47 protein-coding genes are annotated in these 48,152 nt (G+C 73.2%); 26 read left to right on the top strand and 21 right to left on the bottom strand.

From position 1 onward, the window contains the following. Nucleotides 1–236 precede the first annotated feature (236 nt). From galT to galK, 3 genes are read left to right on the top strand one after another with little or no spacing between them, the layout of a single operon-like run. A complete protein-coding gene (gene galT / locus ACFWIC_RS34290; RefSeq protein ID WP_380357953.1) occupies nt 237–1,337 on the top strand; it encodes a galactose-1-phosphate uridylyltransferase in 1,101 nt (366 codons plus the stop codon). Next, nucleotides 1,334–1,468, top strand: coding sequence for a hypothetical protein (locus tag ACFWIC_RS34285; protein ID WP_380520807.1), 135 nt, complete (start codon nt 1,334–1,336; stop codon nt 1,466–1,468). The genes galT and ACFWIC_RS34285 overlap by 4 nt, the downstream gene beginning before the upstream one ends. Next, nucleotides 1,465–2,604 carry a galactokinase gene (gene galK, locus ACFWIC_RS34280; RefSeq protein WP_380520806.1) on the top strand — a complete coding sequence of 380 codons (1,140 nt, stop codon included), beginning with the start codon at nt 1,465–1,467 and terminating at the stop codon, nt 2,602–2,604. Before ACFWIC_RS34285 ends, galK begins: the two co-directional genes overlap by 4 nt. Nucleotides 2,605–2,716: 112 nt before the next feature. Here galK and ACFWIC_RS34275 read toward each other — a convergent pair whose 3' ends face one another. The 5 genes from ACFWIC_RS34275 to ACFWIC_RS34255 form a co-directional block, all read right to left on the bottom strand. Next, the gene (locus ACFWIC_RS34275; RefSeq protein WP_329877655.1) at nt 2,717–3,136 is read right to left on the bottom strand and encodes a hypothetical protein; all 420 of its coding nucleotides are present in this window, start codon (nt 3,134–3,136) and stop codon (nt 2,717–2,719) included. 208 nt (nt 3,137–3,344) lie between these two features. Beyond that, nucleotides 3,345–4,085 (bottom strand): alpha/beta hydrolase, encoded by a 741-nt coding sequence (locus ACFWIC_RS34270; protein WP_329877653.1) that lies wholly within the window; start codon nt 4,083–4,085, stop codon nt 3,345–3,347. A gap of 209 nt (nt 4,086–4,294) precedes the next feature. Then, a complete protein-coding gene (locus ACFWIC_RS34265; RefSeq protein WP_380520805.1) occupies nt 4,295–4,774 on the bottom strand; it encodes an NUDIX hydrolase in 480 nt (159 codons plus the stop codon). 2 nt (nt 4,775–4,776) lie between these two features. Further along, nucleotides 4,777–5,217, bottom strand: coding sequence for an NUDIX domain-containing protein (locus ACFWIC_RS34260; RefSeq protein WP_380520804.1), 441 nt, complete (start codon nt 5,215–5,217; stop codon nt 4,777–4,779). Then, nucleotides 5,214–5,996, bottom strand: coding sequence for a DegT/DnrJ/EryC1/StrS family aminotransferase (locus ACFWIC_RS34255; RefSeq protein WP_380520809.1), 783 nt, complete (start codon nt 5,994–5,996; stop codon nt 5,214–5,216). Before ACFWIC_RS34255 ends, ACFWIC_RS34260 begins: the two co-directional genes overlap by 4 nt. 98 nt (nt 5,997–6,094) lie before the next feature. Here ACFWIC_RS34255 and ACFWIC_RS34250 point away from each other — a divergent pair, with 98 nt between their 5' ends. Then, complete coding sequence (locus ACFWIC_RS34250) at nt 6,095–6,469, top strand: hypothetical protein (RefSeq protein WP_380520803.1); 375 nt, start codon at nt 6,095–6,097, stop codon at nt 6,467–6,469. 156 nt (nt 6,470–6,625) lie between these two features. Here ACFWIC_RS34250 and ACFWIC_RS34245 read toward each other — a convergent pair whose 3' ends face one another. Beyond that, nucleotides 6,626–7,579, bottom strand: a complete 954-nt coding sequence (locus ACFWIC_RS34245; RefSeq protein WP_380520808.1) for a LysR family transcriptional regulator — start codon at nt 7,577–7,579, stop codon at nt 6,626–6,628. Nucleotides 7,580–7,682: 103 nt separating this feature from the next. Between ACFWIC_RS34245 and ACFWIC_RS34240 the strand changes: the two genes are divergently transcribed. The 5 genes from ACFWIC_RS34240 to ACFWIC_RS34220 all read left to right on the top strand — a co-directional run bounded on the left by ACFWIC_RS34240 (nt 7,683) and on the right by ACFWIC_RS34220 (nt 13,181). Beyond that, complete coding sequence (locus ACFWIC_RS34240; protein WP_355402722.1) at nt 7,683–8,576, top strand: NAD(P)H-binding protein; 894 nt, start codon at nt 7,683–7,685, stop codon at nt 8,574–8,576. Nucleotides 8,577–8,621: 45 nt separating this feature from the next. Continuing rightward, nucleotides 8,622–8,987 (top strand): darcynin family protein, encoded by a 366-nt coding sequence (locus ACFWIC_RS34235; RefSeq protein WP_380520802.1) that lies wholly within the window; start codon nt 8,622–8,624, stop codon nt 8,985–8,987. Nucleotides 8,988–9,212: 225 nt separating this feature from the next. Beyond that, complete coding sequence (locus ACFWIC_RS34230) at nt 9,213–10,418, top strand: hypothetical protein (protein ID WP_380520801.1); 1,206 nt, start codon at nt 9,213–9,215, stop codon at nt 10,416–10,418. A 90-nt stretch (nt 10,419–10,508) separates the two neighbouring features. Continuing rightward, nucleotides 10,509–11,714, top strand: a complete 1,206-nt coding sequence (locus tag ACFWIC_RS34225; protein WP_380520800.1) for a hypothetical protein — start codon at nt 10,509–10,511, stop codon at nt 11,712–11,714. A 171-nt stretch (nt 11,715–11,885) separates the two neighbouring features. Beyond that, nucleotides 11,886–13,181, top strand: a complete 1,296-nt coding sequence (locus ACFWIC_RS34220; protein WP_380520799.1) for an MFS transporter — start codon at nt 11,886–11,888, stop codon at nt 13,179–13,181. A gap of 209 nt (nt 13,182–13,390) precedes the next feature. Here the strand turns inward: ACFWIC_RS34220 and ACFWIC_RS34215 are convergent, their stop codons facing one another. After that, the gene (locus ACFWIC_RS34215) at nt 13,391–14,203 is read right to left on the bottom strand and encodes an arginase family protein (RefSeq protein ID WP_380520798.1); all 813 of its coding nucleotides are present in this window, start codon (nt 14,201–14,203) and stop codon (nt 13,391–13,393) included. Between the two features lie 331 nt (nt 14,204–14,534). Here ACFWIC_RS34215 and ACFWIC_RS34210 point away from each other — a divergent pair, with 331 nt between their 5' ends. Beyond that, a complete protein-coding gene (locus tag ACFWIC_RS34210) occupies nt 14,535–15,125 on the top strand; it encodes an NPCBM/NEW2 domain-containing protein (RefSeq protein WP_380520797.1) in 591 nt (196 codons plus the stop codon). A 69-nt stretch (nt 15,126–15,194) separates the two neighbouring features. On the opposite strand, the gene ACFWIC_RS34205 is transcribed toward ACFWIC_RS34210, so the two are convergent. The 3 genes from ACFWIC_RS34205 to ACFWIC_RS34195 all read right to left on the bottom strand — a co-directional run bounded on the left by ACFWIC_RS34205 (nt 15,195) and on the right by ACFWIC_RS34195 (nt 18,547). Continuing rightward, complete coding sequence (locus ACFWIC_RS34205; RefSeq protein WP_329877635.1) at nt 15,195–16,220, bottom strand: YihY/virulence factor BrkB family protein; 1,026 nt, start codon at nt 16,218–16,220, stop codon at nt 15,195–15,197. A 66-nt stretch (nt 16,221–16,286) separates the two neighbouring features. Then, nucleotides 16,287–16,760 carry an SRPBCC family protein gene (locus ACFWIC_RS34200; RefSeq protein ID WP_329877633.1) on the bottom strand — a complete coding sequence of 158 codons (474 nt, stop codon included), beginning with the start codon at nt 16,758–16,760 and terminating at the stop codon, nt 16,287–16,289. 140 nt (nt 16,761–16,900) lie between these two features. Continuing rightward, nucleotides 16,901–18,547 (bottom strand): phytoene desaturase family protein, encoded by a 1,647-nt coding sequence (locus ACFWIC_RS34195; protein WP_380357917.1) that lies wholly within the window; start codon nt 18,545–18,547, stop codon nt 16,901–16,903. A gap of 213 nt (nt 18,548–18,760) precedes the next feature. On the opposite strand from ACFWIC_RS34195, the gene ACFWIC_RS34190 reads away from it, so the two are divergent. After that, nucleotides 18,761–19,678: a hypothetical protein gene (locus ACFWIC_RS34190; protein ID WP_329877629.1), complete on the top strand. Its 918-nt coding sequence runs from the start codon at nt 18,761–18,763 to the stop codon at nt 19,676–19,678. A 182-nt stretch (nt 19,679–19,860) separates the two neighbouring features. On the opposite strand, the gene ACFWIC_RS34185 is transcribed toward ACFWIC_RS34190, so the two are convergent. Both ACFWIC_RS34185 and ACFWIC_RS34180 read right to left on the bottom strand, forming a co-directional pair. Then, nucleotides 19,861–20,019: a hypothetical protein gene (locus ACFWIC_RS34185; protein WP_329877627.1), complete on the bottom strand. Its 159-nt coding sequence runs from the start codon at nt 20,017–20,019 to the stop codon at nt 19,861–19,863. Nucleotides 20,020–20,283: 264 nt separating this feature from the next. Next, the gene (locus tag ACFWIC_RS34180; RefSeq protein ID WP_380520796.1) at nt 20,284–22,620 is read right to left on the bottom strand and encodes an Orn/Lys/Arg decarboxylase N-terminal domain-containing protein; all 2,337 of its coding nucleotides are present in this window, start codon (nt 22,618–22,620) and stop codon (nt 20,284–20,286) included. Between the two features lie 264 nt (nt 22,621–22,884). Here ACFWIC_RS34180 and ACFWIC_RS34175 point away from each other — a divergent pair, with 264 nt between their 5' ends. Beyond that, nucleotides 22,885–23,130, top strand: coding sequence for a substrate-binding domain-containing protein (locus ACFWIC_RS34175; protein ID WP_380520795.1), 246 nt, complete (start codon nt 22,885–22,887; stop codon nt 23,128–23,130). 108 nt (nt 23,131–23,238) lie between these two features. Here ACFWIC_RS34175 and ACFWIC_RS34170 read toward each other — a convergent pair whose 3' ends face one another. The 4 genes from ACFWIC_RS34170 to ACFWIC_RS34155 form a co-directional block, all read right to left on the bottom strand. Further along, the gene (locus tag ACFWIC_RS34170) at nt 23,239–24,237 is read right to left on the bottom strand and encodes a hypothetical protein (RefSeq protein WP_380520794.1); all 999 of its coding nucleotides are present in this window, start codon (nt 24,235–24,237) and stop codon (nt 23,239–23,241) included. Nucleotides 24,238–24,388: 151 nt separating this feature from the next. Next, on the bottom strand, nt 24,389–25,531 hold the full coding sequence (locus tag ACFWIC_RS34165) for a serine hydrolase domain-containing protein (RefSeq protein WP_380520793.1): 1,143 nt from the start codon (nt 25,529–25,531) through the stop codon (nt 24,389–24,391). 96 nt (nt 25,532–25,627) lie between these two features. Beyond that, nucleotides 25,628–26,827, bottom strand: coding sequence for a serine hydrolase domain-containing protein (locus tag ACFWIC_RS34160; RefSeq protein WP_380520792.1), 1,200 nt, complete (start codon nt 26,825–26,827; stop codon nt 25,628–25,630). Between the two features lie 231 nt (nt 26,828–27,058). Further along, a complete protein-coding gene (locus tag ACFWIC_RS34155; RefSeq protein ID WP_380520791.1) occupies nt 27,059–28,267 on the bottom strand; it encodes a S8 family peptidase in 1,209 nt (402 codons plus the stop codon). A gap of 422 nt (nt 28,268–28,689) precedes the next feature. On the opposite strand from ACFWIC_RS34155, the gene ACFWIC_RS34150 reads away from it, so the two are divergent. The 4 genes from ACFWIC_RS34150 to ACFWIC_RS34135 all read left to right on the top strand — a co-directional run bounded on the left by ACFWIC_RS34150 (nt 28,690) and on the right by ACFWIC_RS34135 (nt 31,712). Beyond that, nucleotides 28,690–29,493 (top strand): alpha/beta fold hydrolase, encoded by an 804-nt coding sequence (locus ACFWIC_RS34150; RefSeq protein WP_380520790.1) that lies wholly within the window; start codon nt 28,690–28,692, stop codon nt 29,491–29,493. Beyond that, nucleotides 29,490–30,782 carry a PP2C family protein-serine/threonine phosphatase gene (locus ACFWIC_RS34145; protein ID WP_380357900.1) on the top strand — a complete coding sequence of 431 codons (1,293 nt, stop codon included), beginning with the start codon at nt 29,490–29,492 and terminating at the stop codon, nt 30,780–30,782. Before ACFWIC_RS34150 ends, ACFWIC_RS34145 begins: the two co-directional genes overlap by 4 nt. After that, nucleotides 30,779–31,120: an STAS domain-containing protein gene (locus tag ACFWIC_RS34140; RefSeq protein ID WP_329877609.1), complete on the top strand. Its 342-nt coding sequence runs from the start codon at nt 30,779–30,781 to the stop codon at nt 31,118–31,120. Before ACFWIC_RS34145 ends, ACFWIC_RS34140 begins: the two co-directional genes overlap by 4 nt. 244 nt (nt 31,121–31,364) lie before the next feature. Beyond that, on the top strand, nt 31,365–31,712 hold the full coding sequence (locus ACFWIC_RS34135) for a hypothetical protein (protein WP_380357893.1): 348 nt from the start codon (nt 31,365–31,367) through the stop codon (nt 31,710–31,712). A 155-nt stretch (nt 31,713–31,867) separates the two neighbouring features. Here the strand turns inward: ACFWIC_RS34135 and ACFWIC_RS34130 are convergent, their stop codons facing one another. Next, on the bottom strand, nt 31,868–32,572 hold the full coding sequence (locus tag ACFWIC_RS34130; RefSeq protein ID WP_380520789.1) for a metal-dependent hydrolase: 705 nt from the start codon (nt 32,570–32,572) through the stop codon (nt 31,868–31,870). A 381-nt stretch (nt 32,573–32,953) separates the two neighbouring features. On the opposite strand from ACFWIC_RS34130, the gene ACFWIC_RS34125 reads away from it, so the two are divergent. Genes ACFWIC_RS34125 through ACFWIC_RS34115 form a run of 3 tightly spaced genes read left to right on the top strand, consistent with a single transcriptional unit; the run spans nt 32,954 to nt 36,583 of the window. Further along, nucleotides 32,954–34,810: a diacylglycerol kinase family protein gene (locus ACFWIC_RS34125; RefSeq protein ID WP_380520788.1), complete on the top strand. Its 1,857-nt coding sequence runs from the start codon at nt 32,954–32,956 to the stop codon at nt 34,808–34,810. Beyond that, the gene (locus ACFWIC_RS34120; protein ID WP_329950603.1) at nt 34,810–35,769 is read left to right on the top strand and encodes a YihY/virulence factor BrkB family protein; all 960 of its coding nucleotides are present in this window, start codon (nt 34,810–34,812) and stop codon (nt 35,767–35,769) included. The genes ACFWIC_RS34125 and ACFWIC_RS34120 overlap by 1 nt, the downstream gene beginning before the upstream one ends. A 10-nt stretch (nt 35,770–35,779) precedes the next feature. After that, the gene (locus ACFWIC_RS34115; protein ID WP_380357885.1) at nt 35,780–36,583 is read left to right on the top strand and encodes a phosphatase PAP2 family protein; all 804 of its coding nucleotides are present in this window, start codon (nt 35,780–35,782) and stop codon (nt 36,581–36,583) included. 179 nt (nt 36,584–36,762) lie between these two features. On the opposite strand, the gene ACFWIC_RS34110 is transcribed toward ACFWIC_RS34115, so the two are convergent. Then, nucleotides 36,763–38,016 carry a tetratricopeptide repeat protein gene (locus tag ACFWIC_RS34110; RefSeq protein WP_380520787.1) on the bottom strand — a complete coding sequence of 418 codons (1,254 nt, stop codon included), beginning with the start codon at nt 38,014–38,016 and terminating at the stop codon, nt 36,763–36,765. A gap of 35 nt (nt 38,017–38,051) precedes the next feature. Beyond that, nucleotides 38,052–38,198, bottom strand: coding sequence for a hypothetical protein (locus ACFWIC_RS34105; protein WP_380520786.1), 147 nt, complete (start codon nt 38,196–38,198; stop codon nt 38,052–38,054). A 239-nt stretch (nt 38,199–38,437) separates the two neighbouring features. Here ACFWIC_RS34105 and ACFWIC_RS34100 point away from each other — a divergent pair, with 239 nt between their 5' ends. Beyond that, on the top strand, nt 38,438–39,085 hold the full coding sequence (locus ACFWIC_RS34100) for a hypothetical protein (protein WP_329877591.1): 648 nt from the start codon (nt 38,438–38,440) through the stop codon (nt 39,083–39,085). 180 nt (nt 39,086–39,265) lie between these two features. Here ACFWIC_RS34100 and ACFWIC_RS34095 read toward each other — a convergent pair whose 3' ends face one another. Next, nucleotides 39,266–39,805 (bottom strand): OsmC family protein, encoded by a 540-nt coding sequence (locus ACFWIC_RS34095; RefSeq protein ID WP_329877590.1) that lies wholly within the window; start codon nt 39,803–39,805, stop codon nt 39,266–39,268. A gap of 966 nt (nt 39,806–40,771) precedes the next feature. Between ACFWIC_RS34095 and ACFWIC_RS34090 the strand changes: the two genes are divergently transcribed. The 6 genes from ACFWIC_RS34090 to ACFWIC_RS34065 all read left to right on the top strand — a co-directional run bounded on the left by ACFWIC_RS34090 (nt 40,772) and on the right by ACFWIC_RS34065 (nt 46,619). Further along, the gene (locus ACFWIC_RS34090) at nt 40,772–42,856 is read left to right on the top strand and encodes a transglycosylase domain-containing protein (RefSeq protein WP_380520785.1); all 2,085 of its coding nucleotides are present in this window, start codon (nt 40,772–40,774) and stop codon (nt 42,854–42,856) included. Nucleotides 42,857–42,933: 77 nt separating this feature from the next. Next, complete coding sequence (locus tag ACFWIC_RS34085; RefSeq protein WP_329950682.1) at nt 42,934–43,077, top strand: hypothetical protein; 144 nt, start codon at nt 42,934–42,936, stop codon at nt 43,075–43,077. A gap of 156 nt (nt 43,078–43,233) precedes the next feature. After that, a complete protein-coding gene (locus ACFWIC_RS34080; protein WP_329883230.1) occupies nt 43,234–43,380 on the top strand; it encodes a hypothetical protein in 147 nt (48 codons plus the stop codon). Between the two features lie 124 nt (nt 43,381–43,504). Then, nucleotides 43,505–44,767 carry a hypothetical protein gene (locus ACFWIC_RS34075; RefSeq protein ID WP_329950688.1) on the top strand — a complete coding sequence of 421 codons (1,263 nt, stop codon included), beginning with the start codon at nt 43,505–43,507 and terminating at the stop codon, nt 44,765–44,767. Beyond that, nucleotides 44,764–45,276, top strand: coding sequence for a hypothetical protein (locus ACFWIC_RS34070; protein ID WP_329883231.1), 513 nt, complete (start codon nt 44,764–44,766; stop codon nt 45,274–45,276). Before ACFWIC_RS34075 ends, ACFWIC_RS34070 begins: the two co-directional genes overlap by 4 nt. Continuing rightward, on the top strand, nt 45,273–46,619 hold the full coding sequence (locus ACFWIC_RS34065) for an MFS transporter (protein ID WP_380520784.1): 1,347 nt from the start codon (nt 45,273–45,275) through the stop codon (nt 46,617–46,619). The genes ACFWIC_RS34070 and ACFWIC_RS34065 overlap by 4 nt, the downstream gene beginning before the upstream one ends. A gap of 268 nt (nt 46,620–46,887) precedes the next feature. Here ACFWIC_RS34065 and ACFWIC_RS34060 read toward each other — a convergent pair whose 3' ends face one another. Continuing rightward, complete coding sequence (locus ACFWIC_RS34060) at nt 46,888–47,955, bottom strand: AI-2E family transporter (protein WP_380520783.1); 1,068 nt, start codon at nt 47,953–47,955, stop codon at nt 46,888–46,890. Nucleotides 47,956–48,152: the final 197 nt, after the last annotated feature.

The raw sequence follows: 48,152 nt of genomic DNA, 5'->3' as shown, positions 1-48,152 counted from the left end.
TGTGGTGGTTTGGTTGTTGTTTATATGAGCCTTCGGTGGGGGGGGTCGTCGCCCTCCTTCGTCGCCCCGGGCGGCGGCTGCCGCCGCCCGGCCGTCCGGCGGGGGTCTCCGCCCCGCCGTGCTCACCCACCATTTCACGACATCTAATTGTTGACTTCTGTTCTTTTGTGTTCGAATATGAACCCGAGGCTTGCTCAGTACGGGTAGCCGAGACAGGCCCGGCAGGGAAGGAAGCCATGATCAAGACCTCGGACAAGCTCGCGGACGGCCGCGAACTCCTCTACTTCGACCAGGACGACGCCACTCCCCGAGCCCGCTCGGTCGACCTGCGTCCCTTGGAGCCGGCGGCGAGCCTGTCCGAGATCCGCAGGGACCCGCTCACCGGGGACTGGGTGACCATCGCCGCGCACCGGCAGGCCCGCACCTACCGTCCGCCCGCGGACGAGTGCCCGCTCTGCCCCTCCCACGACGGCCGGCTCAGCGAGGTTCCCGCCTCGGACTACCAGGTCGTCGTGTTCGAGAACCGCTTCCCCGCCCTGGCCACCGGTGCCGACCCCGAGCACCTCGGCCACCCGGTGGCCAAGGCGGAGCCGGGCGCCGGGCGCTGCGAAGTGGTGTGCTTCACCGCCGACCACGGATCGTCGTTCGCCGACCTGACCGAGCCCCAGGTCCGCCTCGTCCTCGACGCGTGGACGGACCGGACCGCGGAACTGTCCCTGCTCCCCGACGTCAGGCACGTGTACATCTTCGAGAACCGCGGCGCCGAGATCGGCGTCACCCTCGCCCACCCGCACGGACAGGTCTACGCCTTCCCGTTCGTCCCGCCGCGCACCGCCCGCATGATCGAGCAGGCCGACTGGCACCGCGTCACCACCGGCCGCAACCTCTTCGAGGACGTGCTGGCGGCCGAACGCGCCGATCCGGTACGCGTGGTGCTGGCCGGTGAGTACTGGACGGCGTTCGTTCCGTTCGCCGCCCGCTGGCCCTACGAGGTGCACCTCTATCCGAACCGGCGGGTCGCCGACCTGACACACCTGAACGAGGCGGAGCGCGCCGAGTTCCCCGGCCTCTACCTGGAACTGCTGCGCCGCTTCGACCGCCTGTTCGTCGAGGCCGAGAGCGGCGGACGGACCGCGCCGACGCCGTACATCGCGGCCTGGCACCAGGCGCCGACCGTCGGTGCCCCCGAACTGGCCCTGCATCTGGAGCTGTTCACGATCCGCCGCACGGCCGGCAAGCTCAAGTACCTCGCCGGTGTGGAATCGGGGATGGACGCGTTCGTCAACGACGTGTCGCCGGAGGCGGCCGCGCAGCGTCTGCGGGAGGTCTCGTCATGAGCAGGTACCTCGTCACGGGTGGCGCCGGCCATGCCGGCCGGACCCCGCGCCGCCCGAACCCGGACGACGTCGTCGCCGACGCCCGGGCCTTCACCCCGACGCGGAACACCGAGAGGCAGCAAGCCCGATGAGCCCGGTACGCACCCCCGACAGCGCGACGGCCCCCGCCCGGACCGGGGTCTGGGCCGCCCCCGGCCGGGTCAACCTGATCGGCGAGCACACGGACTACAACGACGGGTTCGTCCTGCCGATCGCGCTGCCCCAGGCGGCCCGCGCCACCGTCCGCCCCCGCGCCGACCGAACTCTTCGCCTCTACAGCGAGCAGGGCGACGGCCGGACCGTCGAACTGGACATCGACGCCCTCTCCCCCGGCGGCGTGGACGGCTGGGCCCGTTACCCGGCCGCCGTCGTCTGGGCGCTCCGCGAGGCCGGATGCGCGATCGGCGGGGCCGACGTACACATCGACAGCGACGTGCCGACCGGCGCCGGCCTCTCCTCCTCGGCAGCGATCGAATGCGTCGTGGCAGCCGCGTACAACGACCTTCACGATCTCGGGCTGACCAGGAAGGAACTGGCCCGGATCGCCCAACGCGCGGAGAACGCCTTCGTCGGCGTCCCCTGCGGGATCATGGACCAGATGGCCTCGGTGTGCGCCCGGCAGGGCGAGGCGCTGTTCCTCGACACGCGCGACCTGTCCGCCCGTCACGTCCCGGTCGACCTGGAGGGCGCCGGTCTGCGGCTCCTGGTCATCGACACCCAGGTCAAACACGACCTCGCCGACGGCGAGTACGCGAAGCTGCGGGCCGGCTGCGAGCGGGCCTCCGCCCTGCTCGGCCTCCCCGCCCTTCGCGACCTCACCCCGGACAGGCTGCCGGCGGCGCTTGACCGCCTGCCGGCCGAACTACGCCCGCTCGTACGCCACGTGGTGAGCGAGAACGCGCGCGTCGAACAGGCCGCCGCCCTCCTCCACGAGGGCTACCTCCACGCACTCGGCCCGATCCTGACCAGCGGACACGCCTCGCTGCGCGACGACTTCGGCGTCTCCTGCCCGGAGACCGACCTCGCCGTCGAGGCCGCCGTCGACGCCGGCGCGCTGGGCGCCCGGATGACCGGCGGCGGCTTCGGCGGCTCGGTGATAGCGCTCGTCGCGGCCGACCGGGTACCCACCGTCACCACCGCGGTCGAAACCGCCTTCCGACAGGCCGCCTACACCGCTCCCCGCGCCTTCACGGCCGTCCCTTCCTCCGGCGCCCGCCGCATCGTCTGAGCCTCCCCGGAGGGCTGCCCCCGGCGGCGACGGCCGGCCGGTCCCCGAGCGCCGCGCAGGCTGCCCCGGCACGGCAGGACGTCGAACGGCGCGACCGCGTCCGGGCGGGCGCTCAGACGTGGGGCGTGAGGGGCCCTCCGGCCGTCCGCGACCCGCCCAGCGGAGCGAGAGTGCCGGCGGCGGCCGCCAGGACCTCGGCGAGCAGAGCCGCGGTGCGACTCGCCTCGTACAGCTGGTCCCGGGCATCGCGGGCGGCCCGGATGACGTCGAACGCCGCGTCGCCCACCGGTTCGGTGGCGGGCGCGATCCGGCCCGAGGCCTGCTCGCTGCTGAGGAAGGCCTCGACCTGGTCCAGCAGCTCCGGCAGGCGCGCGGCGATTCCGGCGAGCGCAGCGACGGTCTCGGCCGCCTCGGCGGTGTGCAGCAGGCCCGGACGGCCACCCTGGGGAGCCGTACCGGCGGCACGCAGAAGATCGGCGGCCTCGGTGGCGAGGCGTACGACGGAAAGGTTCGGAGGGACGGGCTGACTCATGGGTGGTCCTCCTCGACGGGCCGGTGGTGAGGGACCGTCACCGACGCTCCCTGGCACCGTCTTCCCCTTCGTCTCTGCGCCACACCACCCGAATTCTCGCCGGCCGGACGGCGGTCCGCGGAGGGCGGTCCACGGAGGGAGGGCGGCCCACTGACGGGGCTCGGCCGCGCGAAGCGGCGACGGGTGCGGCGCGGCAGCCCTTCGTTCCTCAGAGCGCCGCCAACTCCTCCAGCACCACGGCGGTCCCGGCGGGCCGGGAGAACATCGGCCAGTGGCCGGTGGGCAGTTCGCGCAGCTCCCACTCGGGGCCGGCGAGCGGGGCGAAGTACGGCTCCCCGGAGGCGATCATCGCGCGGATCTGCTCCAGCGGGAACGAGCAGGAGACGAGCGCCTTCGGCAGGGCCTGTCCGCCGCCCGTGAGCCGCAGCGGTTCGGTGAAGACCCTGACCGGCACATCGGTGGCGCGCGCCCGGATGTCGTCGAGGGTCTCCCGGTCCAGGCCGTCCAGGCTTGCGCCGCTCGCCGCCAGTTCGTCCCAGGGAGGCATCGGGTGCCGCCAGCCGCCGACCAGGGACGCTTCGGCGCGGGCCCGGTAGGCGGGTTCCCAGAGGTCGCGCAGGGCGGCGCCGTCCGGGAGCGGCCCGCTGTCGAGGTAGACGACCCGCCGGATCCGCCCGGGCAGGCGGTCGGCCGCGCCGGTGGCCGGGGCGCCGCCGCCGCTGTGCGCGACCAGGACGACCTCCCGGAGGTCCTCGCGGACCATCAGACCGGTCAGATCGGCGATGTGCGTCTCCAGCCCGACCTCCGGTCCGGCCTCGCCCGCGCGCTCGGCCAGGCCGGTCAGACTCACCGGGTGAACGGTGTGCCCGGCGGCGCGCAGCGGCGCGGCGACCGCGTCCCAGGCCCAGGCACCGAGCCAGAAGCCGGGCACGAGTACGAACGTGCTCATGGCGTCCTCATGGAATGTCGCCCCACCTTCCCGTGAGGGTCGAAGCTGATCATCCGCAGGGCCGGCGCGCCCGGTGGGGGCGCCGCCGACGCCAGGGTAGCGGGCGCGGGTGCCGCGAAGGCCGTCCGACAGGCCCGCAGATTCCACCATCCGCACCGGCTCGGAGAGTTCGTTCTGACCGGTCGTCAACCTCTGGCCGTCCGAAGCCCTCACGCCGGGTCGCCCGGCGGCCCCGCGCCGCTCCGGGCCGTAAGCGCCAGCCGCCGGATAACGAGAGCGCGGAGGTCAGGCCGTGTCGACCGGACACGGTCAGCCGTGGACCAGGCGAAGCGATCGTGTTCTGTCTGGTTGATCCGGACCGGCCAGTGACCGGGCGGTTCCTCGGCGGCGAAGAAGAACCCCCTGCTGGCGGGCAGCAGGGGGTTCTCACGGGCTGGGTAGTCCAGGTGGCCGATGTACAGCGCGCTGGCGATGGCCAGCCCGGCCTCCTCCTGGACCTCACGTGCGAGAGCTTCGGCGAGGGCTTCGCCGGCCTCGACGCCGCCGCCGGGTGGTTCCCAACGGCCGGCCCAGGAGTCCGACGCCGTACGTCGGAGCATCAGGAGCCAGCCGTGGCGGACGATGAGTGCACCCAGGCAGAAGGCGTTGTATCCGTCTCCGCGGGTCTGGTCAATGCGCTCACGGTGCACGATCAGCGGGTGACGAGTTCCCGTACGGCCTCGCTGACGGCTGGGATCTCGTCGGGCCCGGCCCACTCGTGCGCGTCGTGCTCGGTGAGGGTGACCGGGCCGGTGCGGGTGACGGTGACCTCGAAGGTCAGCTGCCGGGTGCGGGCGCCGCTGCCGGAGGTGTAGTCGAAGTGCCCGAGGTACTTCTCGACCGCGTCGATCCGCAGGCCGGTCTCCTCGTCGACCTCCCGCAGCAGGGCCTGCTCGATGCCCTCGTCCTTCTCGACCTTGCCCGACGGCAGCTCCCACAGGCCGGCCATGAACTCGCCGACCGGGCGCCGCAGGAACAGCATGCGGTCGCCGTCGGCGATCACGGCGGCCACGACGAATCGTTCCACCCCGTCCGTCTCGGCGGCGGCGCGGATCGTGTCCTCGAACGTGGGGTCGTCGAAGGGAGAGTTCACAGCAGCTCCTTGTGGTGGTCGCTCACCTTGATGGCCGCGCGGATGTACTGCTCGGCCAGCGGACGATCCTGTTCACGATGCCAGACCGGGAGCTTGATCGTGTGCGCGTGGGTGTGCTCGGCGACCGGGAAGTCCCCTGCTTGGTAGCGGCGGTGGGCGTGCGGGTGGCCGGGGAACAGCATGGCCGGGCTCTGGTACAGCGGTAGCTGGTTCACGGGGCAGGTGGAGCCCGGCCGGTCGAACTCGACCGCGCCCTCGGCGACCAGGGCCTGGTGGAACCGCTCGACGCTGAGGCCGCCGAGCTCCTGGGGCCGGTAGGTGATCGTCAAGCCGTACCAGGACGGGATCACTCCTTCGGGCATCGGGATGACCTCCAGCCCGGGGATCCGGGCGAACTCCTCGGTCAGGTAGCGGGCGATCTCCGCCCGTCCGGCGAGGTAGCCGTCGAGGCGGCCGAGCTGATCGAGTGCGATGGCGGCGGCCAGCGGGTGGATCCGGAGCTTGAGGCCGGACCCGGTGACCGCGTACTTCGCGAGCGGGTGCTTGGCCGGGATCTCGGACTTGGCTCGCTTGTTGTAGTGGCCGAACGTCAGGAGTCGGTAGTAGGTGTCGTCGTCGTCCGTGAGGACGAACCCGCCCTCGCCGCCGGACAGCGGCTTGGGGCCGTTGAGCGAGAACGCGCCGGCCAGGCCGAAGGTGCCGATCTTCTTGCCGCCGTGGGAGGCGCCGTGGGCGTGGGATCCGTCCTCCAGCAGGAGGAGGTTGTGCGTCTTGGCGATGGCCTGGATGGCGAGATGGGAGCTACGGGCTGAGCACGTTCATCTGTACTTGGCTGAGCACCTTTGCTGAGTACGCGGACAGCACCAGACACGAACGGTTGATCACAAGGATTGGACACGACTCTGCGCACGGACGTCGACGACAACTGACGCGGACTCGAACGAAACCCCAGCTCAACGCCGCACAAGGGGACACGCAGTCGCGGAACGTACACATCCGCGAACTCGCCGACCAGGGCCTCACCGTCACCCTCATCACCCACCGGCTCGCCGCCACCGCCGACGCCGACCTCATCTACGTCCTGCACGAGGGCCGGCTCACCGAGCAGGGCAGCCACGCCGAGCTGATGGCGGACCCCGACGGCCGGTACCGGGCCTCCTACCTCCTTCAGGCCGCCCAGTACGCCACCGCCGTCCCCCACCGACGCAGCGGCGCCCACGATCAGGACGAGCCGGCCCCGGATCCGGCCTGACCGTCACCGGGGGCGTCCGACGGGGAGCGGCCGCACGATGCCGGGCGCGACGTCGGCGGGTCCTGCGACCAGCGGGCGCGCCGGCCTCCGACAGCCGTGCCGGGGCGGCCCCCTGAACAGCCGCCGGGACAGCTGCCGGGACAGCCGGCTCCTGTTTCACGCGGTCGGGCTCCCGGGCGGACGGAGGGTCCGGCGGATGGCGTTGCGGAGCCAGTGGTGGGCCCTGTCGGCTGCATGGCGGGGGTGCCAGGCCATGCCGACGATCACGGGCGGCAGCGTCAGGGGGAGGTCCAGGAGGTGCAGTCCGAGGGCGACGGCGTCGCCGGTGAGGGGTGAGGGGGCCGCGCCGGGGAGTGCGGCAGGGACGAGGCAGACGATGTCGCTGCGGGCGGCGAGGATCATGGCGGCCAGGTGGCTGGGGAGGACGATGCCGACCCGCCGGTGAAGGTTCTGCTCGGCCAGGGCGGTGTCGAGGGGGCCGGTGAACCGGCCGCGGCGGCTGACCGCGACGTGGTGGGCGGCGGCGAGCCGGGCCGGGGTCAGGGGTCCTTCGGTCAGCGGATGGCCGGGCCGGACGGCCGCCACCATGCGGAGGCTGACCAGCTCCTCGACCCTGGTCTCGGGGTCCACGTGGTCGATGGACCCGACCTCCAGGTCGATCCGGCCGTCGCGCAGGGCCGGGCCGGCCTCCAACTCCTCGGCCCGGAGTTGGAACGAGACCCCCGGCGCCTCCTGCTCGGCCAGGCGCAGCAGTCCGGGGGCCAGGGCCGCGCCGACGAGGTCGGCGGTCTGGAGGGTGAAGGTGCCGCGCAGGGTGGCGGGGTCGACGCCGGCATCGGGGCTGAGCAGGGCTCCGAGGCGCTGCACGACGGCGGCGGCCTCGTCGCGCAGGGCCAGGGCGCGGGGGGTGGGGACCATGCGCTGCCCGGCCCGGACCAGCAGCGGATCCTGCAAGGTGCGGCGCAGGCGGGCGAGCGTGCGACTCATGGCGGCGGGCGAGGTGTGCAGGCGGGCGGCGGCCCGGGTGACGCTCTGCTCGGCCAGCAGGGCGTCCAACGCGATGGCGAGGTTGGCGTCGAGGGCCGAATCCGGGCTGTTCACCAGCGTTATTCCGTTTCCGTCAATGATTCCGTGCCGACGTTCCCATTGTGGCAGCACCGGGGTCCTCAGCAGGATGAGGGGCGTACCGACCAGCCCGACCTGCGAGGTTTTCATGATCGTCATCACTGCTCCCACCGGGAACATCGGCCGTCACCTGCTCTCCCGGCTCCTGGAGTCCGCCCCCGCCGCAGGCGAGGAACTGCGCGTGATCGTGCGCGACCCCGCCCGGCTTCCGGACGCGGCGCGCGGACGCGTCGAGGTGGTCGTCGGCTCGCACGGGGACGCCGAGGTCGTCGACCGGGCCTTCGACGGTGCGGACGCGGTCTTCTGGCTCGTCCCCCCGGTCGCCGCCCCGTCTCCTCAGGTCGCCTACAGCGGCTTCAGCGGGCCGGCCGTGAAGGCGCTCGCGGCGCACGGCGTCGGCCATGTCGTCGGAGTCTCCGCGCTCGGCCGCGGCACCCCGCTCGCCGACCGGGCCGGCCTCGTCACCGCTTCCCTCGCCCTGGACGACCTCATCGCCGACAGTGGCGTCGCCTACCGGGCCCTGGCCAACCCGTCCTTCTTCGAGAACCTCCTGGAGGAGGCCGACTCGATCCGCGAGAAGGGCTGCTTCACCGACTCCGTCGACGCCGACCGCAGGGCGCCGCTCGTCGCCACCGCCGACATCGCGGCCGCGGCCGAAGGCCTGCTGCTGGACCGCTCGTGGACCGGCACCGGCAGCGTCCCGGTCCTCGGGCCGCAGGACCTCTCCCCCAACGACCTGGCCCGCATCATGACCGAACAGTTCGGCCGCCCCGTCCGCTACGAACGCCAGTCGCTCGACGCGCTGTACGCCACCCTCGTCGGCTACGGCCTCGACGACGCGTTCGTCCAAGGCATCGTCGACATGAAGCGCGCCAAGGACCAGGGCCTGGACGCCGGCGTCGCCCGCACCCCGCAGACCGCCTCGCCCACCGGCTTCGAGCAGTGGTGCGCCCGGACGCTCAAGCCGGCCGTCCTCTCCTGAAGCCCCCACCGCACCGATGCCACCTGCCGCTCTGGAGACACCCTGATGCCCGCTGAGAAGACCGCATCGCCGGTCACCGCGTTCATGCTCGTCAAGACCACGCCCGAGTGGCTCGCCCTGACCGTCCAGCAACGCGTCGAGACCTTCACCACCGAGGTCCTGCCCGTGATCGAGACCAGGACGACCGGCGTCCGGTCACGCTTCTACGACACCGAGTTCTACTCCGCGCGCGTCACCGACGTCTGGGTGTGGGAGGCCGACGACCACCACGCGTACCAGCTCCTCATCGACGCGCTGCGCGAAACCCCGTTCTGGGACCGCTACTTCGAGGTCGTCGACCTCCTCGTCGGCACCGAGAACGGCTACGCCCGCACCTACGGCCTCGACCCCGTCGCCACCATCACCACCTGACACACCGCCCACCACCCGCCGCGCGCGTCTGTCCCTGTGCCCTCCGGCCCCACCCGGCCGGAGGGCACAGGAACAGGAGGGCACAGGAACCGGAGGAGCCGGAGCCGTCGGCCGTCCCGCAGGGCCCGGCGGGAACGGTTGTCCCGCGAAGGCCGGGGCCGGTGATCCGGCGGTCGGTCCGATGCGGGGTGATGATGGAAGGGAGTAGACGCGAGGAGGCCTGCGATGGTCAGGTTCACTCCGAACGACCCGACCGGGATCGCCGTCAACGCGGGCGGGACAGGCCCGGCCGACTTCACGGTCAACCCGTCCGGAACAGCCGTCGGGTTGGAGATCTGGCACCGGACGGTCCGCTTCGACCCGGCGGCGCCGCCGCCTCCCCCGTTCGTCCTCGGCCCCGTCTGGGACCCGCCCCACCCCACGCGCGCCCTGCACGCGGACGTCCCCGTCGGCGGCCTCTACCAGGCCCGCCTCTTCGAGAAGGGCAGGGGCAGCGCCGCGCTGGCGGAGAAGCCGCCGCCGGAGCTGCTGGTCGGCAGGGTCGACACCCCCTGCGCGGGCCCGAAGACGCGCCTCAAGTTCCTCACCGCGTGTATCGAGAGACCTCAGACCCTCCTCACGCCGGGCGGCACGTTCGTGACGGCCGCCTTCGCGACGAGCGCCCCGGTCATGGCCCGGGTCCAGATCTCCGACAGCCCGCCCCAGGTGGCGCCGCTGACCGGGCATCCCTTCTTTGGCAACCAGGAGGTGATCGCCACCGCGACCTCCGACCGGCCCGCGCTGATGCACGAGTTCTCGCTGATCGACGACCTGCGCTCGCCGCTCACCTCGTCCCACGTCGGGCTGCGACCCGGCACCGAGCTCTTCTTCCTGATCGTGGTGTGGGACGCGGCGGGCTTCTTCGACTTCGTCTGGAACACGACCGGCGAGGCCCCCGTGACACCACCGGAGAAGATCAAGGTCAAGAACCGGATCGTCGAGGCCAGGGTGACCGCCGTCCACTGCTACGAGGACAGCGACAGGCACAGCTTCGGCGAGGCGGACTTCACCTTCGGCCTCACCGGCGGGGCGAGCACGGTGACACAGACCTTCACCTGGGATCCCATGGCCCTGAGGTCCGACATGACTCCCCTCCCCGCCTGGGCCACCGCCCTCCAGTTGGTCGCACCGTTCACGGACGACAGGGTGGTCGTCTGGGTCGACGCCACGGAGGACGACTCGGGCAGCTTCCCGTCGGACTCCGACGACGGTGCGAGCACCGCCGGCCGGCTCGGCGGCGGCGCGGGGCGCGGAACCCCGCTGAGCTTCCCCGCGGGCGAGGGCCGCGAACAGGTGACCGACCAGCCGCTGGTGCTCCACAGCGTTCCGACCACGGACGGCGAGCTGCTGAGCTTCTCGACCACCGTCGTCTACTCCGTCACCTACGCCTGAATCCGGGCCGGACCGGACCGGACCGCGCCGTTCCCGGGCCGTCAAACCGCCGAACCGCCGAACCGCCGATACCGAACAAGCGAGGACACCATGGTCAGATTGATTCCGGACCGCACGGCGGCCATCGCCCTCGCCGGCGGCGCGGTCTTCCACCTCGACGCGAGCGACTCGATCGGCGGGCAGGCCAAACTGGAGCTCTGGGAACGGACGCTCCCCTTCACCCCGGCCGGGGTACCGGCGACGGCCCCGTTACCGCCTTTCACCCTGCGCCCCGGCCCGGTCTCCGAGAGCCCCACCAGCCCGACCGTCCAGCTCGTTCCCCTCGGGGGGATCTACCAGCTGCGCCTGTTCAACCGAGGGCACGGCAGCGCCGAACTCGCGGAGAACCCGCAGCCGAGGCGGCTCACCCTCGGCGCCCTGGACTTCCCCTCCATCGGACGCGGTCACGCCACCTTCCTGACCGGATGCGGCGACAAGCCCCGGGTCATGGTGACCCCGGGCGGGACGTTCGTCTCGATGGCGTTCGTCACCCAGAGCCGGACCATGGCCCGTGTCCAGCTCCTGGGCAGCACGCCCCAGACCGAGAGCTTCGGCCACCCGGTCTTCCTCGCGCCGGACGTGATCGCCGACGCCGTCTCCCCCCGGCCCGCGATCGTGCACCGGGTCTCCGTGGTGGACCGGATCTCTGCGGCGACCCCGGGCCACATCCCCCTGCGGACCAACCAGGAACTGTGGTTCACGATCCTGGCCTGGAACGAAGCGGGCGACTACGACATCGTCTGGAACACCACCGGCCTCGCCCCCGCCACGCCCCCGGAGGTTGTCAGGACCAAACAGCGCGTCGTACGCGCCCGACTGGCCCGGCTCCACTGCCACGAGGACAGCGACAAGATCGGCAGCGGATCCGGCGAGTTCACCTTCGGGATCACCGGCGGCTCCGCGACGGCGATGTCGCCTCCGGTCTCGTGGAAGCCGATGACCACAGGCGACATGCTCGAAGTCCCGGCCGGGCCGGACCTCACGATCTCGCCGCCGGACGCCGCCACGACGGTCCGCGTCTGGGTCGACGGCACCGAGGACGACTCGGGCAGCGTCCCCCAGGACGACGACGACCGGGCGAGCACCGCCGACTACCTCGGCGGCGGCCCCGGCCGGGGGACGTCGCTCCCGTTCCCGGCAGGCCAGGGGAAGGAACTGGTCACCGACGACGTGCTCACGCTCGCCAGCGCCCCGGTCACGCTCGGCGACAGGTTCGAGTTCTCGGCCGACGTCGTCTACAGCGTCGACTACGTCTGACCCACGGGACGGCCGCGGGAAGCCGGCGGGGCGACGTCCGTCGAACGCCGGCCCCTCGGCGATTCGTTGGCGACCCGTCAGACACGACAGCTCCGCGCTGCGGGCGATCACGGCCGCGGCCTCACGGACCGTCCGGAGGGGGCCGACGGGGGCGCTGTTAGCCTGTTCGACATGATCATGAAGAGTGTCGGGGTGAAGATATCCGGCGCGCCGGCGCAAACCGGTCCGCAGCGCGCCCTCATCGCGGCAAGCTTCGTCAGCCGGGTGGGCAACGGGCTGTTCAACACCGCCGCGGTGCTCTACTTCACGCTGGTGGTGCACCTGCCCGCCGCGCAGGTCGGTCTCGGCCTCACGATCGCCGGGCTGGTCGGGCTGCTCGCCGGGATCCCGGCCGGGAACCTGGCCGACCGGTACGGGCCGCGCACGGTCTGGCTGGCGGCCCTCGCGATGCAGGCCGTGACGATGGCCTCGTTCGTCCTCATCCACAGCTGGCTCACGTTCACGCTCATCGCCACCCTGGACCGGCTGGCGGCCACGGGGGGCGGCGCCGCAGGTGGTGCGCTCATCGCCCGTGCCGGCGGTGAACGACCGGCCGCCTTCAGGGCGAAGCTCCGCACGTTCGTCAATCTCGGCGTGGTCCTGGGCACCCTCGGTGCCGCCTTCGCGGTCTCGGTCAACAGCCGCTCGGCGTACACCGCGCTCATCCTCGCCAACGCCGCCAGCTTCGCCTGTGCCGGCCTGATCGCCCTGATCGGCGTCCCCGACTACCAGCCCCTGCCGCGGCCGAAGGAGCACCACCGCTGGGCCGTCCTGTCCGACCGGCCGTACGTGTGCTTCACCGCGCTCTACGGCGCCATGGGCCTGCAGTACCAGACCGTCTCCCTGCTCCTGCCGATCTGGCTCTCCGCCCACACCGATGCGCCCCGGTGGACCGTGGCGGCCGTCTACGCGGTCAACAGCGGGGTGTGCGTGCTGCTCCAGAGCAGGATCGGCTCGCGGGTGGAGACACCGCGCCAGGGCGGCCGGGCGTTCCGCGTCGCCGGGCTGCTCTTCCTGGTCAGCTGCCCCTTGATGGCCCTGACCGCGGACGTTCCGACCTGGATCGCGCCGGCGCTCGCCGTCCTCGCCGTCTGCGTGCACAGCCTCGGAGAGGTGTGGGAGTCCTCGGGCGGCTTCGCCCTCGGTTTCGGCCTCGCCCCCGACCACGCCCAAGGGCAGTACCAGGGCTTCTTCGGCCTCGGTTTCAACGCCGGGCAGGCCCTGGCTCCGGTGGTCCTGACGACGGCGGTCCTCGGACTCGGGCACGCGGGCTGGCTGCTCCTCGGCGTGTTCTTCGCGGCCCTCGGCGCGGCGGGCCCGCCGGTGGCGGCCTGGGCGGAGCGCACCCGCCGCCCGATCCACGACACGACCGGCACGGCACCTGCCCGGCCCGACGAAACCCCGCTTCCCGACACCGTCCAGGGCTGATGCCGGGGTCCGGGCGCTCCCGGCGGCAGTGCGACGGTCCCGGACGGTCGTGCGGTCACGGCGACCAAGGAGAGTGGAACGGACCTACGTCACGAACTGACGGAGGGTCCGGTCCAACCGCCCTGTGCTGATTCTCGAACGCCGCCGCAGCCGCTCCGGGTACGGACCGGGCTCGCCGACCGGCACGTCCGGTCCGACGAACCCTCCGTTCAGCGGCGGAGTTCGGCGAGGAGGGGCTCGATCGCGGCGACGAGGTCGTCGGCCGTCGCGGAGCCGTTCCCCTCGAACTCGGCGATCTCGGCGCCGACGGGCGCACTCACGGCAAGGACCTTCGCGCAGGCGTGGAGGTCGTCGAGGCTGAGGCCGCCCGGGACGGTGTAGTCGGTCGTGAAAAGCCCCGGCTCCATGACGTCGCAGTCGACGTGCAGGTAGGCGGGGCGGCCCCGGAGGACGTCCGCGAGGCGCTCGTCGAGCCCGCAGCCCGGGGGCACGAGGGCCACGCGGCCGGCGGTGACGTGCCGGATCTCGGCAGGGTCGAGGTCGCGGGCGCCGACCAGGACGGCCTGCTGTTCGGGGAGCCCGCCGCCGAGACCGGAGTCCCACCAGCCCAGCGGACCGGCGAGGGCCAGGCCGCCGAGGTATCCGGTGGTGGTGTCGGCGGGGACGTTGATGTCCCCGTGGGCGTCGAACCACACCACGACCGCGTCGGGGCGGTGACGGAGCACGACCGGTTGGGAGGCCAGGGCGACGGCGCACCGGGTGATGACGCTGATCGGCGCCTGTCCGGCGGTCATGACCTGGTCGATGCGCTCAGCCATACGCTGCAGGGTGGGAAACGCACGGCGCAGCTCCCGGTCCCAGCTGGCCGGCTGCGCCGGCTCCGGGGAGCCGACGACGACCGGGGAGATGCCGAGCCGACGGGTGAACGCCTGGCCGAGCAGGGTGACGGCGCTCATCGCGCGGTCGTTGTGGTCCCCCGCGGGGCCGCGGTAGACGGTGAGGGAGGAGGGGTGCGGGTTCATGTCCTCAGCGTGGCAGCGGTCCCGGCGGAGAGGAATGCCGAGATCCTCTACGGGTGTCCATACCTGGTATGGCGATCTCGCGGCAGTCGGGCCCGGCACCGCGTCGTCGTCAGGCGGGGCGTTCGTTCCAGGCTTCGGTGATCTTCCGCGCCTGCGAAGCGAGCGCTTCGCGCAGGGCGTCGGCGGAGTCGGAGACGGTGGAGCGGAGCACGGCCACGCTGATCCGCCGGGCCAGGGGCGGGCCGTCGACGGACCGGATGACGATGTCGAGCTCGGACTCGTGGCCGGTGAGGGCGAGCCGTGGGATGAGCGCGACCGCACCGTCCTGACCGTGACGTGGGAGGTCACCGCGCCGACCGGCGCCGCTCCGGGCACGGGCGGGTCCCTGGCCGTCACCGCGGGCGCCCGCTCCACCGGCGGTCCGCTGGCCTTCTCCGCGACCGGACGGACACCTCTCCTCCCGGCCCCGCCGACCGCGAACGCCTACCTCAGCGACCTCCCCTGGGTGTCGGCCACCAACGGCTGGGGCCCGGTCGAACGCGACACCTCCAACGGCCGCAAGGAGGCCGGCGACGGCACGCCGATCACCTTCGCCGGCACGACGTACACCAAGGGCCTGGGCGTCCACGCGCCGTCCGAGATCGTCTACCACCTCGGCGCCCGGGGGAACCGGTTCACGGCGCTCGTCGGCATCGACGACTTCTCCACCCGGCAGTCCGCGCTCGGTGCGACGAAGGCGTCGGTCCACGGCGACGGCAGGGTGCTCTTCACCACCGGGAAGCTCACGGGCGCCTCCGGCCCGGTCGAGGTCGACGTCGACGTCCGGGGCGTGCGTCTGCTGCGGCTGGTCGTCGAGGACGCCAACGGCAACATGGCCTTCGACCACACCTCCTGGGCCCGGGCCCGGGTGACCGTGCTCTGACCCCTCTCCGACCCTTCTCCGGGCTCTCCGGGCCTTCTCCGGGCCGGGCCGCGGCGGCGGCCCGGCCGGCTAGGTCTTCTCGTCGTCGGGCCAGGTGCGGGTGTCGCGGGGCCGCACGTACGGCTCCTCCTTCTCGGGCAGGCCGCCCTCGATGGCGCGTTCCCGGGAGAGCTCGGCGTCGAACTCCAGGCCGAGGAGGATGGCGAGGTTGGAGATCCACAGCCAGACCAGGAAGACGATCACACCGGCCAGCGTGCCGTAGGTCTTGTTGTAGGAGGAGAAGTTCGCGACGTACAGGGCGAACCCGGCGGAGGCCGCCATCCAGAGGACGACCGCGAGCACGCTGCCCGGGGACACCCATCGGAAGCCCCGGTCCCGCACGTTGGGCGCGGCCCAGTACAGCACCGCGATCATCAGCACGACGAGGACCAGCAGGACCGGCCACTTGGCGACCGACCACACCGTCAGCGCGGTACCGCCCAGGCCGAGTGCGCGGCCCACCCGGTCCGCGAGCGGGCCGGTGAACACGACGATCACCGCGCTCGCCGCCAGCAGCACCATCAGCAGGAGCGTCAGGCCCAGGCGCAGCGGTGTGGTCTTCCACACCGGGCGGCCCTCACGGATGTCGTAGACGGCGTTCGAGGAGCGGATGAAGGCGGCCACGTAGCCGGACGCCGACCACAGGGCGCCCGCCAGGCCCACGACCAGCAGGACCGAGCTGACGCCGCCGCCGGAGTTCCGGAGCTGGTCGACGGCGTCGCGCAGGATGTCGCGGGCGGCGCCGGGTGCCAGGTTCTGCAGGTTGTCCAGCACGGCACCGGTCGCGGACTGCCCGATGACGCCGAGCACCGAGACGAGGACGAGAAGGGCCGGGAAGATCGCCAGGACGCCGTAGTACGTGAGGGCCGCAGCGCGGTCGGGCAGCTCGTCCTCCAGGAACTCCTTGCCGGTGCGGCGCAGTGCGGCCCACCACGAGCGCCGGGAGAGGTCGCCGGGCGAGTCCGGGGCCGCTTCCGTGACCCGTCGGCTCGGGCCCGGCCCGGCGTCGTTCTCCCGGCCGTCGGGCCCGTGTGCGTGTCTGAACCGAGGTGCCATGACGGGCGTCTGTCCGCACCGGCCGCGGTCAATCCCCTCGGTGTGAGCCCGACCTGCGGAACGCGGTCACCCGCCGGGCCGGCCGGCACCGGTTCCGGTGGCCTGCCGGTGTTCCTCGACCGCCACCCGGGCGAGGTTGCCGAGCAGCCTGCGGTTGCGCAGGTGCAGCACGAATTCGCTCGGTGGTCCCTCGAAGCGCGAGCCGGGGCCGGTCAGGGGGTGCTCGTCGAGGAGGACCAGCGTGTTGGCACCCCAGGGGATGAGGGTGAACGCGATGCGGGCGGTGCCGAACGGTGCGGCCTTCGCCTCCAGCTCCAGGCGGGTGCCGGGCTCGCAGATCCGGACCGTGCAGCTGTCGTCGATGGTGAGCGGGCCGAGACCGGCCCGGTAGCGCAGGGCCGCGCCCACCGCCGGCCAGCCGGGGTCGACGTGCTCGATGTCCTGCGTCCCGACCACCCACTCGGCGTAGCTGTGGCCGTCGGCCAGGACGCCCCAGACTGCTTCGGGCGGGCATGCGATGAACTGCTGGCGCCGTGCCATGCGACTCCTCCTCGGTGCTTGCCGTGTTGCCGTGTTGCCGTATCGCCGGGCTGTCGGGTTGCCGTATCGCCCGGCTGTCGGGTTGTCCGTTCGGCGCGTCGTCGGGCCCGGTCCGCCCGGTCCGCGCGCTCCGGCGGTCGTCAGTCGTGGTCGTGGGGGTGCTCGCGCGGGCCCGACAGCAGTCGCTGCGCCGCGGCGAGGCCCGGGGCGAGCACGCGGCCGGCCAGGAGCCGGTGCGCGCGCAGGGCCGCGCGGGCGGCGTTGGCCCCGCAGGCGCCGTGGACCCCGCCCCCGGGATGCGCGGACGAGGACGCCAGGTAGAGCCCGGCGACGGGCGTCTCCGGACGCCCGGTGCCCGGGACGGGGCGGAAGACGAGCTGCTGGTGCGGCGCGGCGGTGCCGCCGTTGATCGCGCCGCCGACCAGGTTGGGGTTCAGCTCCTGCAGCAGCGTCGGGGTGAGGATCCGCCGGGCGACGATCCGCTCCTTGAACCCCGGGGCGAAGCGCTCCACCTGGTCCTCGATGCGGGCCGCCATCGCCTCCGCCTCCCGCGGGTCCCAGCTGCCCGTGATGCCGTCGGGCCCCAGGTCGTCCTTGATCGCCCGGGGGACGTGGGTGTAGGCCCAGGCGGACTCGGTGCCGGCCGGGGAGCGGACGGGATCGGCCGTCGTCATCTGCCCGAACAGCACGAACGGGCGACGCGGCAGGCGGTCCGTGCCCAGCTGCAGCGCGTAGTCGCTCAGCTCGTCCAGATCGGCCCCCAGGTGCACCGTCCCGGCGCCGGCCGTCGCGGGCGCCGTCCACGGCACGGCGCCGTTCAGGGCCCAGTCGACCTTCACGGTGGAGAGGTCCCACTGGAAGCGGCGGAGGTCCGCGCGCATCGAGGACGGCAGGTGCTCCCACCCGACCAGGCCGCCGTACAGGGCGGGGGCCGCGACGTCCGCGAGGACCGCGCGGCGGGCCCGGTACGCCTGGCCGTCGGCGGTCCGCACCCCCAGCGCGCGCCCGCCGCGTACGACCACCTCGACCACCGGGGCGTCGCAGTGCAGCCTTCCGCCCGAGGACTCCAGCCGCCGCACCAGCGCGTCCGTCAGCGCGGCGGCGCCGCCGACCGGGACGGGCCACCCGACCTGCTGGCCGAGCATCGCCATCAGCCAGCCGAACGCCCCACTGCCGACTCCCTCCGGCAGCAGGTCGGCGTGCAGGGCGCACCCGGCGAGCAGCAGGCCGGCGCCGGGCCCGGTGAACTCCTCCTGTGCCAGACGGCGCACCGGAAGGGTCAGGAACCGCAGGGCCCGCAGTCCGCCCGCGGCCCGCAGCCGGGCGGCCATCGCCGCACCCGCCCTGACCGGGGGGAACGGTGTGAACAGCGTGCGCAGGAGATACGGGTCCAGGTCGTCCCAGAGCCGTGAGAGCCGCTGCCACGCCTCGGCGTCCGCCCCGCCGAACGCGCCCTCCAGGCCGGCGCAGGTCGCCGTGACGCCCCGGTGCAGCGTGGCGGCGCGCCCGTCGAGCAGGGGGTGGGCCAGCACGGTGGGCGCGTGGCTCCAGCGCAGGCCGAACGCGCCCAGGTCCAGCGCGCCGATGGCGGGCGAGGCGACGGCGAGGGGGTGGAAGGAGCTGAACACGTCGTGGACGTAGTCGGGGTGGACACCCCGGTCGCTGCGGACGGCGCCACCGGGCTCGGACCGGCCCTCCAGGACGTCGACCTGCCAGCCGGCGTCGGCGAGGATGTTGGCGGCCACCAGCCCGTTGGGGCCGGCGCCGATGACGATGGCGTCAGGCATGACCCTCCTTGCGCCGCTCCCCCTCGCAGCACGCTACCCGCGCCGGTGCCGCACGGCCCGCCGAGGATCCGGCGACCCGTTCCGGACCTTCCGGAGGACGGACGACCGCGACCGTCCCCCACGACTTCTCGGCCGCGCCCTGCGGCGAACCGGTTGGGCGGGCGGGGTGGACGGGAAGGCTGCCCCCGACCGCTTCGTCGTGTGGGGAGTGCCATGGTGCGCAGGAATGTGGGGACGACCGCCCAGAAGGGTCACCCGTTCGGACGGCGGCCTGCCGGTGGGCTGGCCGACGTGCTGTGGGACTGGTCGAAGTCCGGCACCCGGAACGCGGTGCGCAACCGGCTGCTGCGGCGGCTGCCCGGAGTCGGTTCGGCGCCGGCGTACCGGTTCGGGCTGGTCGAGCGGCCCCACTACGCGTACGGGGTGCGTCGGGCCACCGAGTCGGCCGCGCGGCTGGGGCACCCGGGTGTCACCGTCGTCGAGTTCGGGGTGGCCGGGGGCAACGGGCTGCTGGCGCTCGCCGAGCACGCCCGGTACTACGCCGCCGCCACCGGTGTGGCGGTGCGGGTGGTCGGCTTCGACGGCGGCTCGGGCATGCCCCCCGCCAAGGACCCCCGGGACATGCCCTACCTGTTCGGTCCCGGCTTCTACACCATGGACCACGACCGGCTGCGGGCCCGCCTGGGCTCGTCCGAGCTGGTGATCGGCGACCTCGCCCGGACGCTGCCCGACTACCTCGACACCCACGCGGACGTGCTGCGCGATCATCCGGTGGGCTTCGTCTCCCTCGACCTGGACTACTACTCCTCGACGGCGACCGCCCTCGACCTGTTCCGCGGCTCCGCGCACGGGCACCTGCTGCCGCGGGTCACCTGCTACCTCGACGACCTTCCGGGGACCGTCGAGCAGATCGGCGAAGCCGCCGCGGTCGCCGACTTCAACGCCGAGCGGTCCGACCGGGTGGTCGGCCGCGTCCTGGGCCTGCGCGCGTTCACGCCGTTCGACCCGCCGTGGGCCGACCAGATCTACGTCCACCACCGGCTGGACCACCCGGACTACGCGCGCCTCGAAACCGGTGCCACCGGTGATCAGCTCCCCCTGGCCCCGGACCTGCGGCGGCGCGGGCGCTGACCCGGGACGGGTACGGCGGGGGCCCGCCCCGCCGCTGCGCGACGTACCACGACGGCCGGGGTACGACCGCCGGGGTACGACGCACCGGGCCGCCCCGGCGATGCCGGGGCGGCCCGGTGGAACGGTGTGACTCGCGCAGCGGACCCCGACGAGGAGCCAGGGCGGAGAGTCAGGGCAGGGCGTCAGGGCGAGGGCCGGGCGTGCCGGGGCCGGTACGCGTCGTCACCACGACCGACGACGGCGCGGGGGCCGCGGTGCCGGGACGCCGTGCGCGGGCCGGTGGCCGCCAGTACGGCAGCGAGGACGAGCGGCGCCACCAGCAACACCATGGTGGTGGACATGTGCACCTCCGAGCGTTTGGCCGGAACAGATGCTGTCCCTTCTGCCCCCGAGGAGTGAGGCCATGTCAGGCGTCACCCGATTCGCCCACCACCCGGTGGGACCGCGGGCTCCTCCAGGCCACCGTGCACCACCTCGGAGGACCGTTCGCACCGGACTGCCCGGTGTCCTCGGAGCGCCCTGGGCGCGTGCCGGACCGATGTGTGCCCGACGACGCCGAGGCGGGAGGGGCCCGCCCCGAGCTCGCCCCGCGCACGGCCCCTCGGTCACCACGTCGCCCGGACGTCCTCCCGCACGCATTCGATGAGGTAGTCGCCGGTGCCGGGGTCGACGGACACGCCGTGCGCCTCGCTGTGGAAGCCCGGGAAGGAGCGGTCGAAGGCCTCCAGCGCGCCGAGGTAACGCAGGACCGGGCCGTCGGGGGTCCCGAGTGCCTCCCCGGGCATCAGGACGGGGATCCCGGGCGGGGTCACGGTGACCATGGCGGCGGCCACCCTGCCGGCGGCCTCCGCGAGACGGAGGCGCTCGGTGCCGCCCCGGATCAGCTGCCGGTAGCAGTGCTGGGGCGGGACGACCGGCTCGGGCAGCTCCCGGAACGCGGTGTCCAGGGCGTCGATCAGTTCCGCGCGGGTGAGGTGTTCGTGCATCTCCTGGCAGAGCTCGCGCAGGGTCGTCCGGCCGTAGCGCTGCGGGTGGCGCTCGACCAGGTGCGGCAGCACCTGGCGCAGCGGGGTGTCGGCGTCGTGGAGGGCCTTGAAGTCCATGAGGGCGTCCATCAGGGTGCCCCACTTCCCCTTGGTGATGCCCATGGAGAACAGGACGAGCGCGGTGTAGGTGTCGGTCTTCTCCACGACGATGCCACGGCCCGCGAGGTAGGCGGTGAGGATCCGGGCGGGGACGCCCCAGGGGGCCGTCCGGCCCGTCGCGTCGACGCCGGGGCAGGTCAGCGTCACCTTGACCGGGTCCAGCAGGCACTGTCCCCGGCTCAGTCCGGGGAAGCCGTGCCACGCCGCGCCGGGCTCCAGCTCCCAGCAGCGGGGGTCCGTGGCCAGGAGCGCCGGGGAGGCGTCGGCGAAGGGGACGGTGGTCCCGGTGGCCGGGTCGGTCACGGTGTCGGGCTGCCAGACGCCGAAGAACCACGGCGGCCTGTCGCCGGCGGCCGCGATCCGGCGTCCGGTGCGGACGACGGCCTGCCGGAACCGGACGGCTTCGGTGATCGCCTCGTTGACGAGCCACTCCCCCTGGGGTCCGTCCATCATCGCCGTGGCCACGTCGAGCGAGGCGATCGCCGGGTACAGGGCGGAGGTGGTGCCGTGCATCATGAACGCCTCGTTGAACCGGTGGTGCTCGACCGGTGCCCGGGGGGAGGACCTCACGTGCACCATGGCCGTCTGCGACAGGGCGGCCAGCAGCTTGTGGGTCGACTGGGTGGAGAAGACCGTCGGCCGCTCGTCGCCCTCGAACGTGTCCGGGCCCACGGCCATGCCGTAGCGGCCGGCGTAGAGGGGGTGGAAGCGCGCATAGGCGAACCAGGCTTCGTCGAAGTGGAGCCGGGGGGTGCTGGGGGCCAGCGCACGCGCGGTCTGCACGGTGTCGTAGCAGAGGCCGTCGTAGGTCGAGTTGGTGATCACCGCGTACTGGGCCCCGGGGGACACCGCCCCCGGTGTCAGCGGATGGGCGGCGATCCGGGCGTGCACCGCCTCGGGACGGGTCTCGGTGGCGGGAAGGGGCCCGGCCAGGCCGTAGCCGTTGCGGGTCGGGACGAGGTAGACGGGGCGGGCGCCGGAGATCACCAGCCCGTGCAGGACCGACTTGTGGCAGTTCCGGTCCACCAGGGCGATCTCGCCGTCGGCGACGCAGTAGTGACCGACCATGCGGTCGGCGGTGGAGTTCCCGTGCAGCACGAAGTACGTCCGGTCCGCGCCGAAGACGCGGGCGGCGTTGCGCTCGGCGTCCCCGATGGGACCGCTGTGCTCGAAGAGGGATCCCAGCTCCTCCACCGAGATCGACAGGTCCGTACGGAAGAGGCGCTCGCCGTAGTAGTCGAAGAACGCCCGTCCGACGGGCGACTTCAGGAAGGCGACGCCACCGGAGTGCGCGGGGGTGTGCCATGAGTACTCGTGGGCGTCGTCGAACCGGCGGAGCGCCTTGAAGAACGGCGGCAGGACGGCGTCGGCGTAGGCACGCGCCGCGCTGAGGACCCGGCCGGCGATGAAGGAGGGGGTGTCCTCCAGGGGCCAGATGTAGCCGACGGCGATCTCGGCCACCCACAGGGGCAGCCGGTCCAGCCCGAGGTCGGCCGTCTCGGACATCACGACGAAGACCGGCAGGTCCTTGAACCGGCGCGAGACGTGCCGCAGGACGACCGCGCCCTCCCCGTCGGCCGCCGCGCCGTCCTCGGAGGGGAGGTCCCAGGCCACGACCGCCGCGGCCAGACCCGCCTCGGTGCTCAGGACGGAGACGGCCCCTTCGACCGTCCGCGCCCACCGCACCTCCAGCCCGCGGCTCTCCAGCTCCTTGCCGATGCGCCGTAGTTGGTCGCCGCCGACTCCCCGGCCCAGCGGGTCCTCGCGCAACGCCAGCAGGACACTTCCGTTCGCCATGGCACTCTCCGTCTGCCGTGGGCCCAGCGGCCCGACGTGCCCAGTGTCGAGGCCACGCACCGGGGATCGGGGCGGGAAGCGGCGGCTCTCACCCTTTCGAGCGACCACGAACCCGGTGCGGACGGCGCCGGGCGGTGCCGTCCGCACCGGGCCCACGGCCGGTCGGTCGCCACCGTGGCCGGCTCGGACACGCTCGCGCGGCGCGGCACCTCCGCTTCGGGTGTACAGGGAGAAGCGGACCACGCCCGAGCGGGTCCCGGTGGTGTGCTGAAGGAGCTGAGGGTCCGCGGGCCCGCCGTGCCGGACTCGTGCGCCGTGATCGGCATCCACGGCCTGAGGATCGGCGTCTTCGTCGAGCCCGAACTCACGACGCTCCGGCTGGACTTCGCGGCGTTCGCACAGCCGGCGTTCGACGAGGTCGTGCAGATGTCCGCAGCGGCCGTGAGCACGCCGCTGCCGCAGGCCCGGAAGCGCATCGCCCACCGGCTGGTGGTCCGCGAGTCCGGCTGACCACCGCCCGAAACAGCCTTCGGCGGACGGGAGTTCACACGGTGCCCCGTCGAGGCCGTCCAAACCGGTCCCCTGCGGATCCGGACGGCCTGCGGATCCGGACGGCCGTCAGCGGAGCGGCTCCCGGGCCGCGCCCGGCGGTTCCGTGCGGCGGACGGGGTGACCGGACGGATCCGTGGTGAGCCAGGATCCGTCGCCGAGGGGCCGGAAGTCGTCGGAGTCCCCCGCCACCATTGCGTCGAACTCCCCCCGGACCCGGCCGGAGCAGGCGTCGACGCGGTAGTGACGGCGCCACTCCTCCCCGACCTCCTCCCCCTCGGTCTCGTCCTCGTCCTCGGTCTCGCCGACGAGGGTCACGACGACGGTGTCCTGGTCCAGGTAGCCGCCGCTCCATTCCAGGTAGGTGCCGTCCGGGTCGTGCCCGAAGGCGTCGACGGTGAGGGTGAACGCCACCTCGCCGTCGGGGTAGGCGTGGACGGCGAGGTCGGTCTGATCGTGGTGAACGGTCAGGAACCGGCGTCCGTCGGGCGACAGGTCGATCAGGCACCGGTCGTCCCACGGGTAGCGGACGAGGTCCATCCGGCCCTCGGTCAGCGACCCGCGGTAGACGACCGAACCGTCCTGCCCCTCCCCCACGTTCAGGAGGACCTGACCGCTCGTCCGGTGCGACAGCTGACGGCCGCCCTGCCCGACGGTCGACAGGTCCGCCCGGGCGACGAGTGCGCCCGTCCCGGCGTCCAGCACGACCCACTGGTCGGGGCGGTCGCGGCCGGCCATGACGTCGGGCCGGTAGACCCACACCGTCCGTCCGTCCGCCGACAGGGCGCAGCCGGGCCAGTGCCCGAACCGCCGGTCCGACGGCGGCCCGAACACCGACCGCCAGACCTCGTCCCCGTCCGACGTCACGCAGACGACCGCGTCGAGGGTCGTGTAGTAGGCGCGCCGAAGGTCGGCGGCGACGGCCCGGTCGACGACCTCGTCCCCGGGAACGGGCCGGAAGCTCACGGCGGGTGACAGCACGTCCGCGGCACCGGCGGCCAGGTCGTAGGCGCAGACGTGCCCGTCGACGAGCCGCGTGACGATCCGGGGGTGAGGGGGCTGAGCCATGTCCCGGAGGGTAGCGTCCCGCGGTTGCGGACGGCGCCGCACCCCCTCCGCCCGACGGTGCGGCGCCGGTGCGCGGACACGGGGCCGGTGGGGCCGACGTCGGGTCGGGCCCACCGGTCGTCCTACCGCGCGGAACGCCCCTCGGCGGGGCTCAGCGGCACAGGGCCGTGTCCACGGCGCGTTCGAGCTTCCTGCGGCTCGCCGCGTCGGTGAGCTGCACGGTGACCGCGACGGTGGCGGCGCGGCCGTCGTCGGTGACCCCGCTCCGGGTCTCGTACCCGGGGAAGCTGCCGCCGTGCCCCCAGGAGAGGCCGCCGCACGGCAGCGGCCTGCTGACGAGCCCCAGTCCGTAGCGGGCGCCGGGGCCGAAGGTCTCCTCGGCGGGGACGGTGGTCCGCATCTGCGCGAGCAGGGCCGGCGGCAGGAGGCGACCGGCCAGGAGCGCGCCGAAGAACCGGTTGAGGTCGGAGCCGGTGGAGACCATCTGCCCGGCGGCCCACCCCCAGGACGGGTCGATCTCGGTGACGTCGCGCAGCGGCGCGTCCGCCGATTCCCGGTAGTAGCCGTGGGGGTGGGGTTCCCGGATGCCCGCGTCGCGGGGGGCGGGGAAGTAGGTGTGGCGCAGCCCTACGGATCGGACGACGCGCCGGTCGATCTCCTCGGCGAGCGGGCGGCCGGTGACCTCCTGGACGAGCAGGCCGGCGAGCACGTAGTTGGTGTTGCTGTACTTCCACTTCTTGCCGGGGGCGAAGTCGGCGGGGTGCCGGAGGGCGAAGGCGAGCAGTTCGTTCGGGTCGTAGTACCGGGCGTCGTCCCCGAGGTCGCTGCTGTAGTCGGGGAGCCCGCTGGTCTGCTGGAGGAGCTGGCGGACGGTGATGTCGCGCCCGTCGATCCCCTCCCCCCGGACGAGGCCGGGCAGATGGGCGTCCACGAAGTCGTCCAGACCGATCCTCCCCTCGGCGACCAGCTGCAGGACCACGACCGCGACGAAGGACTTGGTGTTGCTGCCGACCCGGACCTGGCCGTCGACGGGCACGTTCGAGCCGGTGGCCAGGTCGGCGGTCCCCGCGGTGTAGGTGCGGGTGCGGCCGTGACGGTCCCGGACGCTCGCCAGCGCGGCGGGCATCCCGTCGTCACGCACCAGTGCGTTCAGGCTCCGTCGGACGGTGTCCGGCCCGGTGGCGGCGGCCTGGGGCGCCGTCAGGACACCCGGTACGGTGAGGCCGACGGCCAGCGCGGCGGCGGCCGACAGGGCGTGTCGCCGCCGGAGTCCTCGGCGTGTCTGTTCCTGCATGGGTCAACTCCTGGGGGATCGTCGGTTCGTCGGTCGGGGTTGCTCGGGCACGGCACGGCGCGGCACGGCACGTCCGGCCCGGGAGGTCGGCGGGTGTCAGCCGCACAGGGCCTTGTCCACGGCCTCCAGCACGTGCTTCGTGCCCGCGTCGGTCCACGGGACGCCGGTCACCGCGACGTTGGCGGCGCGGCCGTCGTCGGTGACGCCGCCCCGGGTCTCGTAGCCCGCGATGTCGCCGCCGTGGCCCCAGTAGACGCCGCCGCAGGACAGGGCCCTGCTGGTGAGCCCGAGCCCGTAGCGCAGGTCGGAGGGCCCGCCGACGGGGACGGTGGTGCGCATCTCGGCGAGCTGGGCGTCCGGGAGGAGTTCTCCGCCGAGGAGCGCGCCGAAGAAGCGGTTGAGGTCGGAGTTGGTGGAGATCAACTGGCCCGCCGCCCAGCCCCATGACGGGTCCATCTCCGTGTACTCGCGCAACGGACCGTCGGTCGGGTTGCGGTGGTAGCCCTTGGGGTGCGGCTCGCGGATGGTCATGTCCCCGGGGGCGGGGAAGTAGGTGTGGCGCAGGCCGACGGGCTTGACGATGCGCCGGTCGATCTCCTCGGCGAGGGGCCGGCCGGTGACCTTCTGGACGATCAGGCCGGCCAGGACGTAGTTCGTGTTGCTGTACCCCCACACCTTCCCGGGGGCCGCGTCGGCCGGGTAGCGGAGCGCGATGTCGATCAGGTCGCGGGGCTCGACGTACCGGTACCTGATCTCGTCGTCGTCGAGGTGGTTGCCGTACTCGGGGAGTCCGCTGGTGTGCTGGAGGAGGTGGCGGACGGTGATGGTGCTCCCGTCGATCCCCTCGCCCCGGACGAGGCCGGGCAGGTGGGTGTCCACGAAGTCGTCCAGGCCGAGCTTCCCCTCGGCGACCAGTTGCAGGACCACGACCGCCGTGAACGTCTTGGTGTTGCTGCCGATCCGGACCTGGCCGTCCCTGGGCACCTTCGAGCCGGTGGCCAGGTCGCCGGTCCCGGCGGTGTAGGTACGGGTACGGCCGTCCCTTCCCTTGACGCTCGCCAGCGCGGCGGGCAGCCCGTCGTCACGCACCAGCGTGTTCAGGACCTGCTGGACGGCGTCCGGCCTCGCGCGGGCGGAGGCGGTGGCGGGGTCGGCGGCGAGGGCGGCGGGCGGGGCGAGGACGCCCGCCGTCATGGCGCCGAAGGCTGCCGCGGCCACGGCCGACACGGCCCGTCGCCGCTTGCCGCCCCGCTGCCCGGTCGGAGAACTGGGGGCCTGCCGGATCTGCGTACGCATCGGTCAACTCCTGGAGATCGTTCGGTGTGGGCACGATCCTGGTTTCCGGGGGCCTCCCTCCGCATCGCGGGAAGGCGGGAAAGATCACTCCCCCGATCGGGGGAGGCCACCGACGGAGTTCCCGGCGATACTCGCGATCACGAGCCGTCGGGCCCGCCGGGGCTTGGCCCGCGACGCGGACGCCCCGCCGGCCCTGAGGTCGGCGGGGCGTCCGGAGCGCGTCCGGGCCGATCAGAGGCCGGCGGTGTACAGCAGTTCGTTGGGGCTGCTCTTGCTGACGGTCAGGGCGCCCTTGGTGGTTTCGGTGGAGAGCCACAGGGCGAGGTCTTCGGGGGTCGCGCCGGTGTGTCCGGCGAGGTAGAGGGCCACGGTGCCGGTGACGTGCGGGGCGGCCATGGCGGTGCCGCCCCGGACGACGCTGCCGCCGCCGAGCTTGGCGGAGGTGATGTCCTCGCCGGGCGCGTACAGCGAGACGCACGTGCCGTAGTTGCTGAAGTCGGTCTCCTCGTCGTACTTGTTGGTCGCGCCGACGGTGATGACCCGTTGGGCGGAGGAGGGGGAGGAGAGGCAGGCGTCCCGGGCACCGTTGCCGCCGGAGACGACGGGCAGGATGCCCGCGTTGGAGAGCGCGTCGGCGGCCTTGTTGATCGCTTCGTTCGCGTCCCCGCCGACGGAGATGTTGGCGACGGCGGGCTTCCTGGCGTTGGCCGCCACCCAGTCGAGGCCGGCGATGAGCTGCTCGTTGGTGCCCTGGCCGTCACAGCCCACGACGCGGACGCCGACCAGGTTGACCTTGCGGGCGACGCCGTAGGTCTTGCCGCCGACGATGCCGGCGACGTGGGTGCCGACGCCCTGACAGTCGGCGCCGTTCTGCCCGTCACCGACGGCGTCGGTGCCGAGGACGGCGCGGCCCTCGAACTCGTCGTGGCCGAACTCGATGCCGGTGCCGATCAGGTAGGCGGTGACACCGGCTCCGTCACCCTCAACGGTGAACTGACCGTCACCGGTGGCCGCCTCCTTGTCCCAGTCCTGCTGGTCGATGCGGTCAAGGCCCCAGCTGGAGGCGGCTCCCCGGGTCTTCGGGGCAGGCGCGGTGGCGCCTGCCGGGGTGCTCACGAAGGCGTTCTCCTCGACGGCCTCGACACCGGGCAAAGCCCGTACCTGCGCCAGCTGGGCCGGGTCGAGGCGGGCGGAGAAGCCGTTCAGGGCGTGGCGGTAGGTGTGCAGCGGCTCGACGCCGCGGACCTCGGCGGCCGTCGCGGCCGGGTCCAGGCCCTTGTGTACGGTGACGATGTACTGGCCCGGGACGGCCCGGGCCGCCTTCTGCAGCGGGGCCGCATACGCCCTCCCGGAGGTTTCGCCGACTGCGGTGCCCTGCGCGGCACACAACGGAACGAGCAGAACGAGTGCGGCGGACGCGCAGCGCGCGGACAATCGCATGGATGGCTCCATTCACGAAACCGACCGCCCCGGGGCCGGGACAGCCCCGTAGGTGACGATCATCTTGTGCATCGTCCGTCGGCGTACTGCCCTTGAGTCCCCGAGCCGACCGCTCGCTGTTCCTGGCCACTCCCGACCTGGACGTCCCACGACATTCCGTCGGCCGACGGTCCGCCGGTGCAACCCGGTGTACCCGTCCGGTCACAGCACCGGGAGGCGTTCCCGCCGATTCCGCTCCCACCGGCGCACTCGCCCCGCCTCCCGTGCACACCCGCGGATCGGAGCCGCGGTCGACGAACCGGGGCGGCGGGGTGCCCGCAGCCGGGCCACTGCCCGATGTCCGGGCCCGGCACCCTGCACCCGCCCCCCGGCACCCGAGGCCCCGAGAAGGCGCCGGACGGGCGGGTGGGAGACTGGTGGGCATGGATGTCGCACGCAGGAACAACATCAGGGTGACCGGGCGTGCCGACGGGCCGGTGGTCGTCCTCGCGCACGGGTTCGGGTGCGACCAGAACATGTGGCGCCTGGTCATTCCGGCCCTGGCGGGCGACTACCGCGTGGTCCTGTTCGACTACGTCGGGTCCGGCCGGTCGGACGCGTCCGCGTGGACCGAGGACCGCTACAGCTCGCTGGACGGTTACGCCCGGGACGTGGTCGAGGTCGTCGAGGAGCTGGACCTGCGGGACGTGACGTTCGTGGGGCACTCGGTCAGCGCCATGGTGGGGGTGCTCGCGGCGGCCGCCGCCCCGGAGCGGTTCTCCCGGCTGGTGATGGTGGCGCCCTCCCCCCGCTACATAGACGAGGACGGCTACCGGGGCGGGTTCGACGCCGGGGACATCGACGAGCTGCTGGAGTCGCTGGAGTCCAACTACCTGGGCTGGTCCGCGGCGATGGCCCCGGTGATCATGGGCAACCCGGACCGGCCGGAGCTCGGCGAGGAGCTGACCACGTCGTTCTGCGCGACCGATCCGGACATGGCGCGGGTCTTCGCCCGGACCACGTTCCTGTCCGACAGCCGTGACGACCTGAAGTCGGTGACGGTGCCGACGCTGGTGCTGGAGTGCGCCCAGGACGTGATCGCCCCCCGTGAGGTGGGCGCCTACGTCCACGCCGCGATCCCCGGCAGCCGGCTGGTGACCCTGGACGCCACCGGCCACTGCCCGCAGCTCAGCGCGCCGGAGGCCACGGCCGAGGCGATCCTCGGCTTCGTCGGAGCCGCCCGATGACGGCTCGCGCCGGTGACCGGAGCCCCGGCGGCCCGAGACGGGAGGAGGGCCTGGACGCCCCCGACGCGACGTTCACCGCCCTCCTGGAGGACAGCGCCGAGGAACTGTACGAGCAGGCGCCCTGCGGCTACCTGTCCACCCTGATGGACGGCACCGTGGCGAAGATCAACACCACCCTGCTGGACTGGCTGGGCCTCGGCCGCGACCAGGTGGTGGGCCGGATGCGGTTCGCCGACCTCCTCACCGTCGGCGGCAGGCTCTACCACGAGACGCACTTCGCGCCGCTGCTGCACCTGAACGGCGAGATCAGCGGGATCGCCCTGGAGCTCAAGGCGGCAGGCGGCACGCGGCTGCCGGTCCTGGTCACCTCCCGGGTGAAGACCGGCGCCGGTGGCGAGCCGATGCTCATCCGCACCAGCGTCTTCGACGCCCGCGACCGCCGGGCCTACGAAGCCGAGCTGCTGCGCGGCCGACGGGCGGCCGAGGAGGCCCGCCGGCAGGCGGAGGCGGACCGCGAGCGCCTCCAGGAGGCGCTGGCCGTGCTGCAGCAGAGCCTGCTGCCCTCCGCCCTGCCCGTCGTGCCGGGGCTGGAGGCCGCCTCGCATTACCACACCGCCTCGCCCGACCTGCTGGGCGGAGACTTCTACGACCTGTTCCCCCTGGACGGCGCCCGGTGGGCGTTCTTCCTGGGCGACGTCTGCGGCAAGGGCCCCCAGGCCGCCGCCGTGACCTCGCTGACCCGCCACACCCTGCGCGCCGCCGCCCTGCACGACCCCGACCCGGTCACGGTGCTCCACACGCTCAACACCGTGCTGAACGAGCGGTACACCAGCGGCGGCGACACCCGCTACTGCACCGCCGTCTTCGGTGTCCTGCACCCCCGGGGCGACACCTGCACGGTGCAGCTGGCCTCCGGCGGCCACCCCTCGGCGCTGGTCCAGCGTGCGGACGGCACCGCCGAGTTCCTTCCCACTCCCGGCGGCATGCTCATCGGCGTGCTGCCCGACGCCCAGTTCACGCCCACCCGCACCGTCCTCTCCCGCGGGGACACACTGCTGCTCTACACCGACGGCCTGACCGAGGCCCGGATCGGCCCGAACCGCGAGCTGTACGGCGAGGAGGCCCTGCTCGCCTTCGCGGCCACCCGTACCCCGGCCGGGCCTCAGGCCCTGGTCACCGCCCTCACCGGGCTGCTCGCCGGCTTCGGCGACGGCCTGGACGACGACACCGCCCTACTCGCCCTCGGCATCCCCTCCCCGGCCCCTGCTACGAGTGAAGAGCACGGATGAACCCGCTGACGATCACCACCCGAGACGCCGCGACCGGTCCCGTACTGGAGATCGCCGGTGACCTCGACCACCACACCGCCCCCGGCCTCCGCGAGGCCGTCGACACCCTCCCCCTCGCCGGCGGACAGTTGCTGGTCCTCGACCTGGCCCGGCTGGACTTCTGCGACTCCAGCGGCATCACCGTCCTGCTGGCCGCCCGCAACGTCGCCGTGGGCCACGGCGCCCGCATCGCGCTGGCCTCCGTACCCTCCAACACCGCCCGCATCCTCGGCATCGTCGGCCTGGACCGGGTCTTCACCATCCACCCCGACACCGCCACCGCCGTGCTGCGTTCCTGACCGGGCGCCACCGGGGCGACCGCTGCACACACCCCGGCACGGCCCCGCCGGATCGGACTCCGGCCGGACCCGCACATCGGCCGGACCGCGCGCCCGCCGGACCGCGCGCGGTGTGACCGTGACGGCCTCCGGCGTGCCGGGCGACGGACGCCTCGCCTCGACGGCCTACCGGTCCGGCTGGTCCGGCTGGTCCGGATGCCACCGTGCGGGTGCGACGGACCGCGCGGACGGCCACGTTGAGAAGATGGACATCATCGTCGTACTGGAACTGGACATGCCCACCAACGTTCGGATCCTCGGACCCGACCACACGCCGGCGGACCCGGAGAACCCGGTGCGCCTCGCGCACGCCGCCCCAGCGGACGCGTCGGGCGTCTGCGGCCCCCTCACCCTGTGCGGTCTGGACACCGGCGAGATGACCCTCGCCCCGCACCGCTTCACCGACACCGACCGGTCGGGGGTCCGACCGCACTGGCACACGTGCAGCACCTGCCAGACCGCCCGGCAGGGCACCGCGCCCAGAGCCCCCGAACCGGCCACCACGGACCACTTCGAGGACAGCGCCCACCCCGCAGGAACCGCAGCACGCTGAACCGGCCCCCGGACGCGACGGCATCACCCCCGCCGCCCCGGGCCCGGCCGTCGCAGGCCCGGCCGTCGCCGCCCGGTCCGCACGGGCCCGCGGCGCCGGGCCGGCCGAGCGGCTCCGGACCGAGGCCGGACACGCGGTCGGACCGAGGCCGGCGGTCAGCTCGTGGCGAAGCGTGGGGCGAAGGCGGTGAACCAGAGGGCCCCGAAGGTGGCGACGGTCATCAGCGGCACGAAGAAGCGGGTCTCCCGACGGCTGCCGGTCCGCCGGATCAGGACCACCTCGAAGCGCCGCCGGTACGGCCACAGCAGCGGCGCGCCCCGCCGGGTCAGGCAGTCGCCGAGCAGATGGGTCAGGGCGCCCAGACCGACCGTGTAGGGCAGCCAGCCGGCGATGCCGTCGAACCAGGCGGCGACCGTCGCCGTGCCGACCCCGGCCAGACCGACCGAGGTCACCCACGCGGTCAGCCCGTGCCCGGGCGGATGCAGGTGCAGGGCACGCGCCGCGAGGGCGAGGAGGAAGAAGGTGACACCGAGGGTGAAGCCGTCGCCGAGACGGGTGACGCCCCACCAGGTGCCGCCACTGACGAGTGCCACGAACAGCAGCGAGTGGGTGGCGTGGCGGTGTCCGCCGCTCAGCCTGCCCACCAGGCGGCAGAGCCCCCTCGACAACGGGCCCAGCAGGTGCGCGGGTGTCGCGTCGTGGTGGTCGAGGTCGGGGAGCAGCGCGGCCCCGGCGCAGAGCAGCGTGCCCACCAGGATCTCGCCGGGGCGCAGCTCCTTGCCGAGCAGGGCCTCCGGCAGGAACGACGCCGTCGCGGCGAAGATCAGTGCCCCGCTGACCGCGTGTGACTGGCCCAGCATGCCGGATCGCACCTGTCCCTTCTGCCCCTCGGGCGCCGTCCGCTCCCCCGCCGGCCGACCGTGCGGCGGGGCCGTCGTGGGGAGGAGTCCGTCTGCTACCCGCCGTTCCCTCTCCCACTCCCGGCCGTGCCGCGGCGGCGGGCGATCCGCCGGTCCGGTCCGGGGAGTTCCTGACGCTCGGACGGGTTGCTGACACTCGGAGGGCCTGCCACCCCGGATCCTGACGCCCATGGGCCCGATGCACCGGGCCTGACCCGCCGGGCCTGACCCGCCGGGCCTGACGCGCCGGGCCTGACGCGCCGGGCCTGACGCACCGGGCCCTGCTCCGCCCGGGGCCGGCCGGGAACGCGTGAAGCGGCCGGTTCGGGGCACACGGCCCGCATGATGACACCAGGGGGCATACGCTCCGTCAGGCGGATCGTCCTGGCACTGCCGGCCCAGACCGTCGTGCTGGTGCTGGCCGGACTCCTCGTCACGCATCCGCCGTTCGGCCTCTGGGACCAGCGGGAGCCGACGGTCGTGACCTGGCTGGCGGAGCACCGGAACCCGTCGCTCGACCGGGCCTCCGGGTGGGTCTCGGCGATCGGCTTCACCCCCGCCATCGTCGCCGCGACCGCCGCGGTGATGCTGGCGCTCGTGCTCGCGGGGCGGCCGCGCCGGTGGCGGGAGGCGCTGTTCGTCGGCGGCGCGGTCCTCGCCCAGGCCGTCGTCTTCGTGACGGCGGCGGCGATGGTGGGCCGCTCCCGGCCCGACGTGGTCCGACTGGACGGGGCCCTGGCCACCTCCAGTTTCCCGTCCGGGCACGTGGGCGCCGCGACGGCCCTGTACGGAGCGCTGGCGGTGCTCGCGCTGCGGTCGGCGAAGGGCCGGCGCCGGTACCTCCCGGTCGTCGCGCTGCTCTGCCTGGTGCCGCTGCTGGTCGCGGCGAGTCGGCTCTACCGGGGGATGCACCACCCGACGGACGTGGTGGCCGGGCTGCTGAACGGCGCCGTCGCCCTCTGGATCCTGAGCACGCTCCTGCGGCCCGAACGGCGCCCCGCGGCACGGCGGGCCGTGCCGTCCACGCAGGCCGCGCCCGGCTCGGCCACCGCGGGCGCGGCCGCCGGGAGCCGGGAAGCCGCCGGCCCCGCAGGCCGACGCGCGATGGTGGTGTCCAACCCCGTGGTGACCGATCCCGCCGTTCTCGACGACGTCCTCGCGGTGCTCGCGGCGCACGGGTACCGGGAGCCCCGGGTCGCCGAGACCGACCCCGACGACCTCGGGCGGTCGGCCGCCGCCCGGGCGGTCGCGGACGGCTTCCCGCTGCTGGTCGTCTGCGGCGGCGACGGCACCGTGACCGCCTGCGCCCAGGCCCTCGCCGGGACCCGGACCGCGCTGGCCGTCGTCCCGTGCGGCACCGGCAACCTGCTCGCCCGCAACCTCGGCCTGCCGACCTCGCCGGCCCGGGCGCTGGCCGCCGCGCTCGACGGCGCACCGCGCCGCATCGACCTGGCCCTGGCGGAGGGCGACGGCATCGAACCGACCCTCGTCGGGGCGATGGCCGGGATCGGCCTGGACGCCGCCGTCATGGCGGACACCGGGCGCGGCCTCAAGCGCCGCCTCGGCTGGGCCGCCTACCTGGTGGGGATCGCCCGGCACCTCGGGGACCGGCGGATGCGGCTCGCCGTCACGCTCGACGACGGCGCCACCTTCCACCGCCGCGCCGCCATGGCCGTCGTGGGCAACGTCGGCTCGCTCCAGGGCGGCGTGCGCCTGCTGCCGCAGGCCGAACCGGACGACGGTGTGCTCGACCTGGTCCTGTTCCAGCCCCGGGGGCTCGCCGGCTGGTGCACGGCGACGCTCCGGCTGGTGACCGGTCGGCACGGCCGGCAGGAGCAGGACCCGCGGCGCGGCGGGACCGGGCAGGCCGACCGGGACGCGCAACCCACGCAGGCAGAGCGCCCCGCGCGCGGGAACGGGAGCAGCCTGGAACACTTCCGTGGCCGCCGGATCACGCTCGTCACGGAGCACGGAAGCCCGCGCGAGCTGGACGGCGAGCCGGTGGGCGACGGCCGGCGGCTGCGCCTGACCGTGCGGCCGGGCGCGCTGCTGGTGCACGCCCCGGTCCCCGCGGGCGAGCGTCCCGGCCGGAGGCGGGCCACCGTGCCCCCGCCGCGCCCGGCGGCGGAGCCGACGGGACCCTCTCCGGCGGGACCACCGACCGACGCGGGTCCCCGGACCGTCGGGGCGGCGGGCTGATGGGCACCGCGAGGAGGGTACGGGGCCGGGGCGGCGACCTCTCCGCCGACGAGGCGGTCGCGACCCTGCGGGAGCACGGCCGCTGGCCGCTCTTCCGCGACGCCGTGGTCCGCTTCCGGTACGCCGACGGGTTCAGTCACGCCCGCGCCCTGGCCTTCCAGACCGTCCTGGCCGTCGTCCCGTTCGCCATCGCCGTCATCGGCCTCTCCGAGGTCATGCACACCGAGCGGATCGGGATGGTCGCCGAGCTCACCATCGAACGGCTGACCGCCGGGCCGAGCGCGGACATGGTCCGCGACGTGCTGGACCGCAGCCGGACGCGGGCCGGCTCGGGCGGCACGGTCGCACTCTGGTTCGGCCTGGTGTTCTCGATGGTCAACCTGGTCACGGCGATGAGCCAGATCGAACGCGGCGCCAATCGCATCTACGGCATCGAGCGGGACCGCCCCGCCCACCGCAAGTACGGCCGGGGCCTGGTGATGGCCGTCCTGGCGGGACTCCCGATGGGAGCGGGCCTCGTCGTCCTGGTCGCGGGCCCGGAGATCGCCGCCTCCGTGGCCGACGTCTACCGGCCGAACAGCGTCTTCGTGACCGTCTGGTCGGTGCTCCACCGGCCCCTGGGGTTCAGCCTGGCCCTGCTCTCCTCCGTCGTGATCTTCCGGCGCGCGCCGCGGCGCAAGCAGCCCGGCTACAGCTGGCTCGCCTTCGGCGCCGCCGTCCACCTGGTGCTCTGGCTGGCGGCGACCTGGCTGCTCCGCACCTACCTGAAGATCAGCGGGTCCTTCGACGCCGTGTACGGGCCGCTCAGCGCGGGCGTCTCGCTGCTCGTCTGGGCCTACCTCACGGCGATCGCGCTGCTCCTCGGCATCTCGTTCGCCGCCCAGCTGGAGGCGGACCGGGCCGGCCGGCGCTCGCCGATCGAGCCGGATCCGGGGCCTGACCAGCCCGAACGTGGGTAGCCGTCGAAGGATGAACACCGATTCCCGATCCCTCCGCCGGCGCCCCCCGCGCCGACCGCTGCGCGCCGCCGACCGCCGCTTCGGCCGGCGACTGCTGGCCGCCGCCGGCGCGTTCACGCTCGCCTCGGTACCGGCCGGCGTCCTGCTGGTGCTGATCGAGGCACGCTGGACGCCGCTGGCCGAGCTCGACCGCGGCGCCGCCGACCGCCTGCACACCGCCGTCCTCGGGCACCCCGCGCTGCTGTCCGTGATCCGCGTGCTGAGCGACCGCGTGTGGGACCCGGTCACGCTGCGCCTGCTGGTCGCGGCGGCCGTGGGCTGGCTGCTGTACCGGCGAGCGTGGAGGCTGGCCGCGTGGGCCGCCGCCACGGAGACCGCGGCAGGACTCACCGGATTCCTGGTCAAGGCGGCCGTCGGCCGGGTCCGCCCGAGCCTGCCCGACCCGGTGGCCCTGGCACCCGGATACTCCTTCCCCTCCGGGCACGCGATGACGGCCGCCGTCTCCTGCGCGGTCCTGCTGCTCGTCCTGGAACCGGTGGTACCGAGGACGCTGCGGCCGGCCGCCTGGGCCGTGGCCGCGGTGTCCGTGCTCGGCGTGGGCTTCACCCGCGTCGCGCTGGGCGTGCACTGGGCCAGTGACGTGCTCGGCGGCTGGCTGCTCGGGGCGGGGCTGGTCGTGGCGACGGCGTGGGCGTTCGACGCGTGGCGGCTGGAGACCGGCCGCGGCGTGCCGCCGGTGACGGACGGTCTGGAGCCGGAGCTCGCGACGGCGGGACCGGAAGGGCCGGAGGAGTCGGCCCCCGCCGGGCGGTGAGCGCCCCGCGTGCCCGGTGACGGCACCGGCCCGGCGCCGGGTGCTCAACCGAACCCGGCGCCGTCACGCCCAGGCAGCGGCTGTCCGCCGTGACCCTCCGTGGGAGCGCCCGCAGCTTCAGCGCCGGTTCAGCAACCCGGGCGCGTACGACGCGCTGGTGTTCTGGCGGTTCGACCGCGTCATCCGGTCCATGGGACACCTGTACGCCCTGGAGCGGCCGAGCGCCTGGCCACATCACGCGCACGGAATCCGAAGCTGATGAGGACCACGCGCTCTCCGGCGCCGAGTGGCGTCCTTCCGTGTGGGGTGATCGCCCCATCGAACACAACGCACTCGCCCGCTGCGAGATCGCACGCACGGTAACCGTCAGCGCCGATGAAGACGGTGGCGCTCACGGTGAGAGCTGCGGCGGAACGCTCGTGCTTGAGACACAGGATCAGGTTGGCCTCACCGAACCCGAACTCGTCAACGTGGAAGTCGAGGAACTGGCCCTCCTCCAGATAGGCGATATAGACGCCGTTGTGCGGCTGCTCGACCTCCAGTCCGGTGGACTCCGTGACGACCGCAGCGAGATCGACTTGCCCGGCGAAGCGGTTCGCTGCGTCGCCCACGGCCGCGTTCCACTTGCCGTTGTGAAGGTAGCCGTTGGCAGTCAGGGCCGCCTCGGCCTCCTGTGCCATAGCGGTGATCAGCTCAGCCGGGAACAGCTGGTCGCGCAGGTGTCGCGGGTGCCCCCGCTGATGCGCGGTCAGCCCGCGTACGGCGCCCCGGATGGCGGGGAAGTCCTCTGCCCACCGGTCCGGGGTACGGGCCGTGGTGTGGGACCGGAGCCACGAGGTCCACTGACCGCTCCACTGGCGAGGCGCAGTGTCGCCCGCCCCCGGCGCGGCCGCGTGGTCGATCAGCAGTTCCACCCGCGAGAGTGCTGCCTGTGTGGACCCGATCAGCTCGGTGTCACCCTTGGCGATCCGCAGCCGCAGCGCTTCCCGGAGATGGGCCTCGGCGCCTGCGAGATCGCCGCGCTCCATCAGGTACTTACCGGTGTGCTGGAGCGCGAAGTCCACCAGTTCCGGGTGTTGGCTCCGCGCGGTGCCCAGGGCGCTGCGGTAAAGCGCCTCCGCTGCCCGCATGTCACCGGCGTAGCGGTGGGCGTCGCCGAGGTTGAGGCTGGTGGCGACGACCGCTCGGGTGTTGCCGCTCGCTGCGGCCAAGTCGAGCGACTGCCGCAGGAACGTCAGGGCCGCCTCGTGTTGGCCCAAACACATCTGCCCGACGCCGATCCACCGGGTGAGGGCCCGGGTGCGGACGGGATCGGCCTCCTCGGGCAAAGCCCGTAGATCGTCCTGAAGTCGGCCAACCGCAGTGGCCAACTTGCCCCGGTCCGTCGGGACCATTCGCAGGCCGGCGTCCTGTGTGATGAGGTGCTGGAGCACCGGACCCTCCTCGTTCGGTTCTGCTCAGGGTGGCACTACAGGTGGTCGGTCTGCTGGCGCAGATCGGCCAGCAACTCCACCCCGTGCGGGGTGAAGTGCACACTCAGGAGTTCGAGTTCGCGCATGAGGTAGCGGGCAGCGGGCAGGCCCTCGTCGTAGGCGGACTGGAAGCGCGCGCGCATCCCCCCAGGGGGTTGCGGGTGGATCGGCAGAACTTCCTCCGTGCCTCCCACCGCCCCGGGCCGAACCCGAGGTGACCGCCGCTCAGACTTTCACGACCCACCCGCCCCCGGGCGAGAAGCGTCGGGCGGACCCGGCCTGCGCGTCGCTGGTCCTGTTGTGAACGAAGCCGATGCCGGAACGAGACCGCCGACCTCCCGACCGGCCGGTGGTCGTCCGGCGCGCACTAGGCTGCGTGCCCATGGGACTTTCGATATCGGTCGGCCTCCTCCACGACCAGGCGCGCAACGACCCCGAGGGGCTCGACTACCACCGGCGCGCCTTCGCCCGCCTCGGCCGGGCGCTCGCGGCGCAGGGAGTCGACTGGCATGAGCCGCCGATCGCCGGCCCGCCGCACTCCCCCACCTTCTCCGGCGGCTTCCCGTACGGCTACCTGACCCAGCTGCGCCGCATCGTGGTGCTCGTCGGGCGCGGTGAGCCCGTCACGCCCGCCGCGTCGATCGGCGAGCAGGAGTGGGACCGCGACTGCGAGAAGATCCAGGACGAGACGTCGATGTTCTCGTCCCACCTGCTCTGTCACGCCGACAACGCGGGCTACTACGTGCCGGTCGACTTCGCCGACCCGCTCTTCCTCCCTCCCGAGGCGGAGGTCGCGGGCGCCGGGATGGTCGGCTCCGCCCAGCGTCTCCTCGCGGAGCTCTCGGCCGTCGCGCCTGCCCTCGGCATCGGCGTCGACGCCGGGGGCCTCGCCCTCGGCCCGCAGGAGACCGGGCCGGCCGGGAGGGACGCGGCCGACGAACCGTTCGAATCGGAGCGCTTCGCCTGGCACCAGCTCCACCGGGCGTGCCTGGCGAGTGTCACCGGCGGCTACGCCGTCGTGTTCCACTGAGTTCGTTCCGCCGAGCTCCGGGGAGACATGCACGCTCCCCGGACACGTCGCCACGAGGGCGTCGGCCGCGGAGCCCGGTCGGCCGGCACCCGCTACCAGGTTCGCCGGGGCCTGCGTAGGCGGCCCCGCCCCGGCCGCGCGCTCACGCGGCCGGGGTGGGGAAGGCGGAGGAGAAGGGGCTCAGGCCGGGCGGACCGTGACGGTGTGCTGGGAACGGACCAGTTGCAGCATCGGGCACCGCGCGTCCGCGGCGGCCAGCAGCTCCGCCAACTCCTCGGGCGAGGCGGCTCCCCGCAGCTCCACCACCGCCGTCAGGTCGTACGGCACGGCGGGCGCCTCGGTCGGCACACCGAAGAACCGGGCATCGTTGTTGCGCGCGTTCACCCGGACCTCGGCCCGGTCGAGCGAGACGTCCGACAGTGCCGCGATGCACAGGACGGTGTGCGTCAGGCAGGTGCTGATCACCGCGCAGAGCAGTTCCGGAGAGGACGGGCCGAGGCCGAAGCCGCCGATGTCGGGGCCGCCGTCACCGACGAACGACCAGTCCCCCACCCGGACCTTGCGGACCCCGGTCGCGTCGTCGGCCACGCAGACCGCGCCGATCTCCTCGTCCCAGTCCGAACTCTCGGGCCGCCGGCGGGCGGCGTCGCGCATCGCCGCGCCCTTGTCACGCAGGTGCTCGGCCAGGCCCGGCCGCCGCGCTGCAGGTATGTGCGTCATGGCCGGTAGCGTACGGGCCGCAGCCGGCGGACCCGACCAAGGTCCACCGGACGGCGTGCAGTTGGGCGACCGCCTCACCCGCTGCGGGACGCGCCCACCGCCGGCCCCCGACACCGCGACAAACCCGGCGACACGGGGCACGGGGCCGGGGCACGGGGCACGGGGCACGGGGCACGCCGGGTTGCCCCTTCGGGCGGTTCCGGCCCGGATTCGGGGCGCTCTGGCGACGCGCCGTTGACCCGGCACCGGCGGGGCGGCAGGGTGACTGTGCGGTCCGGACGGCCGACCCTGCGCGCAAGAGCGCCGCATACGGCCCCGAGCAGGCTCTGCGGACGTCCGGTCATTCGTCGACGAATCGACGATCACCGACGATCCGGGCGAATTCGACCGCACCGCCGGGTACGCGAGCCATGACGAATACGGCTACTCCCGAACGCCCCTAACCCGGTCCGGTGACGAGCGGAGTGCCCCAGCGCCCCGGAAGGTGACGGGGCACCCGGGACGGCCTCCGAAACTTCCGGACGTGCGCAACCTTTCACCCCGCCCACGGCATCTAGTGGGTATCAGGGTCACGGGACGAGAGGGGCACGCAAGGCGAAGCCACGGGGGCGCACGGGCGGAGGAGGAGTCGGCGGGCAACCCGCCGACGACGGCCGCCTCCACTGAATCCTTTCGGCTCCGCACCACGGGCTGGGGCCTGTCGAATTCCTTGCAGGAATCCTGAATTTCCCTTTCACGGCCATTTAGTGCGCATACGATTTGATATGGGTAAGTCGAATCCGATACCTGTTACAGAGCCGTGACAGCCGTGCACGGTGAATTGTTCGATCAGCGAGGGACCGCGGCTAGTATTCCCGCATGGCATCGAACCTCCCTCCGATATGGAATTCCCCCGACGGCGAAGCCCCCCTCCGGCCTCGCAGTTCTCCGCTTCGGCTGGCCCGCCACGGTGCGACCTTCCTCGGCGTGAGCGTCGTGTCCGGGGCACTGCTCGCCGGCCTCGCCCTGCCCGCCGCCGGGGCGCTCGGGCTGACCGCGAAGGACACGGCGGAGGGCTTCGACGACATCCCCGACGACTTCGACACCCCTCCGCTCTCCCAGGTCACCCAGATCTTCGATGCCAAGGGCGGGCTGATCGCCAAGGTGTACGAGCGCGACCGCACCGTCCTCGCCGCCGACCAGATGTCGCCGTACATGCGGCAGGCCCAGGTCGACATCGAGGACGCCCGCTTCTACGAGCACGGCGCCGTCGACCTCAAGGGCGTGCTCCGCGCGATCAGCAAGAACGCGGAGAGCGGCACCGCCTCCCAGGGCGCCTCGACGCTGACCCAGCAGTACGTGAAGAACGTCAACGTCGAACTGGCCGGCGACGACCAGGCCGCCGTCAAGGAGGCGCAGCGCAAGACCCTGGGCCGCAAGATCCAGGAGCTGAAGATCTCGATCAAGCTGGAGGAGGACCTGACCAAGGACCAGATCCTCACCGACTACCTCAACATCACGTACTACGGCAACTCCGCCTACGGTGTGGAGGCCGCCGCCCAGCGGTACTTCAGCAAGAGCAACAAGGACCTGACGATCGCCGAGGCCGCCACCCTGGCCGGCCTGGTGCAGAACCCGTCGGCCTACGACCCGAAGCTGCACCCGCAGGCCGCGCAGATCCGGCGCGACGTGGTGATCGACAAGATGGTCGAGAACAAGCACATCACCGCGGACCAGGCCAAGGAGGCCAAGGCCGCCCCGCTGGGCCTCCAGTTCAAGACCCCGCAGAACGGCTGCATCACCGCCCAGGCCGGCATGGGCTTCTTCTGCGACTACATCAAGCACGTGGTCAAGCAGGACCCGGCCTTCGGCAAGAACGCCGCCGACCGGAAGAAGGTCTGGGACCAGGGCGGCCTGAACATCCACACCACCCTCGACCCGGACAAGCAGGCCGCCGCCCAGGCCGCGGTGAGCAACAACGTGCGGGTCACCGACACCGTCTCGGCCGCCGCCACCATGGTCGAGCCCGGCACCGGCAAGATCCTCGCCATGGCCCAGACCCGGCCGTACGGCCTGGACACGAAGAAGAACCAGACCGTCGTCAACCTCAACGTCGACGCGGCGATGGGCGGCGGCAACGGCTTCCAGCCCGGGTCCACGTTCAAGCCCGTCGTCGCAGCGGCGGGGCTGGAGGCGGGGCTGTCCTCGACGCAGGAGTACTCCTCCCCGAACAAGCTCGACTACCCGACGATGAAGACGTGCGAGGGGACCTGGAAGAACACCGCCCGGCCCAAGGCGGTGGTGCCCAACGAGTCCGCGAACGAGAAGGGCCCCTACCAGCTGAAGAAGGCGATGGCGCTGTCCATCAACACCTACTTCGTGCAGATGGAGGAGGAGATCGGACTCTGCCGCGTCAAGCAGATGGCCGACAAGCTCGGCATCACCGGCCGGGCCAGCGGCCAGCCCCTGGAGGAGGTTCCCGCGATGGGCCTGGGCGTCGGGGAGGTGAGCCCGCTGACCATGGCGAACGTCTACGCCACGTTCGCCGCCCAGGGCAAGCACTGCACCCCGATCTCGATCAACAAGATCACCACGGTGGACGGCAAGGACGTCCTCGTCCCGGTCGGCGCCTGCGAGCAGGTGTTCTCCGAGACGACGGCGCAGATCCTGAACACCATCCTGAACGGCGTGACCGCGGACGGAACCGGCGCGGCCCTCAACCTGGAGGGCGACCGGCCGATCGCCGGCAAGACCGGCACCTCGGACCACAAGAAGGCCGCCTGGTTCAGCGGTTACACCCCGCAGCTCGCCACCGCCGTCTGGCTCGGCGGCCCCAACGGCGGTGTCGAGATGCGGGACATCACCATCAACGGCAAGCACCGCATCGAGGTGTTCGGCGCCGACGGCCCCGGGCCGATCTGGCGCGACGCCATGAACCTGGCCCTGCGGGGCGCGCCCAAGCAGTCCCTGCAGATGGTCGACATCCCCGACCCGGCGCCCAAGCCCGACCCGAGCGCCACCGAGACCCCCTCGGGCCCGCCGTCCACCAGCCCGCCGGCCACGCGGCGCTGACAACGGCGATCTCCGCGGCGGCGCCGCCGACAGGTCCGTTCGAGGGCGTCGCCCTCGACGCGCTGGGCAACGAGGCCGTGCGCGCCTGCGTCGGCCAGGCCGTCCGGGAACACCTCGGCCGGTGGCTGGAGGAGCACCCGGAACGGGCCGCAGCCGTCATCGGCCGCATCGTCCGGAGCGCCCGCCGGGACCGACCGGCGACCGACCGGCGACCGACCTGACGGGCAGGATCCCGGCCGCGCCGACGAGTATCGGCCAGTCGAACCCGAACGATGTCCAATTACCTTGCATTGACACTGCCTTGACCATCATTTTAATGTCGGCACGGCGGCGTCGGTCGACGCCGCCGGCTACCCCGACACACCTCGGAGGTCCGAATGGAACAGCTCATCAAGAAGATGACCCAGGACGACAAGTGGAAGGGCTGGGTCGCCGCCAACTCCGCGCAGAACGCCAAGGACGGCTGCATCAGCGTGGCCAAGTCCGGCTGCATCAGCGTCGCGAAGTCCGGCTGTATCTCCTGACGCACCACCCGCACGACGTGGGCCGGGCCGGCGCACCGCGCCGGCCCGGCCTCCGCCCGCAGACCCACGCCGGCACGTCACGGCAGCGGGCCGCCGATGCTCCGCGTACTCACCGGAGGTGACAGTGAACGGCCAGCCGACCGCCGAGGTGGTCGACCGGATCAGGGACATTCCGATCTACCGGGCCTCGATCGAACAGGGCCACTTCCCCATTCTGGAGAAGCCCGAGATTGCGCGCGGATTCCCGGACAACTGGATGACTCCGGCCCTCGCCGCCGCGCTCGAAGCCGGCCAGGCGGAGTTCGTACTCTCCACGGGCACGAATCACGCCAGAATGCAGATCATCCGCCCGCCGTACTTCCTGCTGAACTCCTACTACCGGCTGTGGAGCGAGCACCCCGAAATCGCCGCGACCTGGGAGCAGGGCTGCCGACGGGTCTCCCTCACCACCGTCCTGGCCACCGAGCACGTCGCCCGGGTCAACGCCAGGAAGCGGGGGGAGGACCCGGCCCCCGAGCCGGCCCTGAGCGACCGGTGGCTCGACGACCGCACCGTCTACCTCAACCTCCGCCTGGACCCGGCCCGGTGGCAGCGGGCGGACGTCGAACGGATGCTCGGGGAGATCGAGGAGGCGCGGCTGGCCCACCCGGAGGGCCGCTACCACCTCGACTGCTCCGGCTACCACCTCGCCCACCTGGTGCGGAAGGCCGTCGAGTGGGGCCTGTGGGAGAGGTTCCCGCAGCCGGCCAGCATCGTCCACGCCTACGAGTACACCCCGGTGAACGTGGTCCGGTACCTGCGGGCACACTTCGACTGCCCGATCGTGGACCTGTTCGGCAGCACCGAGCTCGGCTACCTGTACTACAGCGACCGGACCGGCCGGTACCGCCCGTACCTCGACCGGATGAGCGTCGAACTCCTCCCGGTCGCCCCGGGCAGCGAGATCTACAGCCTCATCGTGACGAGCGTGCGGAACCCGTACATGCCGCTGGTCCGCTACCGCTCGGGGGACTGCGTCCGCACGCTGGACGGCAGCCCGGACCCGGACCGCATCGCCCGGTTCTGCGGCCGGGAGAAGGAGCTCCTCGCCTCCCCCCACGGGCCGGTCGCGCAGGGCGACCTCGACGACCTCGTCGGCGGCGTCGCGCCCCGGATCTTCCTGCACCGCCTGCACGTGGGCGGCCCCGACGACGAGGCCGTGCTGCGCTGCACCACCTTCGACGGCTCCCCTCTCGACCCGGCCGAGGCCGAGGCCCTGGCCGACGGCGTCCGGCGGCTCACCGGACGGCGATGTCACGTCGAGCACCGAGAGCACCTGCCGATCGGCAAGTCGGGCAAGTACGCCTGGCTCGCGACGGACGGCCGACCAGCGGACGGAGAAGCATGACCACCCAGGCCCACGTCTCGGCCGACGACCTCAAGGCCCTGCTCGGCGACGTCCTGCACGCCGAGGCGGTCGCGTACACGGCCGACCGGACCGGCGTGACCCCGGCCGAGGCCGAGCGCCAGGTCACCGAGTGCCTGCGCTACCTCTACCTCGTCTCCCGCTACCGCGAGGAGCTCGCCGGACTCTTCCTCCCCGTCGAGCAGGACATCGACGAGATCTGGCACTACCTCATCCTGCAGACCCGCGAGTACCGGGTCCTGTGCGAGGAGCGCCTGCCGGGCGGGTTCTTCATCAACCACCGCAGCATCGCCTACGAGGCGTACCAGGAGGAGCCCGGCCGGGAGCGGGCGGCCGAGGAGGCGCTGCGCTGGATCCCCCTGTACTGCCGGGAGTTCGGCCCCTTCGACGAGGGGACGCCGGCCCACTGGACCATCGTCCGCTACCTGCACGAGGACATGGAGATGTCGCTGGAGGAGATCTCGGCGCTCCGCCCGCTGGCGTCCGCATGACGCTCCCGTCCTCGGCCTCCTCCTCCGCCTCCTCGCCGACCGTCGCGGATTCCGGCCGTCCGCCCGAACACCCGGCCCAGCGGCGGGTCCTGACCGTCCTGGTGATCTCCCAGGTGGTCAGCGGCGCCGGGCTCACCGCGGGCATCGTGGTGGGTGCGCTGCTCGCCGAGGAGATGCTCGGGTCGACCGGGCTGGCCGGCATCCCGAGCGCCCTGTTCACCGGCGGGTCCATGCTCGGAGCGCTGGGTATCGGCCGCCTCTGCCAGCGCCGGGGGAGGCGGCCGGGGCTCGGTCTCGGCTACGCGGTCGGCGCCCTGGGCAGCATCGGCGTGGTGGCGGCGGTGGCCGCCGACAACGTGCCGCTGCTGCTCGTCTCGCTCCTGGTCTACGGCGCCGGCACCGCCACCAATCTGCTCGCCCGGTACGCGGGCGCCGACCTCGCCTCGCCGGACCGTCGCGGCCGGGCCCTGAGCCGGGTCCTGCTCGCCGCGACGCTCGGCGCGGTCGCCGGCCCCAACCTGGTGACCGTCACCGGCGACGTGGCGCAGGCCTGGGGGATCCCGCGCCTGGCCGGCCCGTTCCTGCTGGCCGCCTTCGGGTACGCGGCGGCCGCCGCCGTCCTGGGCACGCTGCTGCGGCCCGACCCGCTCCACCTGGCACGCGCACAGGCGGCGGAGCGCGAGAACGCGGCGGCGCGGGAGAACGCGCGGACGGCGAAGGAGCCGGACGGGAGTGGTGCGGTCGCCACCGAGGACCGGACGGCACGCGGGCCCGGCGTCGCGACCGGACTGTGGGTCATGCTGCTCGGCCAGGTGGTCAAGGTCGCCATCATGACGATGACGCCCGTCCACCTGGCCGCCCACGGGCACGGCACCGGCGCGACCGGGCTCGTCATCTCGCTGCACATCGGCGCCATGTTCCTGCCGTCCCCGCTCAGCGGCATGCTCGTCGACCGCCTGGGCGCGCTGCCGGTCGCCGCCGCCTCCGGCGTCACCCTCTGCGCGGCCGCCGTCCTCGCGGGCGTGGCGCCGACGGACTCGGTGGCCGTCCTGGCCGGGGCGCTGGTCCTGGCCGGGGTGGCCTGGAACCTCGGTCTGGTCAGCGGCACGGCCATCGTCACCGCGGCCGTGCCGCCCACGAGGAGCGCCTCCACCCAAGGGCTGGTCGACGTCGGCCTGGCGGTCGCGGGCAGCACCGGCGGGCTGCTCTCCGGTCTGGTCGTCACGGCCGGCGGTTACAGCACGCTGGCACTGGGCGGCGCCGTCGTCGCCCTCCTGGTCCTCCCCGTGGCCGCCCGGGCGGCCCGCGACACCCGGGCCGCCCGGACCGTCCACGCCGGGTAGTGGCCCGCCGCGCACCGGCGGCGGGCCACCGGAGCCACCGCACGAACGGGGCGCGGTTCTGCACGGTCATCGCCACCCTGATCGCCTCGACCGACCCTGAACCGAAAGATCTTCGGCGCCCGTCGGTGAGAGGTGGTCAGTTGGGGCGGTGAGAACCGCAAGATTTGCTGCCACGCACCACGCACCACGCACGCCCGGCGGCGCGGTGCCCCGGCCGAGGTCCGGAGCCGCGGCTCCGGACCGGCAACCGGACCGCGGTTCCGGGCCGTCAGGGCGCGCGCTGCGCCACCGGATGCGGGCGGCGCAGCTCCGCGTAGACCGACCAGACCACCGAGACCACGGGGACGGCGACGACGGCGCCGATCACCCCCGCCGCGATACTGCCCGCGAGCACCGAGACGGCGACCACCACCGGGTGCAGGCTGACCGCCCGGCTCATGACCAGGGGATGGAGCAGATGCCCCTCGATCTGACCGATCACCACGATCAGCAGCAGCACCACAACGGCGGTCACCGGCCCACGCGCGGCCAGGGCCACGAGGGAGGCGACCAGCATCGCGATCGGCGAGCCGACCAATGGGACGAAGGAGGCGAGGAACTCCAGCACGGTCAGCGGCAGGGCGAGCGGCACGTCCAGGAGGAACAGCGAGGCGCCGACCATGGCGGCGTTGCTCGCGGCGACGACGAAGATGCCCCGGGTGTAGCCGGCGAAGGTCCGCCAGGCCGCCCGGCCGCCCCGGTCGAGGCGGTCTGCCGCGGCGGACGGCAGCTGGGCGGACGTCCACCGCCACATCCGCTCGCCGGAGTGCAGGAAGAACACCGACATGAACAGGGCGAGCGCAGCACCCGTGGCCAGCTCGATCGCCCGGTGGGCGCCGCTGACGGCCGTGCTGATCAGGGTCGAACGGTGGCGGGCCGCGAAGTCGGAGACCTTGTGTTCGAGGTCGTCGAAGGCCGTCGGACCGAGGTGCAGGGGTCGCCCCTGCAGCAGCTTCTCCAGCCGGTCCAGACCGCCCTGGAACTCCCGGGTCAGGCGGGCCATGTCGTTCGCCACCGTCTCCCCGATCAGCGCGAGCAGGCCGACGGGCACCAGGAGCGCCACCGCCAGGCCGACCAGCACGGCGAGCGGGCGCGGAACGGCACGGGCGGCCAGGTCGACCAGCGGCCGGACCACCGAAGTGATCACCAGCGCGAGGAAGGCGGCGAGCGTGATCAGGTGGAACCGGCCCAGCACCGTCAGCACCAGGTACGCGGCCACCGCGACGACGAGCAGCCGCCACGCGTAGTCCGACAGGCGGCGCAGCCCCCGGCCCGCGCCCCCGCCGCCGTCCGCCACGGGGGTCGGCCGACGGGGCCCGGGACGTCTCACCGGCATGCCGCACCGCCGACGGCCGCACGCCGGAGGCGGGCCCCGGGCCCGAAGGCGCCGACGGCGACCGCCCGGTCCTCGGGGGGCGCCCGGGGGCCGTCACCGCCCCCGGGGCGCGCGGGGCGCAGGGCACAGTGGGTGCCGGCACAACGGGGTGTGGTAGA

This window comes from Kitasatospora sp. NPDC127035, from assembly GCF_042726075.1.
Lineage (GTDB): Bacteria > Actinomycetota > Actinomycetes > Streptomycetales > Streptomycetaceae > Kitasatospora.
Note: the sequence above shows the minus strand (reverse complement) of the source record. Positions and strands in the feature narration are given on the sequence as shown.

Coding starts and splice junctions, on each gene's coding strand:
- galT (WP_380357953.1), top strand. CDS start 237: ATGATCAAGACCTCGGACAAGCTCGCGGACGGCCGCGAACTCCTCTAC.
- ACFWIC_RS34285 (WP_380520807.1), top strand. CDS start 1,334: ATGAGCAGGTACCTCGTCACGGGTGGCGCCGGCCATGCCGGCCGGACC.
- galK (WP_380520806.1), top strand. CDS start 1,465: ATGAGCCCGGTACGCACCCCCGACAGCGCGACGGCCCCCGCCCGGACC.
- ACFWIC_RS34275 (WP_329877655.1), bottom strand. CDS start 3,136: ATGAGTCAGCCCGTCCCTCCGAACCTTTCCGTCGTACGCCTCGCCACC.
- ACFWIC_RS34270 (WP_329877653.1), bottom strand. CDS start 4,085: ATGAGCACGTTCGTACTCGTGCCCGGCTTCTGGCTCGGTGCCTGGGCC.
- ACFWIC_RS34240 (WP_355402722.1), top strand. CDS start 7,683: ATGATCGTCATCACTGCTCCCACCGGGAACATCGGCCGTCACCTGCTC.
- ACFWIC_RS34235 (WP_380520802.1), top strand. CDS start 8,622: ATGCCCGCTGAGAAGACCGCATCGCCGGTCACCGCGTTCATGCTCGTC.
- ACFWIC_RS34230 (WP_380520801.1), top strand. CDS start 9,213: ATGGTCAGGTTCACTCCGAACGACCCGACCGGGATCGCCGTCAACGCG.
- ACFWIC_RS34225 (WP_380520800.1), top strand. CDS start 10,509: ATGGTCAGATTGATTCCGGACCGCACGGCGGCCATCGCCCTCGCCGGC.
- ACFWIC_RS34220 (WP_380520799.1), top strand. CDS start 11,886: ATGATCATGAAGAGTGTCGGGGTGAAGATATCCGGCGCGCCGGCGCAA.
- ACFWIC_RS34215 (WP_380520798.1), bottom strand. CDS start 14,203: ATGAACCCGCACCCCTCCTCCCTCACCGTCTACCGCGGCCCCGCGGGG.
- ACFWIC_RS34205 (WP_329877635.1), bottom strand. CDS start 16,220: ATGGCACCTCGGTTCAGACACGCACACGGGCCCGACGGCCGGGAGAAC.
- ACFWIC_RS34200 (WP_329877633.1), bottom strand. CDS start 16,760: ATGGCACGGCGCCAGCAGTTCATCGCATGCCCGCCCGAAGCAGTCTGG.
- ACFWIC_RS34195 (WP_380357917.1), bottom strand. CDS start 18,547: ATGCCTGACGCCATCGTCATCGGCGCCGGCCCCAACGGGCTGGTGGCC.
- ACFWIC_RS34190 (WP_329877629.1), top strand. CDS start 18,761: ATGGTGCGCAGGAATGTGGGGACGACCGCCCAGAAGGGTCACCCGTTC.
- ACFWIC_RS34185 (WP_329877627.1), bottom strand. CDS start 20,019: ATGTCCACCACCATGGTGTTGCTGGTGGCGCCGCTCGTCCTCGCTGCC.
- ACFWIC_RS34180 (WP_380520796.1), bottom strand. CDS start 22,620: ATGGCGAACGGAAGTGTCCTGCTGGCGTTGCGCGAGGACCCGCTGGGC.
- ACFWIC_RS34170 (WP_380520794.1), bottom strand. CDS start 24,237: ATGGCTCAGCCCCCTCACCCCCGGATCGTCACGCGGCTCGTCGACGGG.
- ACFWIC_RS34165 (WP_380520793.1), bottom strand. CDS start 25,531: ATGCAGGAACAGACACGCCGAGGACTCCGGCGGCGACACGCCCTGTCG.
- ACFWIC_RS34160 (WP_380520792.1), bottom strand. CDS start 26,827: ATGCGTACGCAGATCCGGCAGGCCCCCAGTTCTCCGACCGGGCAGCGG.
- ACFWIC_RS34155 (WP_380520791.1), bottom strand. CDS start 28,267: ATGCGATTGTCCGCGCGCTGCGCGTCCGCCGCACTCGTTCTGCTCGTT.
- ACFWIC_RS34150 (WP_380520790.1), top strand. CDS start 28,690: ATGGATGTCGCACGCAGGAACAACATCAGGGTGACCGGGCGTGCCGAC.
- ACFWIC_RS34145 (WP_380357900.1), top strand. CDS start 29,490: ATGACGGCTCGCGCCGGTGACCGGAGCCCCGGCGGCCCGAGACGGGAG.
- ACFWIC_RS34140 (WP_329877609.1), top strand. CDS start 30,779: ATGAACCCGCTGACGATCACCACCCGAGACGCCGCGACCGGTCCCGTA.
- ACFWIC_RS34135 (WP_380357893.1), top strand. CDS start 31,365: ATGGACATCATCGTCGTACTGGAACTGGACATGCCCACCAACGTTCGG.
- ACFWIC_RS34130 (WP_380520789.1), bottom strand. CDS start 32,572: ATGCTGGGCCAGTCACACGCGGTCAGCGGGGCACTGATCTTCGCCGCG.
- ACFWIC_RS34125 (WP_380520788.1), top strand. CDS start 32,954: ATGATGACACCAGGGGGCATACGCTCCGTCAGGCGGATCGTCCTGGCA.
- ACFWIC_RS34120 (WP_329950603.1), top strand. CDS start 34,810: ATGGGCACCGCGAGGAGGGTACGGGGCCGGGGCGGCGACCTCTCCGCC.
- ACFWIC_RS34115 (WP_380357885.1), top strand. CDS start 35,780: ATGAACACCGATTCCCGATCCCTCCGCCGGCGCCCCCCGCGCCGACCG.
- ACFWIC_RS34105 (WP_380520786.1), bottom strand. CDS start 38,198: ATGCGCGCGCGCTTCCAGTCCGCCTACGACGAGGGCCTGCCCGCTGCC.
- ACFWIC_RS34100 (WP_329877591.1), top strand. CDS start 38,438: ATGGGACTTTCGATATCGGTCGGCCTCCTCCACGACCAGGCGCGCAAC.
- ACFWIC_RS34095 (WP_329877590.1), bottom strand. CDS start 39,805: ATGACGCACATACCTGCAGCGCGGCGGCCGGGCCTGGCCGAGCACCTG.
- ACFWIC_RS34080 (WP_329883230.1), top strand. CDS start 43,234: ATGGAACAGCTCATCAAGAAGATGACCCAGGACGACAAGTGGAAGGGC.
- ACFWIC_RS34070 (WP_329883231.1), top strand. CDS start 44,764: ATGACCACCCAGGCCCACGTCTCGGCCGACGACCTCAAGGCCCTGCTC.
- ACFWIC_RS34065 (WP_380520784.1), top strand. CDS start 45,273: ATGACGCTCCCGTCCTCGGCCTCCTCCTCCGCCTCCTCGCCGACCGTC.